The sequence below is a fragment of the Aeromonas media genome (genome assembly GCF_020423125.1).
GTDB classification, from domain to species: domain Bacteria; phylum Pseudomonadota; class Gammaproteobacteria; order Enterobacterales; family Aeromonadaceae; genus Aeromonas; species Aeromonas media.
In genome coordinates this window covers 3,680,001-3,734,843 of sequence record NZ_CP075564.1, presented here as the reverse complement: position 1 = coordinate 3,734,843, position 54,843 = coordinate 3,680,001, and the positions used below count along the sequence as shown (strand labels likewise).

The window sequence follows — 54,843 nt, the reverse complement described above, 5'->3', positions numbered from 1 at the left end:
GACGCCCTTGCCTGCCGCCAGACCGTCAGCCTTGATGACGATGGGGGCACCCTTCTCGCGCAGGTAGGCAAGAGCGGGCTCCACCTCGGTGAAGTTCTGGTATTCGGCGGTGGGGATGGCGTGGCGCGCCAGGAAGTCCTTCGCGAAGGCCTTGGAGCCCTCCAGCTGGGCGGCGGCGGCGGTCGGGCCGAAGATGGCGAGCCCTTCGGCACGGAAGGCATCCACCACCCCTTTCACCAGGGGCGCTTCCGGCCCGACGATGGTGAGACCGATCTGCTGGGCCTTGGCGAAGGCCAGCAGGCCCTGGATGTCGGTCGCCTCGATGGCGACGTTCTCTATGCTGCCCTCGTGGGCGGTGCCGGCATTGCCGGGGGCGACGAACACCCGGGTCACCATGGGGGATTGCTTGGCTTTCCAGGCCAGGGCGTGCTCACGGCCGCCGTTGCCAATGATCAGTACTTTCATCGTATCGCTCGCTTCTATTTGTGATAACCGCCTGGGGCTGCGGTTGAAAATAGTCAGTTGAAAAGAGACAACAAAAGGGCCGCCAGTGGCGGCCCTGACTCATCAGTGACGGAAATGGCGCATGTTGGTGAACACCATGCACATGCCGTGCTCGTTGGCGGCCTCGATCACCTCGTTGTCACGCATGGAGCCACCTGGCTGGATGACGCAGGAGATGCCTGCGGCAGCGGCGGCATCGATACCGTCGCGGAACGGGAAGAAGGCGTCGGAGGCCATGACGGAGCCCGCGACGGTCAGCCCTTCATCTTCGGCCTTGATGCCGGCGATCTTGGCGGAGTAGACCCGGCTCATCTGGCCGGCACCCACGCCTATGGTCTGGCCGTCTTTGGCATAGACGATGGCGTTGGACTTGACGAACTTGGCGACCTTCCAGCAGAACAGCAGGTCTTTGAGTTCAGCCTCGGTCGGCTGGCGTTGGCTGACCACGGTCAGATCCCCCAGGGTGACCATGCCGTGATCCCGCTCCTGCACCAGCAGGCCGCCGTTGACGCGTTTGAGGTCAAAGCCCTGGGCCGGGGCAGTCCACTGGCCGCATTCCAGCAGACGCACGTTCTGCTTGGCTGCCACCGCCTCGCGGGCCGCCTGGCTGATGCTGGGGGCGATGATCACCTCGACGAACTGACGGGCAACGATGGCCGCCGCGGTGGCACCATCCAGCTCGCGGTTGAAGGCGATGATGCCGCCAAAGGCGGAGGTGGGGTCGGTCTGGTAGGCGCGATCGTAGGCACCCAGCAGATCCTCACCGATGGCGACGCCACAGGGGTTGGCGTGCTTGACGATGACGCAGGCCGGCTCGGCGAACTCCTTCACGCACTCCAGCGCCGCGTCTGTGTCGGCGATGTTGTTGTAGGAGAGTGCCTTGCCCTGCAGCTGGACGGCGCTTGCCACCGAGCCCGGTGCGGCCTGCTCTTCGGCGTAGAAGGCGGCAGCCTGGTGGCTGTTCTCGCCGTAGCGCATGTCCTGCTTCTTGATGAACTGGGCGTTGAAGGTGCGCGGGAAGCGGGACTCGGCGTCACCCTCCTTGTTGTCACCGTAGGAGGGGACCAGGGTGCCGAAGTAGTTGGCGATCATGCCATCGTAGGCGGCGGTGTGCTCGAAGGCCGCGATGGCCAGATCGAAGCGGGTAGCCAGGGTCAGGCTGTTGCCGTTGCCATCCATCTCGGCGATCACCCGGCCGTAATCGGCCGCCTTGACGACGATGGTGACGTCCTTGTGGTTCTTGGCGGCGGAACGAACCATGGTCGGGCCGCCGATGTCGATGTTCTCGACGGCGTCTTCCAGGGTGCAACCTGGCTTGGCCACGGTGGCGGCGAAGGGATAGAGGTTGACGACGACCATGTCGATGGGGGAGATAGCGTGCTGGGCCATGATGGCGTCATCCCGGTCGCGGCGGCCGAGGATGCCACCGTGTACCTTGGGATGCAGGGTCTTGACCCGGCCATCCATCATCTCGGGGAAGCCGGTGTAGTCGGAGACCTCGGTCACCGGCAGGCCCGCGTCGGCCAGCAGCTTGGCGGTACCACCGGTGGAGAGCAGGGCCACGCCACGCTCGTTGAGTGCCTTGGCAAATTCCAGGATGCCAGTCTTGTCAGACACACTCAGCAGCGCACGGCGAATGGGTCGAGCTTGTTCCATCACACTATCGTCCTCAGCATAACGGGGACCGTTCCATGGGAGGCGAGGCTCAACACAGAGAGTCCCCAAATAAATGGAAGTGGGGGATTTCGCAAACCACTCTCGCCCGGCGAGCCGGCAAAAGCGTTTTAGGAAATGCCCGCTTGACGCGACGCTCTCTTGTGGGCGCGTATTCTACACAAAAAATGTGAGCTGTGGTGGATTTTTTAAAGAGACAAAGCCTTGTGTGGTGCGGTGTTAAACGTTTTCTGGTGGATTTTTGCGAAACGTTTGTCTTTTCAGTGTTTTGAGGGTAAAGGGTCGGGATGGCCCGGGTTGTCTACTGCTTTCCTGCCTTTGGCTGGCAATCGCCGGGCAAAGGGGCGATAGTGGAAGCCGGTTTATATTGAGTACCATGTCTGGCGGGAGAGGAAGGATGTATCGGATCGGGGAACTGGCCAAGGCGTGCGGGGTGAAGGCGGACACCCTGCGCTTTTACGAGAAGAACGGACTCATCTCGCCGGGGATCCGCAACGAGTCGGGCTATCGCCTCTACGGCGAGCAGGACAGGCGGCGGCTGGAGTTCATCATCCGCGCCAAGTCGGTGGGCTTCTCCCTGGCGGATATCGGTGAACTGCTCTCGCTCGACACCAACAAGGCGCGGGTGACCTGTCAGGAGGTGAAGGCGGTGGCCGATGCCAAGCTTGAACAGGTGGAGCAGAAGATAGTGGAGCTGACCCGTTTTCGCGAGAACCTGAAGTCGCTCTCCGACATCTGCTGCGGCGGCCCGCGCTCGGCGGAGCACTGCGCCATCCTGGAAACCCTGGAATCCGGCGCCCCTTCCCGTCACGAGCATCACGACCATGAACACTGAACATCATCGCCCCCGGATCTCTGCCTTCCTTGCCCTCTCCCTCGACGGCTTTATCGCGGGGGAGGGGAACGATCTTGCCTGGCTGGATCCCTATAACGGCGACTCCCAGGAGGAGACCGGCTACAGCGCCCTGATGGCCAGCACCGATCTGCTGCTGATGGGGCGTAACAGCTATGACATAGTGCGCACCTTCCCCGAGTGGCCCTACGGCGACAAACCCGTGGTGGTGTTGACCCACAGGCCCGCCGAGCCTCGGCCTCACGTCTCCTTTCGGCAGGGGGCGCTGGCGCAGGTGCTCGGGGAGTTGTGGCAGGAGGGGGCGCGCCACATCTATCTGGATGGTGGCGAGGTCGTGAGGCAGGGCCTGCAGGCCGGGCTGGTGGACGAGCTGATTCTGTTCTGGGTGCCAGTCACCCTGGGACGCGGCGTTTCCCTGTTTGCCGGCGCCCTGCCCGGGCGCCTGGTGCCTGTGTCCAGCACAGTGCTGCCGAGCGGCCTGGTACGGGTGGTCTATCACCCGGCCTGAGCCCTTGCAGGCGGGCGGCAAGAGGCGCACAATCGGTGCGTTTTTTCGCCGTCCTGAGCTGCCGCCCCGGCCTCTCGTTCGGCAAAGTGCCATTCATCACCATCACTGCAAAGGAGCCAGCATGGCCAAGAAGAAGGTGGCCCTCGCCACCACTGAACCCGTCCACGATCATCAGCGCGGGGTCATCCAGGACAACCACCTCAAGGCATTGGTGACCTCAACCCTGTTTCAGGCCAGGGTCGAGCCAAGCAAGAAGGGCAAGGGCAGCTACCAGCGCAAGGCCAAGCACGGCAAGCGGTGGGAGCCCGGTCAACAGCAGATGGTGTGCATCTGCTGCTGAGCGGGTTTCTGCTTTGGAACCTGTCCACGATCTTGCTGCGAGGCCGTGATCAAGGCTCATGTGCTGCTCGGAATCCTCATGTGTACTTACACACTCCGGTTCCTGCGCTGCTCTTCACCTTGCTGACAGCCTCTCGCGACAGACCGTGAACAGGTTCTTGGAACCAAAACAAGCGGGGCGCTCATGGCGCCCCGCTTGTGTTCCATCTGGTTAAAGGCGGTTACCTCATTCGTCCATAAAGAGCTCGAGCAGTACGTTCAGGTAGCGATGGCCGAGGGACGTCAACTGCCAGCTGTCGCCGAGATCCTCGATAAGCTCCTTGGTCTGGGCGATGGCCAGCATAGTCTCCACCCGCTCCAGCGGCAGCCCGGTATAGGCCTCGAACTCCGCCTTGGGGGCGGGCTCGAACAGCCGGAAGCGGTTCATGAAGTACTCCAGCGGCAGATCGTCCTCGGTCACCGTCCACTGGCTGTCCAGATAGGGGCGGGCAGGGGCCAGATACCCCTTGGGGTGCTTCACCTTGGCGGTGCGCAGGATCTGCTGGTTCGCGAGATCCGTCACCTTGCCGTGGGCGCCGCAGCCGATGCCCAGATAGTCACCAAAGCGCCAGTAGTTGAGGTTGTGGCGACACTGATAGCCCGCCTTGGCGTAGGCCGAGATCTCGTACTGCTGATAACCCCGGGCGGTGAGCATGGCGTGACCCTGCTCGTAGATGTCCCACAGGGTGTCGTCCTCCGGCAGCTTGGGGGGCTTGGAGGCGAACGCCGTGTTCGGCTCTATGGTGAGCTGATACCAGGAGAGGTGCGGCGGCGCGCAGTCGATGGCCTGCTGCAGATCATAGAGGGCGTCCTCCAGGCTCTGATCCGGCAGGCCGTGCATCAGATCCAGGTTGAAGGTGGGCAACTTGATGGCGTGGGCCAGCTCAGCTGCCTTGCGCGCCTCTTCCGGGCCGTGAATGCGGCCGAGGCGGGTCAATTTTTCCTGCTGGAAGCTCTGCACCCCGATGGAGATGCGGTTGATGCCTGCCTGCTGGAAGCCGGCGAACTTGTACGCCTCCACCGTGCCCGGGTTGGCCTCCATGGTGATCTCGCAATCCGGGGTCAGGGCGATGCGTGCGCGCACCCCGTCCAGCAGCGCTTGCATGGCTTCCACGGAGAGCAGACTCGGCGTACCACCGCCGATGAAGATGGAGGAGAGGGGACGCCCCTGGGCCCAGTGCAGATCCTTATCCAGATCCTCCAGCAGGGCGGCCACGTACTCGAGGTGGGGCAGCTCCCCCTTCTGGGCGTGAGAGTTGAAGTCGCAGTAGGGGCACTTCTGGACGCACCAGGGCACATGGATATAGAGGGAGAGGGGCGGCAGTTGCAGCATGGTGTTTCCAGTATTCAAAAAATCAAAATGGGGGCCGGTCGGGTGGCCCCCATTGTAGATGAAATGCGTGCCGGCGTATCCCGGCGCCCGGTCGGGTCTCAGTGCGCCGCGGCTAGCGCCGCCTTGAGCTTGACCAGGGCCTGGCCGCGATGGCTGAGCTGGTTCTTGAGCTCTGCCGGCATTTGGGCCGAGGTGCAGTCGTGGTCGGGGACGAAGAACACGGGGTCATAGCCAAAGCCATGCTGGCCGCGGGGTTCGTCGATGATCATCCCCTCCCAGCTCGCCTGGCAGATGATGGGGGTGGGATCGTCGGCGTGGCGCATGTAGACCAGCACGCACCAGAAGCGGGCGCTCTTGAGGTAGTCGGGGGCGCCTTGCAGCTCGGCCAGCAGCTTGTCGATGTTCTCCTTGTCGCTGGCACCGGCACCGGCAAAACGGGCGGAGTAGACGCCGGGGCGACCGTGCAGCAGGTCTACTTCGAGGCCTGAGTCGTCAGCGACGGCGGGCAGGCCTGTGATGCGGGCGGCGTGGCGTGCCTTGATGATGGCATTTTCGACGAAGGTGGTGCCGGTCTCGTCGGCATCGGAGACCGCAAACTCGCTCTGTGGGATCACCTGGATCTTCATATCGGCCAGCATGGCGGCCAATTCCTTCACCTTTTTCTGGTTCCCTGTTGCCAGGACAAGCTTGTTCATCACACACCTCCGCAAAAATAATCTGCGCATTCTATGCGGGGCAGGGGTTTAGTAAAAGCGCCAATTGCCCGGGATCCGGTGCCGACGGACGATCCGGGTTCCACCCCCTGAGAGGTAGAATGGATACATGTTTCCCGGAAGGAATAACCAAAGTGATTAAATACCATTTCAATTCATTACTGTGAGTCAGTAGACTCGCGCCCCAATCGATTTTCCCCCTAGGCCTTGAGGTGACTGATGCCATTGATTCTTCTGCTTGTACTCCTGGTGCTGTTCAGCCCGCTGGCCATCGACATCTATCTGCCTGCCATCCCGCAGATGGCCGAGCAACTGGGAGCCGAGGTGACCCTGATGCAGGGCACCATCACCTGGTTCCTGTTCAGCATGGGATTGGGCCAACTGCTGGTGGGGCCGCTCGCCGACCGCTATGGCCGCAAACCCATCGCGTTGGGGGGGGGGCTGCTCTACGGGCTGAGCGCCCTGGCAGCCGGTTTTGCCGCCAGCCTGGGTGAGCTGATGTTGGCGCGGGTGCTGCAGGGCTTCGGTGCCTGTGCCACCTCGGTGGCCGCCTTCTCGGTGGTGCGTGACAGCTATGGCCCCAAGAAGAGCGGCCAGATGATCTCCTACCTGAACGGCGCCATCTGCTTCATTCCCGCCCTGGCGCCCCTGCTCGGTGGCTGGCTCACCGCCAAGGCGGGCTGGTCGGCGAACTTCTGGTTTATGGCGGGTTATGCCGTTGTGGTAGGCAGCTGGCTGCTGTGGCGGATGCCGGAGACCCGTCCAGAGGAGACCAGCAGCAGCGGCCCGCTCATCAGCTGGTCCCGTTACAGCCCTGTGCTACGCTCCCCGAGCTTCCTGTTCAACGCGGCGCTCTGCATGCTGGCGATGGCGGTGATCCTGGCCTATGTCACGGCGGCGCCGGTACAGCTGATGGTGAAGCTGGGTCTGGACATGAACGGGTTCAGCTACTGGTTCACCGCCAATGCGGCGCTCAACATCCTGGCCTGCTTCCTGGCGCCGCGCTTCATCGCCAGGGTGGGACCGAGACGCACCCTGCGCATCGGCCTGCTGGTATTGCTGCTGTCGGCCATCCTGCTGACGCTGACCATGTACCTGGCGCACCCGCTGGCGATGATGGGGCCCGTGTTCCTCTCCAGCATCGGCTTTGCCATGATACTTGGGGCCTCGGCCGGTATGGCGCTGGCCCCCTTCGGTCACTGCGCCGGTACCGCCGCCGCCCTGCTCGGCCTGTTCCAGATGAGCGGCTCAGGCGCCCTGGTGGGGATCACCGGATGGTTGATGCCGGATCCCCTGAGCCAGCTGGCGCTGCACATGTGGCTACTGTTGCCCCCCTTGCTGATGCTGATGACACGGCAGGGACGCCGCTTGTGTTTGCAATAAATCCTGTGCTCTGATGAGCGCAAGCGGGGGCTTCTGGCCCCCTTGCTTTTTTGGGCGCGCAGTTGCCAGGTGCCTATCATATTGGACAGTTCAGCGGAGAATCCCATGAGTCAGACAATCAACGCCGCCCTGGTGGGCTATGGCTTTGCAGGCCAGACCTTCCACGCCCCCTTCCTGACCAGCACTCCCGGGCTTGCCTTGCGCTGGGTGGTGAGTCGGGATGCCGCCAAGGTACAGGCCGAGCTGCCCGGCTGCCGCGTCGGCTCGCTGGACGAGGTGCTGGCCGACAGCACGGTCGATCTGGTGGTGATAGCGACACCCAACGACACCCATGCCCCCATCGCTCGTCAGGCGTTGCTCGCGGGCAAGCACGTGGTGATCGACAAGCCGTTCGCGCTGGATCTGGTCGAAGCCGAGGCGCTCGTCGAGCTGGCCGAGAAGCAGCAGCGGCTGCTCAGCATCTTCCACAACCGGCGCTGGGACGGGGACTTCCTCACGGTACGCCGCCTGCTGGCAGAAGGAGCGCTGGGCAAGATCGCCCAGTTTGAATCCCACTTCGATCGTTACCGCCCCGAGGTGCGTCAACGCTGGCGCGAGGCGGGCGGCCCGGGTTCCGGGCTCTGGTTCGATCTCGGTCCCCACATCCTCGATCAGTCGCTGCAGCTGTTCGGTCAGCCGGACTGGATCCAGGCTGATTTGGCCGCCCAGCGCCCCGGCGCCCTGAGCGATGACTACTTCCACGTGGTGTTGGGCTATGGCGAAATGAGGGTCGTGCTGCACGGCAGTTGCCTGGTCTCTGCCATCATGCCGCGCTTCGTCATTCATGGCAGCGAAGGATCCTTCATCAAGTTCGGCATGGATGTGCAGGAGGAGCAGCTCAAGCTCGGTCTGCGCCCGCCTGCGGCGAACTGGGGCCTGGATCCTGAGCCCGGCCAGCTCAGCCGCATGGTGGAGGGACAGTCCCGGGTGCAGGCGGTGAGCGGGGAGGCCGGGGATTATGGTGCCTACTACCGCGGTGTCTGCGCCGCCATCAGGGGGGAAGCCGGCAATCCGGTGCCTGCGGTGGAGGCTCTGGCGGTGATGGCACTGCTGGATCTGGCCAGAGAGAGCGATAGCCAGGGGCGGCGGCTGAGCTGTCAGAAGCTGTCTGACTGAGGACTCTTTCCCGTCACGGGTGACGACAACCAAAATGGCAACGATTGACTGACAACCGTCCTCTTGTTGGTGTTTAATTGTGCTGTCTTGCGTCAATAAAGGCGTATTGTATTAATATTTGTCGTTGCAGTAGTTCTTTTTATCTAGCCAACGAGAAAATATCATTGTGATACGCGTTTTCATTGGCCGCATATGGGGATATATTTCGCGCGCCTCCTGACTCCCGGTGGCTGGTTTTTTTTACCGGGAGCGAAGACGCACAGTGATGGTCATTGACACCATCTCTCCATCTTTTTTTGAGGGTATGCACATGAACAAAGTACTGGTAGCCGGTATCCTGGGTCTGATGTTGACCGCCTGTGGTCAGAAAGAAGAAGCCGCCGCTCCGGCCGCTACTCCGGCCGCCGACGTTGCTGCAACTGTTAGCGAAGCTGCCTCTACCGTAGAGAAGGCCGCTTCCGAAGCGTCTGCTACCGTCGAGAAGGCTGCTGCTGACGTGGCCACCAAGGCAGAAGCTGCTGTGAGCGATGCCAAGGCCAACTAAGCCTGCACCTCATAAAAAAACGGGCCCGGCGGTAACGCCGGGCCCGTTTTTTTATGGCCACTGCGGGCGCAGATGCCCCGGTCAGGGTAGCGGCTCCACCAGCAGGATATGGGAGTCATATCCCGTCACTCGGACTCTGCTGCCCGCCGTCAGCGGCTGGTTGCAGCGCACCGTCCAGACGGTGTCATCCAGATGCACCCGGCTGGTCCCCTGGATCACCTCATCCAGCAGGGTCAGCTCCCGGCCCAGATAGCTCTGCATCCGCTCGTTGATGGGGGCGGCCGCATCGCGGCTCGAGCGGTCGCGCTTGTGCTGCCAGCGCCACCAGGCCCAGGTGGTCACCAGGGACTGAGCCGCGAACAGCAACAACTGGGCCTGCCAGCCGAAGGGCCAGATCAGCAGCAAGATCCCCACCTCCAGGGCGGCGATGCCAGTCCAGAGCAGAAACCCCACCGACCCCAGCACCTCGATGGCCAGCAGCACGAAGCCGAGCCCCAGCCAGTGCCAGTGGGTCAGCCCCTCGAACAGGGCTGTCATGACTTGCCGACCTTGCCATCTTTGTTGAACAGCTCGGCCATGCCCGCCACCGAGCCAATCAGGCTACCTGCCTCCAGCGGCATCATGATGATCTTGCTGTTGGGGCCTTCCCCGATGCGGGCCAGGGCCTCGGTGTATTTCTGGGCCACGAAGTAGTTGATGGCCTGCATGTCTCCTTCCGCTATGGCTTTTGAGACCATATGGGTCGCCTTGGCTTCCGCCTCGGCGGCACGCTCCCGCGCCTCGGCGGCGAGGAAGGCGGCCTGACGTTCCCCCTCGGCTTTCAGGATTTGGGACTGCTTCTCCCCTTCGGCTTTCAGGATCTTGGACTGGCGTACCCCTTCGGCCTCCAGCACTTCGGCCCGTTTCTGCCGCTCGGCCTTCATCTGGGCGTTCATGGCTTCCACCAGCGCCAGCGGCGGGCGCACATCCTTGATCTCGATCCGGGTCACCTTGATGCCCCAGGGGGCGGTGGCGGCATCCATGGTGCGCAGCAGCTTCTCGTTGATGGTGTCGCGCTGGGAGAGCATCTCGTCCAGCTCCATGGCGCCGAGCACGGTCCGCATGTTGGTCATGGTGAGATTGCGGATGGCACTGGTGAGATCGTTGACCTCATAGGCTCCCTTGCGGGCATCCACCACCTGCACGAAGCTGATGGCGTCTATGGTGACGTTGGCGTTGTCCCGGGAGATCACCTCCTGGGCCGGAATGTCCAGCACCTGCTCCATCATGATGATCTTGTGGCCGACCCTGTCCACATAGGGGATCAGCAGGTTGAGACCGGGGGAGAGGGTACGGGTGTAGCGGCCGAAGCGCTCCACAGTCCAGTTGAAACCCTGGGGCACTATCTTGATGCCCGCACTCAGGGTGGCCAGCACCAGGAATACGAAGATCCCCAGCACAATCAATGACTCATTCATGATAAAGCTCCTTATGAAACACTTTCACTAGCCTAGAGTCTGGTGCGAACCACCACAAGGACATTCGCTCCCCTTTGCCACGACATGGTTTTGCTAATTACTAAAACGCATTAAAGAGCATTTTTTATTATTTTGAGGGATAAGGACTCCTGCCTATAGTCGCCCCAGATGTCGTCGTATGCCGAGGAGTGGGCCCTGATGGATTATTTACCTATGTTTGCCAGGTTGGAAGGCCGCCCGGTATTGCTGGTGGGCGGGGGCGAGGTCGCCCTGCGCAAGGCGCGCCTTTTGCTGGCGGCAGGTGCCCGGCTGACCCTGGTCTCTCCCGAGCTCGAGCCCGAATTCCATGAGTTTGCCGGTCGCTTCACCCATGTGGCGGCGCGCTTCGATCCTGCCCATCTGGCCGGCCAGATCCTGGTGGTGGCGGCGACCGACGATCTCGAGGTCAATGCCCTCGTTTATCAGAGCGCCAACCAGCTCGGTCTGTTCGTCAATGTGGTGGACGATCCCGAGCGCTCCAGCTTTATCTTCCCCTCCATCATCGACCGTTCGCCCCTGATGGTGGCCGTCTCCAGCGGTGGCAAGGCCCCCGTGCTGGTGCGCCTGTTGCGCGAACGGCTCGAGAGCCTGCTGCCCCGCCATCTGGGCGGTCTGGCTGAACTCTCGGGCCGGGTGAGGGTCAAGGCCAAGCGGGTGCTCGCTTCTCTCTCCGATCGCCGCCGCTTCTGGGAGCGAGCCTTTGCCTCCAACACCCTCGCCGGTCTGATCGAGAAAGCCGATTGGCAGGGGGCCGAGGACTGGCTCAATGAGGGGCTGGACAAGGCCCAAACCGAAGTGGGAGAGGTGGTGCTGGTAGGGGCGGGCCCAGGGGATCCTGGCCTCCTGACCCTCAAGGCGCTGCAACAGATCCAGCAAGCCGAAGTGGTGCTCTATGACCAGTTGGTCTCCCCGGAGATCCTGGATCTGGTGCGTCGCGACGCCACCCTGCTGTCGGTTGGCAAGAAGGCCGGTGCCCACAGCGTGCCCCAGGAAGAGACCAATCGCCTGCTGGTGGAATACGCCAGGGCGGGCAACCGGGTGGTGCGGCTCAAGGGGGGGGATCCTTTCATGTTCGGCCGCGGCGGCGAGGAGCTGGAAGTGCTGGCAGAGGAGGGCATTCCCTTCTCCGTGGTGCCCGGCATCACGGCTGCCGCCGGTGCCACCGCCTATGCGGGCATTCCGCTCACTCACCGTGACCATGCCCAGAGCGCCGTCTTCATCACCGGCCACTGCCAGAAGGAGGGCAAGGAGCCCGATTGGCAGCAGCTCGCGGCCACCAACCAGACCCTGGTCATCTACATGGGGCTGATGCGCTCCGAGCATATCCAGCAGCAGCTGGTGAGCCATGGCCGAAGCAGCGCTACCCCCATCGCCATCATCGAGCGGGGCACCACGGCGCGGCAGCGGGTACTGACCGGCACCCTGGACGAACTAGCCGAACTGGCCCAGCAGGCGGTGAGCCCGTCCCTCATCGTCATCGGCGAGGTGGTGGCCTTGCGCAAGCAACTTGCCTGGTTTGGCGAGCAGGGTGGCGAACAGGCCGAGACAGAGGCGAGCCGCTACGAACTCAAGCTGGTGACCCTGGCCTGAGGGCTGTGACCCGAACCGATTTGACGGTGTGGCCAAGGCGGCACCGAACTGAACCAGAACTGCGCCCCGAGCAGGCGCGATAGCAATGAACCGAGGACCCAGACATGGACCGTGAAAGACTTACCCACTTGCAACAGCTGGAAGCCGAGAGCATCCACATCATCCGCGAGGTGGCCGCCGAGTTCGAGAACCCGGTGATGATGTACTCCATCGGCAAGGACTCCTCCGTCATGCTGCACCTGGCCCGCAAGGCCTTCTATCCGGGCAAGATCCCCTTCCCGCTGCTGCACGTGGACACCAACTGGAAGTTCAAGGAGATGATCAAGTTCCGGGACGAGACCGCCAAGAAGTACGGGCTGGATCTCATCGTCCACAAGAACCCAGACGGCCTGGCCATGGACATCAACCCCTTCGTGCACGGCAGCGGCAAGCACACCGACATCATGAAGACAGAGGGGCTCAAGCAGGCGCTCAACAAATACGGCTTCGATGCCGCCTTCGGCGGCGCCCGCCGCGACGAGGAGAAGTCCCGTGCCAAGGAGCGGGTCTACTCCTTCCGCGACAAGTCCCACCGCTGGGATCCGAAGAACCAGCGCCCGGAGCTGTGGCGCGTCTACAACAGCCAGGTCAACAAGGGGGAGAGCATCCGGGTGTTCCCGCTCTCCAACTGGACCGAGCTCGACATCTGGCAATACATCTACCTCGAGAACATCGACATTGTGCCGCTCTACTTTGCCGCCCATCGCCCGGTCGTTGAGCGCAATGGCATCAAGATCATGGTGGATGACGAGCGCATGCCCATAGGCCCGGAAGACGAGGTGAAGCAGGAGCTGGTGCGCTTCCGCACCCTGGGTTGCTACCCGCTGACCGGTGCCATCGACTCCAATGCCACCACCCTGCCGGAGATCATCGAAGAGATGCTGATCACCACCTCGAGCGAGCGGCAAGGGCGGCTCATCGACCACGATCAGGCCGGCTCCATGGAGCAGAAGAAGCGTCAGGGATATTTCTAAGGAATCGCAACATGAACAACCACATTCAGACCGCCATCAGCGAACAGGGCATTGAAGCCTACCTGCACGCCCAGCAGCACAAGAGCCTGCTGCGCTTTCTCACCTGCGGCAGCGTGGACGACGGCAAGAGCACTCTCATCGGCCGCCTGCTGCACGACTCCCAGCAGATCTATGAAGATCAGTTGAAAGCGCTGGAGTCCGACAGCCAGAAGCTCGGCACCACAGGCGAGAAACTGGACCTGGCACTGCTGGTGGACGGCCTGCAGGCGGAGCGCGAGCAGGGCATCACCATTGATGTGGCCTACCGCTATTTCTCCACCGCCAAGCGCAAGTTCATCATCTCGGACACCCCGGGCCACGAGCAGTACACCCGCAACATGGCCACCGGCGCCTCCACCTGCGATCTCGCCATCATATTGATCGACGCCCGCAAGGGAGTGCTGGATCAGACCCGTCGCCACAGCTTTATCGCCAGCCTGCTCGGCATCAAGCAGTTCGTGGTGGCGGTCAACAAGATGGATCTGGTGGAGTTCAGCCAGGAGGTGTTCGATCGCATCAGTGCCGAGTACCGTGAATTCGCCAGGAAGCTCAGCGTCGACACCATCCACATAGTGCCGGTCTCGGCTCTGGACGGTGACAACGTGGTGAACCCGAGCGACAAGCTGGCCTGGTACGAAGGCGAGACCCTGCTCTCCCTGCTGGAGAGCGCCGAGGTGGAGCGCGAGCTGGAGCGTCACCCGGTGCGCCTGCCGGTGCAGTACGTGAACCGCCCCAACCTCGATTTTCGCGGCTTCGCGGGCACCCTGGCCTCCGGCATCCTGCGGGTTGGCGACCGGCTGGCGGTGCTGCCGTCGGGCAAGGAGAGCACCGTGACCCGCATCGTCACCTTCGACGGGGATCTGGAATATGCCCTACCGGGTCAGGCCATCACGGTCACCTTCGCGGACGAGATCGACATCAGCCGGGGCGACCTGCTGGTGGATGCGGCGAAAAAGCCACAGGTGACTCAGAACGTGCTGGCTCACATCGTCTGGATGGGGGAAGAGTCCCTGCAACCGGGCCGGGTCTATGACGTCAAGCTGGCCACCAAGAAGAGCCGCGGCCAGGTGGAGGCCATTCGCCACCGCATCGAGATCAACAAGCTGGACGAGCTGCCCGCCTCCGAGCTCAAGCTCAACGAGATCGGCCTGTGCGAATTCAGCCTGACCGACCCGGTGGCGTTCGACCCCTACAAAGAGATCCGCGATACCGGCAGCTTCATCCTGATCGATCGGCTGACCAACGTCACCGTGGGTGCGGGCATGATAGTGGAAGGGCTGGCGGCCAAGGCAGTGAAAGGGCAATACAGCGAGTTCGAAGTGGAGCTCAACGCCCTGGTGCGCAAGCACTTCCCCCACTGGCAGGCGCTGACCATCAGCAACGATTCCGGCAAGGAGTAAGCCCATGACCTGGCAACAATCCCTGGTGCTGGGTCTGCTGGCTGCCCTCGTCGCCCTGCTGATCCAGGGCAAACTCCGGCCGGCGCTGCTCTTCTCGGGCGCCGTGCTCATCACCTATCTGAGCGGCCTGGCGGACATCAACGCCGTGGTGGCGGGTTACACCAACAGCGCCCTGCTGACCCTAGTGTTGCTGCTGCTGGTGTCGCTCGCGGTGGAGAAGACCCGGGTCATGAGCTGGTTCGCCAACCTGGTGGGCACCGGCTCCTTCAACAAGGTGCTGGTGAAGGTGTGGTTCTCCACCGCCTTCCTGTCGGCCTTCGTCAACAACACCGCCGTGGTGGCCTCCATGCTGGGGGCGGTCAAACGCAACCCCAACCATGCGCCCTCCCGGCTGCTGCTGCCCATGTGCTTCGCGGCGACCTTTGGCGGCGTGCTGACCCTGATCGGCACCTCCACCAATCTCATCGTCAACAGCTTCCTCATCAAGATGGGGGCGCCGCCGCTCGGTATGTTCGACTTCTTTATGGTGGGAGCAGGGACATTGCTGACCGGCCTGGTCGCCGTGTTGCTGTTTGCCCGTCACCTGCCGGAGCAGGACACCGAGATGAGCCGGGAATCCGGCTACTTTCTCGAGGCCAAGGTGGGCCCCGGTTCCCCCATGGCCGGGCGCAGCGTCAAGGAGAACGGCCTGCGCAGCCTGAAAAGCCTTTATCTTGCCGAGATCATCCGCGGCGATCAGGTGATCTGCCCGGTGCAGCCGGAGCATGAGCTGCACGAAGGGGACATGCTGCTGTTTTGCGGCGACGTGGAGAGTGTCGGCGTGTTGCAGGAGCTCAAGGGGCTGGATCTCTACGGCCAGCACCGCCTCAACGGCCAGCATCTGGTGGAGGTGATCGTCAGCCACAGCTCGCGCCTGGTGGGTCAGACCATCAAGGATGCGGAGTTTCGCACCCACTTCGATGCGGTGGTGCTGGCGGTGCGCCGGGGCGAGACCCAGCTCACTGGCGGCCTCGGCCAGATTGAACTGCACGCCGGTGATACCCTGCTGCTGGCCCCCGGCCCCAAGTTTGCGGGCAACAAGTCCCTCTCCCGGGAGTTCGTGGTGGTGAGCGGGCTGGAAGCCTCCACCCGCCTCGATGGCAAGCGCAGCGCCGCCGTGGTGCTGGGCTTTCTCGGGGTGCTGGCGCTCTCGGTGTTCGATCTGGTGCCGCTGTTCAAGGGCTTGCTGCTGATGCTGGTGGCGCTGCTGCTCACCCGTATCCTGACCCTGGACGAGATCCGTCGCCGCTTTCCGCTGGACATCTGGCTGGTGGTGGGCGGGGCGCTGGCCATCGCGGATCAGCTGGAGAAGAGCGGGCTGGCCAGGTTGATTGCCGACTGGCTGATGGGGGAGTTCAACGGCTCTAGCCCCATCATCGCCTTTATCGGCATCTACCTGTTCACCCTGGTGCTGACCGAGCTGATGAGCAACAACGCCGCCGCGGCCCTGGCCTTCCCCATGGGCTACCAGCTGGCGCTCAGCATGGACGTCTCCACCATGCCGTTCATCCTGGCGGTGCTGTTCGGGGCCAGCTCCAGCTTTATACTGCCCTACGGCTACCAGACCAACCTCATGGTCTATGCGGCGGGCAACTACAAGATGCCGGACTACCTCAAGCTGGCGGTGCCTGTCTCCCTGGCCTACAGCATCGGGGTGATCGTCATGGTGCCCCTGCTGTTTCCGTTTTAAGGCGCAACCCTCTTCGTTTTGGGGCCCTGATGCCTCGCAAGGAGTTTGAATGAGCAATATCGTGTGGCATGCCCATGCCGTCGACAAAGAGAGCCGGGCAGATCAGAAGGGGCAAAAGCCCCTGGTGATCTGGTTCACCGGGCTCTCCGGGGCGGGCAAGTCCACCCTGGCGGGGGCCCTGGAGCAGGCGCTGGCGGCGCAAGGCAAGCACACCTATCTGCTGGATGGGGACAATGTGCGCCACGGCCTGTGCGGCGATCTCGGCTTCGATGACGCCGCCCGTCAGGAGAATATCCGCCGGGTCGGCGAGGTGGCGAAACTCATGGTGGATGCAGGGCTTATCGTGCTCACCGCCTTTATCTCGCCGTTCCGTGCCGAGCGGGCTCTGGTGCGAAACCTCCTGGGCGCCGACGAGTTTGTCGAGGTGTTTGTGGATGCGCCGCTCGCCGTCTGCGAAGAGCGCGACCCCAAGGGGCTCTACAAAAAGGCGCGGGCGGGGGAGATCAGTAATTTCACCGGCATCGACTCCGCCTACGAGGCCCCCGAACAGCCGGAAATCCATCTGCTGAACGCCGGCAAGCCGGTGGCAGTGCTGGTGGATGAATTGCTGACCGCCCTGCGGCTGCGGGGGTTAATCGATTGATGCCCATGTTATCCGCCGATCATTCATAGCAGAGGGGGCCTTGGCCCCCTTGTTTATTGCTTGCCGGCTATTTCCCTTGTCGTCAGCGGTTCTTTGCTTAAGCACATAAAAAGGTGAGTGTCATACTATCCTGTCACGCTCGCTTTACTTGTTATGTCTTTTTTCATTGCGAAACTCTTCCATTGGTCGTTTTCCACTAAGCTTGACTTATAAATTTTTAATGATTTGCACCCAGGCATTGATTTTAGTGTTGCTTTAACATGTTCTACGACTTCAATCGGAAGCCAAGGACTCAAAATTATTCTGTTTATTGCAATCAACGGAACATTTAGTCTATATGTTTTTGCTGATGTTTTTTTAGAACCCCAAAATATCCTGAATTCCTTTTCATCTTGAAAAGCGTAGCGTTTGATAAAGGGAAGTTCATCCTCGTCTAAGGAAGGTGCGAATAAGCGGGGAAATTCTTCTCGGCTGACTCAGTCATTTCATTTTTTCAGTTTGAGCCGATCTTTTCTCCCGTAAATGCCTTGAATCAGCCTATTTAGACCGTTTCTTCGCCATTTAAGGCGTTATTCCCAGTTTTTAGTGAGATCTCTCCCACTGACGTATCATTTGGTCCGCCCGAAACAGGTTGGCCAGCGTGAATAACATCGCCAGTTGGTTATCGTTTTTCAGCAACCCCTTGTATCTGGCTTTCACGAAGCCGAACTGTCGCTTGATGATGCGAAATGGGTGCTCCACCTTGGCCCGGATGCTGGCTTTCATGTATTCGATGTTGATGGCCGTTTTGTTCTTGCGTGGATGCTGTTTCAAGGTTCTTACCTTGCCGGGGCGCTCGGCGATCAGCCAGTCCACATCCACCTCAGCCAGCTCCTCGCGCTGTGGCGCCCCTTGGTAGCCGGCATCGGCTGAGACAAATTGCTCCTCTCCATGCAGCAGATTACCCAGCTGATTGAGGTCATGCTCGTTGGCCGCGGTGGTGACTAGGCTGTGGGTCAGGCCACTCTTGGCATCGACACCAATGTGGGCCTTCATGCCAAAGTGCCACTGATTGCCTTTCTTGGTCTGATGCATCTGCGGATCGCGTTGCTGCTCTTTGTTCTTGGTCGAGCTGGGTGCCTCAATGATGGTGGCATCGACCAAGGTGCCTTGAGTCATCATGACGCCTGCTTCGGCCAGCCAGCGATTGATGGTCTTGAACAATTGGCGGGCCAGTTGATGCTGCTCCAGCAGGTGGCGGAAATTCATGATGGTGGTGCGGTCCGGCAAGGCGCTATCCAGGGATAACCGGGCAAACAGACGGATGGAGGCGATTTCGTACAGAGCATCTTCCATCGCGCCATCGCTCAGGTTGTACCAATGCTGCATGCAGTGAATGCGCAGCATGGTTTCCAGCGGATAGGGCCGACGACCATTACCGGCTTTGGGATAAAACGGCTCGATGACTTCCACCATGTTTTGCCATGGCAGAATCTGCTCCATGCGGGACAAGAAAATCTCTTTTCTGGTCTGACGGCGCTTACTGCTGAATTCACTGTCGGCGAAGGTAAGTTGATGACTCATGATGAACCCTGTTCCATGGCTCCAGATGACAAACATGATCTCATATCAGGGACTTGTTCGCACCTTCCCTGGCTCATGGCTGACTCCGACAAGAGGTGGTTCTGATGACAATGTTACCGAACGGGGCTGGGGATAGAAGTGGGAGAGGGGTGTTTTCTGGGCAAGATCAACAAATTTATTAATAAGTCGGTGGGGATGGGTGTCTCAGCATCGGCAGCGCATCAGAGCAGGGTAGTGAAATCGGGGCGATCACCCTGTTGAGTGCCGTGTCGCGCAGCAGCCATTCAAAACGCGGCAAGGGTAAGCCGGTGGCAGCGGGGGGGATAAGTGGCTGGCCGCCCCGTAACAGTGGAGCTGGATCTAGGGTGCTGCCCCAGCCTCATAATGTCGATGGGCCCCGTCTCTCACGAGACGGGGCCCATGCTTTTTTGTATTAGCGCACGGTCTTTAATATGGGGTTTGCTTTCCTCCGTGAAGGCTTAGCGTGCCAGCAGGGGTTGGCCATCAGGCAAGGACGTACTGACGGTATGTGCAGCGGGATGCTGCTGGAACTGGCGTACCAGCCGATCCAGTTCGCCGAGTTGGCGCACCAGCTGGACTATGCCCTGCACGGCGTGGCGGCTGCCCAGGCTGGAGTCGTCGGCCAGGGTCTTGATGCTGAGCACGCTGCGGTCTATGTCGGCGGTGACCTGGGATTGCTCCTGCACCGCCTGGGCTATCTGGTTGCTGCCGGCGGCCACCTGCAGCAGGCGATCGCTGATCTGTTGCAGCACGTCGCCGGTGGCGGCGGCCTTGAGGCGGCAGCTGGCGGAGAGCCGCTCCCCCTGCGCCATGGCCTGCTCCGCATCCACGGCACTGCCCTGCAGCAGGGTGATCATCTTCTGGATCTCGCCTGTGGAGGATTGGGTCTTGATGGCCAGGGTGCGGATCTCGTCCGCCACCACCGAGAAGCCGCGACCCGCCTCGCCAGCACGGGCGGCCTCGATGGCGGCGTTGAGGGCCAGCAGGTTGGTCTGGTTCGCGATGTTGTTGATGACGTCCAGGATGCCGTCGATGGCCCGACACTGGCTGGCCAGCGCCTCTATCACGGCGCGGGAGGTGATCAGCTCGCCGTGCACTCCTTCCACCGCCGCCACGGTATCAAGCACACTGCGGTTGCCCTCCCTGAACAGATCGGCGGTCTCGTCCAGCCGATCGGAGGCGGCGGTCGAGCTGTGGGAGACCTCGCGGATGGACTCCGCCATCTGGGTGATGGCGGTCGCCATCTGGTTGGTCTGGGCCTGCTGTTGCTGCAGGTTGTCGGTGATGGTCTCGGCGTTGTGCAGATCCGTCTGGGCGGATGTCAGGATCTGCTGGCAGGTCTGCTGGGTGCGGGCCAGCACCGCGTTGAACTCCGCCTGATTCATCTGCATGGCGAGCTCGACGGCGGCGAGGCGATCGACCCGGCCTGTGTAGATCAGCTGCATCAAGGGGTTGTCGAAGCGGCTGCGGGCCAAGGTATCCAGCCGCGCGAGGCGGCGAGACAGGGTCTGGTTGATGGCGAGCGCCAGCATCAGGGAGAGGGCGCCGAGCAGAAGAGGCCAGCCAGGGCCGTGCTGATAGCCCAGAGCCACCAGGGCCGCCAGACAAGGCAGCAGGCAGAGAGTGAGCGCGAGCGTGTGGGAGAAGGGGGGCAGGCGCAGGGCCCGCGGGGTCTTGCCGCTGCGCATCTCCTCATAGACCCGCTCCGAGCGCTGCTTCACTGCGTCATCCGGCGCCGTGCGTACCGACTGGTACTCCACCACCTTGCCGCTCGCATCCTGGATGGGGGTCACGAAGGCATTGACCCAGTAGTGATCCCCGTTCTTGCAGCGGTTCTTGACCGGGCCCATCCAGCTCTTGCCTTCCCACAGATGGCGCCACATGTCGGCGAAGGCCTGGGGTGGCATGTCGGGGTGGCGGACCAGGTTGTGCGGTGATCCCTGCAGCTCCTCCAGGGTGAAGCCGGCTATCTGGCAGAACTCGTCGTTGGCATAGGTGATGCGGCTCTCCAGATCCGTGGTGGAGATCAGGTTCTGATGCGCCGGGTAGAGGCGTTCACGCTGGGTAACGGGCTGGTTGACTCTCATGGCGGCTTCCGACTGTGGTGGGATGATGAGTCCCGACAATTTGGGACTAGTAGTCCCATTGCAAGCCGTGCACCAGAGTGCCAGGAATCGCTTAAATTACGTGCAAAATGCATCTTATTTGCCCAAAACCTGGGGATGGACGAAAACGATCCGGGCCAGCGTCTCCACCTGCTGAATCGATTCGCTTTTTGGGAGCCGTTTTGGCAACGGCCTGACGAGTTTCGCAATTTAGCAAGGCGGGGCCGGGGCCCCGCCGGGATCAGCTGGGGAGATCAGGCTCGCCGGCCGGGGCCAGCATCAGGGTCTCTATCTGCAGGTGGGTGGAGAGCAGGGTCTTCAAGTCCTGCAGGTACTCCTCCAGCGGTGGCTCTTCCAGCAGCAGGGCAAGTTCGTTGCCGATGGGGGTGAGACGGTAATAGAGCAGAGTGAGGTTGCTCTGGCGCTGGCGCAGGCGCCAGCGCTGATTGCCGAAGGCCAGCTCGACCCCGTCCGCAGGCAGGGGGCCGGATTCCAATTCGCCGCGGTGCAGCAGGCCGAGATCACACAGCAGCAGCAGGGCGCTGTAGGGGACCCGGTATTTGCCAAGCCCCATGCGGGTGACCCTGGCGCGGCTGAGCAGGCCGGCCCCCTTGTGCATGCCCAGCAGCAGGCGTTGCTCGTCGCTGCCCTCGTAGTGACAGGAGAGGGCACAGATCCGCTGGAACAGCTGGGCTTCGCGCTGGGTCATCTCCTTGAGGGTGTTGAGGGCACGGATGGAGAAGCGACCGGGGGTCGCGACCTCCAGGGCAAAGATCCGCCCCCACAGTTGCTGCATGGGCACCATGCTGATGTCTTCGGCCAGTTGCAGGAAGCGGGTCAGCCAGTCGCTGTCCATCTCGCCGCCGGCCGCCGTCTCTTCGCAGTGGCGGGCGGCCATTACCATGATGGCTTCCAGGTTGCGCTGGCGGGCGGCCTGATCCGCCAGATGGCGGAAGGTGGCGCGCTGTTCGAAGGTGCTGTCGCTGTTGCGGGTCAGCATGCCGTCTATGCCGCGACTGCGGGCCAGGCGCAGGGTCTGCTCCTGGCTGCTCAGGATGGCACTCTCTTTCTTGGGGGGCAGGTCAGCCATGCTGGCTCCGTGATCGCAGGGTCTGGTATTGAATGTTACTCCAACCGGGCCCATGAACAATCCCTCAGGCGGGCACGGCGTCATGGGGTTCAGGGTATGGGTTCAGGATAAAAAAATGGCCTCCCGCAGGAGGCCATCGGCATGGCTTACTCTTCGTAGACGCTGACCTCGACCGCCTCCATGGAGTAGGAGGCGGTGGCCATCTCGTGACTGGAGCTGACGGTGTGCATCTTGCCCTTGACCCAGATGGCGTCCCAGAGATCGTCCACCGGTGCTCCCTTGGGGTAGCTCACGTAGATCACCTGGTTGGTGGGGGGCGGCGGCACGTGGATGCAGGCGCCGAAGTAGGGCACCAGCAGGAAGGCTGTGATGGTCTTGGCATCCCCCTCCAGCGGCACCACGAAGCCGGGGATCCGCACCTCCTGATTGTCCAGCTTCTTGTTTACGCCCCCCACCGGCTGTGGCACCGAGGAAAGGTCGCCGTCGTGGCTCACCTGGGGCGGGGGAAGCAGCTTCTCACCTTCGGGAATGAGCACATCCCAGTCGATGGTCTTGTAATCGGCGGCCATGGCAGGCAGTACCAGCAGGCTTGCCAGCAGCGCCACTATCTTCCACTTCATCATCTGTCCTTCTCTCAATTTTTTATGCGGCATGTCGCTAGATGCGAATGCTCATGCCATCACTCAGGCTGTAACGATAAGCGCGGGCTGCGGGGAGCAGACCGATCACCATGCCTGCCAGCCACACCAGCCCCAGCAACTGCCACTCATAGGCGTTCGGCAGCCCCAGGCTCAATTGCAGGCCATAGTGGCTGAGCAGCCAGGGGGTGGCAAGCCCCTGGCCGAGATAGAGCACGGCTACCCCGAGGGCGATGCCGAGGGTGGTCAGCGCCATCGCCTCCAGCGCCAGCAGCAGGAACAGGTGGGCCGGGCCCGCGCCCAGGGATCTCAATATGGCGAGCTCGCGGCGCCGCTCGTTGAGCCCCGCCAGCAAGGTGGTCAGCATGCCGATGAGGCCCGCCACCACCACGAAGCCCGCGATGACCGACAGCGCCGTCTCCGCCACGCTCATCAGGCTCCACAGTTCCTGCAAGGCGGCTCCGGGCAGGATGGCCATCAGCGGCTCCCTGGGGTAGGTGTTGATGCCCCGCTGCAGCTGGAACGCCAGAATGCGGTTGCTCAGGCCCACCATAAAGGCGGTGATGGTTTTCGGGGTGAGATCCAGTGCCAGCGCCTGCTCCGGGGTGACGTTCTTGCTGTGACGGCCGGTGTCCCAGCCAAGGTGGATAGCCTCTATCCCCGCCAGCGGCACATGGATGGTGCGATCGATGGGCGTGCCGGTCGGTGCCAGTATCCCCACCACCTTGAACGGCAGGTTGTCGTGCTGGCTGAACGAGGTGTTGCCGGCGCCGTGGGCGATGACGATGGGCTGGTCCAGTTTGTAGCCCAGCTTCTGTGCCACCTGGGCGCCGAGCACCGCCTCGAACGGCGTCTCGAACGGGCGCCCCTCGCGCAGTTGCAGGGACTGCTGCTGGCCGTACTTCAGATGGGTGAAGTAGTCGCCGTTGGTGCCGAGCACCCTGAACCCCTTGTGGGAGTCACCGAGTGACAAGGGGATGGTCCAGGCGACGCCAGGCTTTGTCTTGATGGCCTGGTAGGAGTCCCAACCCACGTTGTTGGTGGGATTGCCGATGCGAAACACCGAGTAGAGCAGCAGGTTCACCTGACCGGAGCGGGCGCCGACGATGAGATCGGTACCCGAAACGGTATTGGAGAAGCTCTCGCGCGCCTGGCTGCGCACCCGCTCCACCCCGAGCAGCAGGGTGACGCTGATGGCGACGGCCAGCAGGGTAAGTCCGGCGGTGAGGCGACGGGCCCAGAGGCTTTGCAGGGCGAGTTTCAGCATATGCTCCTCCAGCCCAGGGGGAAGAGGAGGTCATGGCTTCCCGGCATGGCCGGACAGAGGCCCTTATCTGCGGTGTTCATCATGCGGCCCTCCGGTTGAGCAGTTGCAGGTTCTCTACCCGTGGGAAGAGGGGCTCCAGATAGGGGTCGTGGCTGACGAAGATCAGGGTCGAGCCCTGCTTGTCGCACTCCTCGAAGAGCAGCTTGATGAAGGCGGCTCTGTTGTCGGTATCCAGGGCCGAGGTTGGTTCGTCGGCGATCACCAGCGGCGGCGAGCCGATCAGCGCCCGGGCGGCGGCGACCCGCTGTTGCTGGCCGATGCTGAGGGCGTGAACGGGGCGATGCAGCGCCTCGTCCGGCAGTTGCAGCTCAGCCAGCAGGCGGCGCGCCTCCTGTTCCGGGCTTCCTTTCAGGCGGGCCCGCTTGGCGGGCGAGAAGGTGAGGGCAGCGGTGACGTTGTCCTGCACCGATAGAAACGGCAGCAGATTGAACTGCTGGAAGATGTACCCCAGATTGGCCGCCCGGAACTGGTCACGGGCGCGGCCGGAAAGCCGGGCCAATGGTTGGCCCAGCACCTCCAGGGTGCCGTGGTTGGCGGTCTGGATCCCGGCAAGCAAGCCGAGCAGGGTGGATTTGCCACAGCCCGACGGGCCCTTGATAAACACCCGTTCCCCCTCGCGGATGCGCAGGGCGGGCAGATCGAGTACAGCGTCGCCACCTGGCCAGGCAAAGGCCAGATCGCAGATCTCAACCACGGCGTTTTTCATGGCGTTACCAGCTCAGCTTGTTGGCGGACGGGGTCAGCTCGGCCGCAGTCTGGCCGGTGGGCAGGATCCCCTGCACGCTCAGCTTCTCCAGGCTCGGATAGACGGCAAACAGGGTGGCTTCAAGACCATTGAGTTTGGCCGGGGTGGCGCAGGTGTAGGTATACATGGCCCCTAGGTCCGCATGGCCCGCCTCATCGTGGTGCTCATCATGCTCGCTGGCAGCCTTGTCATGGTCATGGTCATGCTCATGGTCGTGATCCTCTTTGGCGGCTTGCAACTCCTGCTGGGTCAGCTTGCAGCCGGCGGCCGGGTCGAGGCGAAACAGGATGTCGGGTTGCTGGATGCGGGCCACGGCCCTGGCGTGTTGCGCCTTATCTTCATCGCTCTTGGCGGCGTGTTCGAAGCCCACCAGGTCGGCTGCGGGGGCCTGCAGCTCGATCATCAGCTGGTTGCCATCCACCACCAGATTGAGGTGGCCATGGCCGTGCTCGTGGGCACCATGGCTGTGACTCTCGTGTTCGTCGTGATTTGCCTGGGCGCCGAAAGCGGCTGCGGCCAGCAACAGGGTGACTGCTTTCATCGTTAATCCTTTTGAAAAATTGATAAGAAACTGATTCAACGGAAGGAACGATGAAGGTATGGCGGGGCTCTGATGCGGCTATGGCCTGACGTCGTGGTGGTGACGGTTGGCAAGGTGGTGCCGATAAACAGCTCGATGACAGAGGACTGGGTCGGGACAAGGGGGGGCGGGGTGAGTGCCAGCTTGCCATCCAGATGCAGGGCGCAGAGAGTGCAGGCATGGTTATGTTCGGGCAGGTCGGCTTCGAGCGGATGCTGTGCCAGCGCCGGTTGCATCCACAACCAGCCCAGCAGCAACATCCAGATTGTCAACGTGGTACGACCCATAGACCCTTATGGAAAGGGCGCCATCAGCGCCCTTCTCTCTGATTCAGAGATGGGACTGGATGAGCCCCATCACCTTGGTTATCTCGGTGGCAGCGAGCTGGCCATCTTTGGCAAACAGCACCTTGCCCTCTTTATCCAGCACTATGATGGCCGAACTTTCCGGCGCCAGATCCCAGGCGTTGCGGGCCATGCCCTTGGCATCCAGCACCATGGCGGACCAGGGGAACTCTTTCTTGCTGTCTTCGGCGCTGCTCTTCACAAAGCCGGAGGTGCCCCAGATGGCGTCATTGCTGTTGATGATGGTGACCGTCTGGTACTTGTCATGGGGCAGCTTGGCCGCCTTGATCGCCTCGATCATGGGGGCGTTCAGCTCCTTGGCACTGGAGCGACCCGCGATATGCTGTATCAGAAAGACTTTGCCGGTCAGTACCTTGCTTTGCCAGGGCTGATAGCTGACCTCTTTATCCTTCAGCACCAGCTCACCCTTGTCGCCGATGTTGACCAGCGGTACCTGGGTCGACTCCTTGATGTTGTGGGCCAGAACCAGGGTTGGCAGCAGCGCCAGGGTAAGTACGAGATGTTTCATCCGTATGACACTCCTTTGTGATGTTATAACGATTTTGGGATCGAGGGAATGGGACCCTGAACATCCTAAACTGATCGGATCTGTTTAAAAAGTGTTAAATAAACGCGAGGATTTATCCGTTCGCAGAATCAATCTGTCTTGAACCTGCGAATGACGGCGGCAAGGATGGCATTAGGCCGATAAAAATCAACTGATTGCCCATGTGCTGAGACAGTGGACTCAATAGAGTGGTTCGCTGATCAGGGGGATCTGGGCCATGGTCATCTGCTGAGCCAGCAGGGGGGAGCCGGTCAGCAGCACGTGGCGCTGGTTGCCGATCACCAGGGTATCCCCTTCCAGCCCGCTGTCGGCCGTGATGGCAAGCCAGGCTGGCGAGACGCTGCCGATGCTGATGTCCGGATAGATGATGCTGAGGTTGTATTGCGGTGCCAACTCGGCCAGGAGGCTCGCCATCAGCAGCGCCTTCTCGTCACTGTCAGCCTTGTTTTCTTGCAGGGCCTGCAAGGGAGGAGCGAAGTGATCCATCTGCTCGGACGGGGTGGGGATGCCGCTTAACCACTCCTGCAGCAGGTTGACGCTGGTGGCCAGATCCTTGGCCGAAAATTGCCTTGCCAGGGGTTTGAGATCCCCCTTGAACTGGTAGAACAGCTGAGAGTAGTTGGGCCTCACGCAGGGCAGCTTGCGATTGGCCGGGTGTACGCAGGGCAAGACCCGCATCTCGTAGAAGGCATCCTCCTGGTATTGCTGGTAGGCTTGCCAGAACTGGATGGACTCGAGGCTGCTGTCGTGCAGGGTAAAGGCCTGCTCCAGGTCACGAAACTTGGTGGCTGTCTCGGGACTGTAGTGGTTGATCTGGTTGATGCTGTTGTAGAGCCGGGGGCTGATGTAGGAGTAGAGGGTCTCCAGCGGGTAGTTGAGTGCGGTATCGAGCTGCGTCATCTCGTGGCGGCTGGCAGAGAGGACGCGCTCGTCCGTGGTCAGTTGCAGGTGCTTGCGCTGGCCGTCGGCGGATTGCCACTGCCAGCTCATGTTGACCTCATTGGCCACTGCAGCAGAGCCGAAGAGTAGACTCCACAGCAGGCATTGTGCCAGTTTCATGGTGTGCATCCTGCCTGGGTGATACTAAACAACTAGGTGAGCCGACGGGATTTGGATTGGTTTAGTGATGACGATATTGGTAATTATCTGATCCAGCGGTAAATTTAGTCAGGGAAATAAGTCATGTCGGAAATAACCATGAAGCCTGTTTCATTGTTTTTGCTGATGCTGCTCTCGTTGCCGACACTGGCGGGCCAGGTGATCGTCAATCAGGGCATGTCCACGGCGGATACCTTTGCCCTGCGGGATCAACTGGCGCGAGAGCATGAATGGCAGGAGTGGCTGCGGTTCCAGCAGGCCATCAAGTGGCTGGAGGTGCTGCCGGTCAACTGCGATCTGGTGGGGGGCGCCGGGCAGGAATATCGCTGTGGTGACAACTATTACCGCCCCTATCGACAGGACGGGCGCGATCTCTATATCCAGGGGGATCCGCCAGACCAGCCCCCGCAACGGCCAATAAAAAAGGCGCCATAAGGCGCCTTTTTTTGCGAGAGAGACGCTTACTTGGCAGCGTAACGCTCGGCAGAAGTCAGGATTTCGGCTTCGGCAGCAGCCTTGTCGCCCCACCCTTCCACCTTGACCCACTTGCCAGCTTCCAGCTCTTTGTAACGCTCGAAGAAGTGCTGGATCTGGGCTTTCAGCAGCTCGGGCAGATCGTTCACATCCTGGATGTGATCGTACTGCTTGGTCAGCTTGGAGTGGGGAACGGCCACGATCTTGGCATCTTCGCCAGATTCGTCGGTCATCTTCAGCACGCCAACCGGACGGCAGCGAATGACGGAGCCGGCCAGCAGCGGGTAGGGAGTCGGCACCAGCACGTCGACGGGGTCACCGTCCAGGGACAGGGTGGCGTTCACGTAACCGTAGTTGCACGGGTAGAACATCGGGGTGGACATGAAGCGATCAACGAAGATGGCACCGCTGTCCTTGTCGACTTCGTATTTGATCGGGTCGGCATTCTGCGGGATTTCGATGATGACGTAGATGTCGTCAGGCAGGCTCTTGCCAGCCGGTACCAGGTTCAGGCTCATGACGTTTCCTTTGCGTGTTGGAGTCAAGTTTGCAGGCCGACATTATAGCGATGTCCCGTCAAATGACCATATTTCGCGGGCAGGGGAGTGTGCTGGCGGATGCCGTGCAACCTGGTGCCGTCCGATTTCTGTCGCCTTGCCGGACTCGACAGCGCTCTTGCCATGGTCGCGGCTTGTGCCACCGGGTCAACAGACCCTAGAATGCGCACTTCCCTTTACTGCGAAAGGAAGCGGTATGCATATTCACATTCTCGGGATCTGCGGCACCTTTATGGGTGGTCTGGCGGTGTTGGCAAAACAGCTGGGTTATCGAGTCACCGGCTCCGATGCCAACGTCTATCCCCCCATGAGCACCCAGCTCGAGCAGCAAGGCATCGAGTTGACCGAGGGCTATGATCCGTCCCAGCTCGATCCGGCGCCGGATCTGGTGGTGATCGGCAATGCCATGAGCCGTGGCAACCCTTGTGTGGAGTATGTGCTGGATCGCAACCTGCCCTATATCTCTGGCCCCCAGTGGCTGCTGGAACACGTGTTGCAGGATCGCTGGGTACTGGCCGTCGCGGGCACCCATGGCAAGACCACCACCGCCAGCATGCTGGCCTGGGTACTGGAATATGCCAAACTCGAGCCCGGTTTCCTCATCGGCGGTGTGCCCGGCAACTTCCCGGTTTCCGCTCGTCTGGGCTCCGCCCCCTTCTTCGTCATCGAGGCGGACGAGTATGATTGCGCCTTCTTCGACAAGCGCTCCAAGTTCGTTCACTACCACCCGCGTACCCTGGTGATGAACAACCTGGAGTTCGACCACGCGGATATTTTCCCGGATCTCGCCGCCATCCAGCGCCAGTTCCATCACCTGATGCGTACCGTGCCGAGCAACGGCCGGGTGCTGTTCCCCCAGGCCGATGACAACCTCACCGCCGTGCGCAAAATGGGCTGCTGGAGCGAGGTGGAGCTGGTGGGTCAGGACGACGCCAAGTGGAAGGCGGTCAAGCTGACCGACGACGGCTCCGCCTTCGAGGTGTGGCTGGATGGCGTCAAGCAGGGGGAGGTGCACTGGGAGTGCATCGGCGAGCACAACGTCAACAACGGTCTGATGGCCATCGCTGCCGCCCGCCATGCCGGTGTCATGGTGGAGCACGGCATAGCCGCCCTCTGCCAGTTCAAGTCCCCCAAGCGGCGGATGGAACTCAAGGGCGAGGTGGCAGGCATCAGCGTCTATGACGACTTCGCCCACCACCCCACCGCCATCGAGACCACCCTCGGCGGCCTGCGCGCCAAGGTGGGTCAGGCCCGCATCCTGGCGGTGCTGGAGCCGCGCTCCAACACCATGAAGCTGGGGGTACACAAGGGGGAGCTGGCCGGCTGCTTCGATGGCGCTGACGAGGTGTTCTTCTTCCAGCCGTCGAACATCGGCTGGGATCTCGGCGAGGTGACCGCCCACATGAGCCGTCCGGCGCAGGTGTTTGACGATCTGGAGCTCCTGATCGGCGCCCTGGTGGCCGAGAGCCGCGCGGGGGATCATATTCTGATCATGAGCAACGGCGGCTTCGGTGGCATTCACGACAAGCTGATCGCCCGCCTCAAGCAAGGCACATCATGAACAAGCAGATCACCCTGGCGCTGACCGGCGCCTCCGGTGCCCCCTACGCCCTGCGCCTGCTGCAGTGTCTGGTGCAGGCGGACTACCGGGTCTACCTGCTCGCCTCCTCGGCCGCCCGGGTGGTGCTCAAGACCGAGCAGCAGCAGGAGTGGCCAGGCTCGCCGAAAGAGCTCTCCGCCTATCTCTGTCGCCAGTACGGCGCCATTGATGGGCAGATCGTCGCCTGCGGCAAGGAGGAGTGGTTCTCGCCGGTGGCCTCCGGCTCGGCGGCGCCCAAGCAGATGGTGGTCTGCCCCTGCTCAATGGGCACCGTCTCGGCCATTGCCAACGGTACCTCCGACAACCTGCTGGAGCGGGCGGCGGATGTGGTGATCAAGGAGCGCGGCCAGCTCATTCTGGTACCCCGCGAGAGCCCCTTCTCGGCGATCCATCTGGAGAACATGCTGAAACTGGCGCGGCTCGGGGTGACCATCATGCCCGCCGCGCCGGGGTTCTACCATGAGCCGAAGAGCATCGAGGATCTGGTGGACTTCATGGTGGCGCGGATCCTGGATCATCTGGGCGTCGAACACGAGCTGACCCGCCGCTGGGGCTATGCCAAGCACTGAGTCAGCGAGGTGGAAGACAGACAAAAAAACGGCGCCGACCTGAACAGTCGGCGCCGTTTTTATTGGCAAGAGGATCAGGCCACCTGAAGGGGGGCCGTCACGTACTTGAACAGGAAATCGGTCACTTCTTCCCGGCTTGGGCGCTGTGGCTGATTGATCATCTGCATCATGACGTAGCCAAATCCGGTCAGGGAGCGGGCCAAATCCTGCGCCGACAGCACGCTCTGGATCTCGCCGCTGTCCATAGCCGCTTGCAGGTGGGGGGCGATGCGCTCCAACGCCTTGTCCAGCAGGCGGGTGTAACGGGGCCAGACCTCTTCCCGTACCGATGAACTCCATTCCAGCCAGATACTGGCGTGGTCCGGTTTGTCGTAGGCGGCGTCAACGAACAGCTTCACATGGCGGTGGATGCTGTCCCTGACCGAGCCCTGCCCGTTATAAGCCTGCTCGAGGATCTGCTGTACAAAGCCTTCAATTTCGGTCAGCACTTCATCGACCAGATCTTCACGGGTGTTGAAATAATTGAAGACGGTGGCAACCGAGACTTTGGCCTGCTCGGCAATTTCGGCATGTCCCGCGCGGCCAATGCCACGACGGGAAAATACCTCGATGGCACATTCCATCAATTGATCACGACGAGCCTCCGGCGACAGCCGGGTCCGACGTCTTATTTCTGCGCGTGGTTCCATAGTTTTTTCATCTAATAGTTATTGATTATGGTGTTTATAGTATTGTCACCGATAATGCCCGAAGGCTTGCTAACTCTATCAATTAAAATAAGCCGATAAAAGCATCACGTATGCCTGACGCCTTCCGGTTGGAGTGGTAGAATCATCGGTTTTGATGTTAATGAACGGCCAATAACCCTTTGGCCATTATTGGAGTATGTGATGAAACACAACGTCGAGGTGATGATCTCCGAGGCCGAGGTCGCCGCCCGGATCGCCAAACTGGGTGAAGAGATCACCGCCCGTTACCAGGGCTCCGATGAAGTCGTGATGATTGGCCTCTTGCGCGGTTCCTGCGTCTTCCTGGCCGATCTCTGCCGTCAGTGCCAGCTGCCCATCACCCTGGATTTTATGACTGCCTCCAGCTATGGCTCCGGCATGCACAGCACCCGTGACGTGCGCATCCTCAAGGATCTGGATGACGACATCAAAGGCAAGGACGTGGTGATCGTCGAGGACATCATCGATACCGGCTACACCCTCAACAAGGTGCGCGAGATCCTCTCCCTGCGCGAACCAAAGTCCCTGGCGATCTGCACCCTGCTGGACAAGCCGTCCCGCCGTGAGGTCCAGGTGCCGGTAGACTGGATTGGCTTCGCCATCCCGGACGAGTTCGTGGTGGGCTGTGGTATCGACTACGCCCAGAAGTACCGTAATCTGCCCTTCATCGGCAAGGTAGTTCCGCAAGAGTAAGCAAGGCTCGGACGTGGCAGGGCAGCTTGGCCGCCCGCCATCGACTGTCTTCAGGCGGCGCTAAAGCCGCCTTTTCTGTCTCGAGATGGGCTCATCCATCACAGGGGTTGCAATGAACGCATTGGAAATCAGCGGTCTGAAGAAGACCTATCAGGGGGGCGTCGAAGCCCTCAAGGGCATAGATCTCACCGTCAAGCAGGGAGATTTCTTCGCCCTGCTCGGCCCGAACGGGGCGGGCAAGTCCACCACCATCGGCGTGATCAGCTCGCTGGTGAACAAGAGTGCCGGCAAGGTCAAGGTGTTCGGTCATGACATCGACACCGATCTGGAGCTGGCCAAGGCCCAGCTCGGCCTGGTGCCCCAGGAGTTCAACTTCAGCATGTTCGAGAAGGTGAGCCAGATAGTGACTCACCAGGCCGGTTTCTATGGCGTGCCAAGGGCCGAGGCCAAGGTGCGCGCCGAGAAATACCTGCGTCAGCTCGATCTGTGGGACAAGCGCGACATGGCGGCTCGCACCCTCTCCGGCGGCATGAAGCGCCGGTTGATGATAGCCCGTGCCCTGATGCACGAGCCCAGACTGTTGATCCTGGATGAGCCGACTGCCGGGGTGGACATCGAGATCCGTCGCTCCATGTGGAGTTTCCTCAAGGATCTGAACGAGCAGGGCGTCACCATCATACTCACCACCCACTACCTGGAAGAGGCGGAGATGCTGTGCCGCAACATCGGCATCATCGACAAGGGGCGCCTCATCGAGAACACCAGCATGAAGAGCCTGCTCGGCAAGCTGGGGCGGGAGACCTTCCTGCTGGATCTGGTGCCAGGCTCTGCCGTGCCGAGCCTGCCCGAGTTCAACGGCCGCATGCAGGATGAGCACACCCTGGAGGTGGAGCTGGACAAGAGCCAGTCCCTCAACAGCCTGTTCGAGCAGCTCTCCGCCCAGGGGGTGAAGGTGCTGAGCATGCGCAACAAGGCAAACCGGCTGGAAGAGCTGTTCGTCAACCTGGTAGAGGAGGGTCGCAAAGCATGAACCCCATGACCTATTACATCGCCTTCAAGAGCATACTGGCCAAGGAAGTGAGCCGCTTTACCCGGATCTGGATCCAGACCCTGGTGCCGCCGGCCATCACCATGAGCCTCTACTTCGTCATCTTCGGCAACCTCATCGGCTCGCGCATCGGTGAGATGGGGGGCTTCAGCTACATGGAGTTCATCGTGCCCGGTCTCATCATGATGTCGGTCATCACCAACTCCTACTCCAACGTCGCCTCCTCCTTCTACAGCGCCAAGTTCCAACGCAACGTGGAGGAGCTGCTGGTGGCGCCGGTACCGAACTACATCATCATCGCCGGCTATGTGGGCGGCGGCGTGGCCCGGGGCCTCTGTGTCGGCCTCATCGTCACTCTGGTGTCGCTGTTCTTCGTGCCGCTGCAGATCCACCACCTGTTCAGCGTCTGCTTCACCGTGCTGCTGACCTCGATCCTGTTCTCCCTGGGGGGGCTCATCAACGCCGTGTTCGCGAAGTCGTTCGATGACATCAGCATCATTCCGACCTTCATCCTGACGCCGCTCACCTATCTGGGGGGGGTCTTCTACTCCATCAGCCTGCTGCCGCCGTTCTGGCAGGGGGTCTCCCAGGTGAACCCCATCATCTACATGGTGAATGCGTTCCGCTACGGCTTCCTCGGTATCTCCGACGTACCGCTCGGCACCGCCTACCTCATCATCATCGGCTTCATCGTCGCCCTCTACGGGCTGGCCTGGTGGCTCATCTCCCGCGGCACCGGGCTACGGCACTGAGGTTTTACCCATGAAAAAGGCGCCGAAAGGCGCCTTTTCTTTGTTCCAGGTTTGCCTCAGAGGGCAGGGGCGTCATAGTCCGCCGGCTCGTCGCTGTAGACGCAGACGTTCCACTTGGCCGCCAGGCCATCCTCGGCCAGACAGTAACGCTCGAAGAAGGCCTTGATCTCCGCGCGCTGGCAGTGCGCCTCGAAGCTGGCCATGTCTTGCCAGATCTCGTTGAAGACGATGGGGAAGCTCTCCCCCTCGGCAAACGGGCTGGCAATGTGGCGGGTGACTCTGTACTGCAGGCAGCCGTCTTCCCTCAAGGTGTTGGGCTCCAGCCCCTGCAATACCTGGAACAGAGCCTGCTCCTTGCCCGGCTTGGGCAGGAACTGGGCGATGCAATAAACCTTCTTGGACATCTTTGTCTCCTTGCCGTGTCTCAACCCTGAAGGGTGACGACACGATTGTCGATAAGGCGGGCCTTGCCCAGATACGCGGCCATCAGGATCACCAGCCGCTTGCTGGCGGCGCTGGCCGATTCGAGGGTGTCGGCGTCGACGATGTCGATGGCGTCGGTCCTGAATCCGGCGTTGTCGAGACGCTGACTGGCCTGGGCCACCAGGGAGGGCAGGTGATGGCTCCCCGCCTCTATCTGCTCGGCTATCCAGTTCATGGTGCGCGCGAGCTCGGGGGCCAGGGCCCGCTCGGCGGCGGTCAGGTAGCCGTTGCGCGAGGAGAGGGCCAGCCCGTCCTCGGCCCGCACCGTGGGTACGCCGACTATCTCGACTGGCATGGCCATGTCGGCCACCATCTTGCGAATGAGCGCCAGCTGCTGGTAATCCTTCTGGCCGAAGCAGGCCACGTCGGGTTGCACCAGGTTGAACAGCTTGGTGACGACGGTGCTGACACCGCGGAAGTGCCCCGGGCGCAACGCTCCTTCCAGCAGGCTGGAGAGACCCGGCACCTCGACGAAGGTCTGGCTGGCCAGCCCGTGGGGATACATGATCTCCGGGGTCGGGGTGAACACCAGATCCACGCCGGCGGCCTCGAGGGCGGCGCAATCCTGCTCCAGGGTACGGGGATAGTTGGCGAGATCCTCGGCCTTGTCGAACTGCAAGGGGTTGACGAAGATGCTGACGACCACCTTCTCGCCGTGGCTGCGGGCCTCATCGACCAGGGTGAGATGGCCCTGGTGCAGATTGCCCATGGTGGGCACGAATGCGATGGCGCGCCCTTCGCGGCGCCACTGGCCGATCTGTTCACGCAGAGCGGCAGGATTGTTCACAACCAACATCAACAGTTCACCTTCGGATGGGTCAAGGAAACAGGGATTGAAAGGACCCGGGTGGATGGCATGGGATAGTTCACGAGCAACATCACCAACAGTTCACCTTCGGATGGGTCAAGGAAACAGGGATTGAAAGGACCCGAGTGGATGGCACGGGATAGTTCACGAGCAACATCATCAGCGGTTCACCTTCGAATGGGTCAAAGAAACAGGGATTACATGGGCCAGAGAGGAATGCGAAACGGGGGCCGAGCCCCCGTTGCGGTTCATGAGGCCAGTAATCAGTTGAAGCAGTGCTCGGGACCGGGGAAGGTACCCTCGCTCACCTGCTGCACATAGAGGCGGATGGCGGCGCGCATGTCACCGGTCTCGGCCAGGAAGTTCTTGGTGAACCTGGGCACATAGCCGGAGGTGATGCCAAAGGCGTCGTGCATCACCAGGATCTGGCCATCGGTGGCCGGGCCCGCGCCTATGCCGATGACAGGGATGCGCAGCGCCTTGCTGATGCGCTCGGCCAGGGCGACCGGCACGCATTCGAGCACCAGCAGCTGGATGCCAGCTGCCTGCAGCTCGAGGGCCTGGCGGTAGATCTCCTGGGCGTGGAACTCGTCGCGCCCCTGCACCTTGAAGCCGCCAAACACGTGGACGGATTGCGGGGTGAGGCCCAGGTGACCACAGACAGGCACGCCGTTGCGGGTCAGGTGGCGAATGCTCTCGCAGAGCCAGTCGCCCCCTTCCATCTTCACCATGCGGGCGCCGGCGGCCATCAGCCGGGCGGCGTTCTGATAGGTCTGCTCGGGAGTGGCATAGCTCATGAACGGCATGTCGGTCACCACCAGCGCCTTGCTGGCGCCGCGCACCACGCAGCGGGTGTGATAGACCATCTCATCCATGCTGACGGCCAGGGTGTCGTCCCCTCCCTGCAGCACCATGCCGAGGGAATCACCGATGAGCAGCACCTGGGCACCTTCGTCGTCGAACAGCTTGGCGAAGGTGGCGTCATAGGCGGTGATGGCGGTGATTTTTTGTCCGTCCTGCTTCATCTTCTGCAGGTCGGTGATGGTGATCTTGCTCATTACGTTGCTCCTACTCGTCTACTCACCCGTGGCATCGGCAAGGATCTCGAGACCATTGCGCGGGCAGCGGGCAACCAGTTCGGTGAGCGGGGTGCCGCAGGGCAGCACCAGGGCGGGGGCGATTTCGGCAAGGGGCAGCAGGACGAACTCCCGCTCCTTCATGCCGTAGTGGGGAACGATCAGGCGTTCATGCTGGATGACTTGCTCGCCGTACAGCAGCAGATCCAGATCCAGGGTTCTTGGACCCCAACGCTCGTCCTTGCGCACACGTCCCTGTTCCCGCTCGATTTTCTGCAGTTGGTCCAGCAAAGCCAGGGGGCTGAGCCGGGTATGAAGCCGCACCACGGCATTGACGTAGTCGGGCTGATCCGCAGGGCCCATGGGGCGGCTGCCGTAAAGCTGCGAGACCTGTTGCAATACGGATTCCGGCAGCCTGCCCAGGGCGGCGACGGCTTGTCTGGCCTGGGCAACGGGATTGCCCAGGTTGGATCCGATGGCAACGAAGACCTCGATCATCGGGTGGCCTTTATTCTGCCGCTTTCGGCTTGCGACGACGGGGGCGACGGCGGTTGCGGCTGTTGCTGCCACGTTTCTCACCGTCTCCGCGCGGCTCGGCCGCCGGGGCACGTTCACCGCTCGCCGGGCGGCGGGTCGCTTCCCGTTGCAGTTGCGGACGCACATCCGGGTTGGAGGCCACATAGCGCTCCCACCAGCTGGCCAGCTCGCCGAGGCCACGCTCGACCCGGTTGCGCAGCAGCAGGAAGTCAAAGGCAGCGCGGAACTTCGGATGCTCCATGGCGCGCTCGGGGTGACGGCCCTGGCGACGAGTCAGGCGCTGTTGCAGGGCCCAGATGTCGCGCACGTCCGTGGTGAAGCGGCGCGGCACGGCGATGATCCGCACCTGGGCATCCAGCACCTCGTTGATGGCCAGCATGAAGGCGTCGTGCCAGGGCAGGCCGCTCTCGTTTTCCAGCACTCGGGCACGGGCCTCGACGGCGCCCCACAGCAGGGTGGCATAGAGGAAGGCCGGGGTGACGCGTTTGTCTTCACGGACCCGGGTATCTGTGTCCATCAGCGCCAGCTCGATGAACTGCTCGTAGGGCGAGTTGCCGTTGGGCGTAAACAGGGCGGCGACCTGGGGGAACAGGGGCTGGAACAGCCCGTATTCCCGCAGCAGCTTGTAGGTGGCGAGACCGTCGCCGGCCAGGAACAGCTTGAGGGTTTCCTCGAACAGACGGGCGGCCGGAATGTCCTGCAGCAGCGGTGCCAGTTCCCGGATGGGGGCGGCGGTGCGCGGGCTGATGGTCATCTCCAGCTTGGCGGCGAAGCGCACGGCGCGCAGCATGCGCACCGGATCTTCCCGGTAGCGGGTCTCGGGGTCACCGATCAGCACCAGCTTGCGCTCGGCGAGATCCTCGATGCCACCCTCGAAGTCATGCAGGGTGAAATCCTTGGCGCTGTAATAGAGGGCGTTGACGGTAAAGTCGCGACGTTCGGCATCTTCTTCGATGGTGCCGTAGACGTTGTCGCGCAGCAGCATGCCTTCATCCGACTGGGCCGACACGTGCTTGCTGGTATTGACCTGATGGTGGTGACCACGGAAGGTAGCCACTTCGATCACGTCACGACCAAAGACGATGTGGGCCAGGCGGAAACGACGGCCGATCAGGCGGCAGTTGCTGAACAAGGCCTTTATCTGCTCCGGCGTCGCATCGGTGGCGATGTCGAAATCCTTTGGCGTCTTCCCGAGCAGAATATCCCGGACGCCGCCACCCACCAGGTAGGCTTCGTAGCCACCCTTGTTCAGGCGGTAGAGCACCTTGAGCGCATTCTCGCTGATCTCTTTGCGCGAGATGGGGTGCTGGTCACGGCTCAAGGTTCGGCGTTGACCTGCGACACGGGCTGGAATGGGAGACTCTATCGACTGCTCGCCGTCTTCCTTGCCGAGCACCTTGCGGCAAAAGTTTGCGATCTGGGAAAAAATGGTACACCTCTTCATGACTTCAAATTGACGGGAGGCCAAAAAATAGCGGCCTATCATAGCTCAGGCCCGACCAAATGAGAAACGCTGCGGTCTGCTTCCCCGATTCGGGCCCGGTGACATAAATGACGCGGCGGCCTGCGTTTGCTCTGCGTGCCGGTTTACCTGGCCCCCAGCACTATCTTCTGCTGGCGGGGAACCTGGGCCAACTGCCAGTGGGCAATGCCCCAGGCGATGATCTCGTCGACGGTATTCTCTCTCAGGCAAGGCGGCGGGCACTGGCCGAGGAAAGTGAGGGCCTGCCACAGGGCGGGCCTGACATCATCCTGTGCCAGCGCCGGTGCGTGGTTCTGTTTCGACAGCTTGTTGCCATCCGCCAGCACCGCCAGCGGCAGGTGTACCCAGGCGGGGACGTCCGCACCCAGGGTCTGGTAGAGGGCAATCTGGCGCACCGTGGGCTCCAGCAGATCGGCGCCGCGCACTATCTCCGTGATGCCGCTTTCCATGTCATCCACCACCACCGCCAGGTTGTAGGCGTAGAGCCCGTCCCTGCGACGCACGATGAAGTCCTCCTCGGCGAGCGCTGCAGGCACCGCAATATGGCCCTGCAGCTGATCCTCGAAGTGGTAGACCGGATGGTGCTGGCGCAGGCGGGCGGCGCAGCCCTCTGCGGTCAGCCCCAGTGTGCGGCAATGGCCGTTGTAGAAGCCGCCCGCCGCCATGATCTCGCGCCGGGTGCAGCGGCACCAGTAGAGATCTCCGGCCCGGTAGAGCCCCTCGATGATCTCGTCGTAGCGCCAATGGCGCCGGCTCTGGTACATCACCTCGCCATCCCAGCCGAGGCCATGGGCCTCCAGAGTCTGGAGGATGAGCTCGCTGGCCCCGGCCATCTCCCGCGGTGGATCTATGTCCTCGATGCGCACCAGCCAGCGCCCCTGCTGCGATCTCGCCTGCAAGAAGCTGCCAAGGGCGGCGACCAGGGAGCCGAAGTGGAGCGGACCGGACGGGGAGGGGGCGAAGCGACCGACATGGGGGCGGAGAGGGGAGGAGGGAGTCATGGCCATGGGAATTCGGGTAGACGATGCATTGAGGTTGCATTCTGGGATGGTCGTGGGAAAAGCTCAATAAAAAAGGGAGCCTGCGAGCTCCCTTTTTTTTTCCATGTCGATGGGCGGCATCAGCCAGCCATCTGTTTTTCCTTGATTTCAGCCAGCGTCTTGCAGTCGACACAGAGGTCGGCAGTCGGACGGGCTTCCAGACGACGAATGCCGATTTCGATACCGCAATGTTCGCAGTAACCAAAGTCGTCTTCTTCGAGCAGCAGCAAGGTCTTCTCGATCTTCTTGATCAGCTTGCGTTCACGGTCGCGGGTGCGCAGTTCGAGTGCGAACTCTTCTTCCTGCGCGGCGCGATCGACCGGATCCGGGAAGTTTGCAGCCTCATCCTTCATGTGGTCGACGGTGCGGTCAACTTCCTGCATCAGTTGGTTGCGCCAGGCTCCCAGGATCTTGCGAAAATGTACCTTTTGTTGGTCATTCATGTACTCCTCACCGGCTTTCACCTGATAAGGCTCTACACCCGCAATGGCCAGGGGGCCCAGAGATTTCCTGTTTTCGCCTGTTGGCATGCCCTGTCTCCTAATTCAGCACGCTACCCGTGCCATCCATAAATTGAGGGCGGTATCTATAGCAGAAGGGTCAACGGGAGGCAAACAAGCCTTGTCAATATTGTTACCCACTTCAGCATTTATTCTCAGCCCTCGGGTAGCAGGTGACCAGATTCAAATGGAATAAAATCTTGAGCCACCATGCCCTGCCCCCCAACATGGGGGCGATAGCATAAAATTTCAACCCCTGCCGTAATTGCTTGCTCAACAAGCTGACTATAGTGCGGATCGATATGGGCTGCAGGGCGCACTCTCGCGATGCCGGAGTGCAACACCATGAACAGCAGCACGGCTCTGTGTCCGGCCGCCTTCATGGCCATCAATTCACGCAAGTGCTTGGCGCCACGGGTGGTGACCGCATCGGGGAAATAGCCCATGCCCGGTTGCTCCCGCTCGTCGAGCAGGGTGACGGATTTCACCTCGATGTAACAATTCGGCCGATGTTCGTCTTCCAGCAGCAGGTCGATGCGGCTGTTCTCCTCCCCGTATTTCACCTCGGTGCGCAGCTTGGCATAACCCGCCAGCGGGGCCAGCGCCCCTTGCTCGATGAGCTCCCGGGCGATCTGGTTGGCCCGGGCGGTGTTGACGCAGATGAAGTGACCCGCCGGACTCTCGGCTATCTCCCAGCTGTGGGCCAGCTTGCGCTTGGGGTTGCTTGAGGTGGAGTACCAGACCCGGGTGCCAGGATCGGCGCAACCCGTCATGGCACCGGTGTTGGCGCAGTGGAGGGTGATCACCTCGTCGTTGTCGAGCTGCACGTCGGTCAGGAAGCGCTTGTAGCGGGCGATGAGCAGACCGGATTGCAAGGGGGGATCGAAAATCATGAGGTCAGCTCCTCGCTGCTTGTTGCTTTGGCGCGGGCACGCAGGGGCCAGCAGGCGAGCGGTTCGTAGTGGACCCCGTCCGGCGTGCTGACTGAGCGATAGAGGCAGAAGCTGTCCGCCTGCAGCACGAAGTCCGGCGCCGGCAGCGCCTCCGGGGCCTCGGCCGCCTTGCGCGACAGGGTGATATGGGGGCGATAGCCCTGCTCGCCGTTGCCGAGCCCCAGCTTCTCGCCGTGGCGACGCAGCGCCCTGGCCAGCACGTTCAGCTCATTTGGCCACTCCCTCGGCCCCACCCAGGCGGCCTTGGCGCGGGCAAACCAGCCGGTCTGATCCAGATGGACGCTGAAAGGGGGGCAGCGCTGCTGCCCGGCGGCGGTGATCAGCTTGGCCTGGGTGGCTTCGTCGGCCTCGCCGAGAAAGGCCAGGGTCAAATGCAGATTATGCTCGGGCACCGGCAGGCCGGGCCAGGGGCGCCGTTCGCGCCAGTCGATCAGAGCGGGGGCAAGCTGGTGCAGGGGCAGGGCAAAGAAGAGTCTGGGCATGCGCAGCGTCGATCCTCGTGGTACTCACATGAAAGGGCCATTCTATGGCAGCTCGTTTGCGGATGTCTCCTGGTCGCGTCTCACCCTTGTCCGGGCATGGCAGTCGTACCGGTGGGGGCACCCAGGCAACCGGTTGGCGCGCACCCGGCACGGCTGCTGACGGTGGGCGGCTGGCTGTGGCAGAATGGGCGCCGTTTTCCTGGTCATCACAGAAGGGCTCCACCGTTTTGTCCCAACTCCCCATCGTCTCGGTGCTGCCCGAGCTGTTTGATGCCATCGACAGCCACGCCAGCGTGATCCTGCAGGCCCCTCCCGGCGCGGGCAAGTCGACCCTGCTGCCCCTGGAGCTGGTGCGCCGAAACCGGCTGCCCGGCCGCATCATCATGCTGGAGCCCCGCCGCCTCGCGGCGCGCAATATAGCAGGCTTTCTGGCGCGCCAGCTTGGGGAGAAGGTGGGTGAGCGCATCGGGCTGCGGGTGCGGGGCGAGAGTCGCACCAGTGCCGCCACCCGGCTCGAGATAGTGACCGAGGGGGTGCTGACCCGGATGTTGCAGCAGGACCCTGAGCTTGCCGGGGTGTCGCTCGTCATTTTCGATGAATTCCACGAACGCAGCCTGCATGCCGATACCGCACTGGCCTTTGCCATCGAGAGCCAGCAGGGGCTGAGAGAGGATCTCAAGCTGCTCATCATGTCCGCCACCCTGGAGGGCATGGCGCTGGAGGCCCTGTTGCCGGACGCCCCCGTCATTCGTTCCGAGGGGCGCGGCTTTCCCATCGACTACCACTACCGTCCCGCCAATCGCCAGCAGTGGCTGGAGCCCCAGGTGGGCGCCGTGGTGCTGGAAGCGCTGGCGGCCCACGCGGGCAGTGCCCTGGTGTTCCTGCCGGGACAGGGGGAGATAGAGCGGCTCGCCCAGTGGCTGGAAGGGCGCCTGCCGGACGATGTGCGTCTCTCCCCCCTCTATGGGCGTCTCGACATGGCAGCCCAGCAGGCGGCCATAGAGCCCGCTCCGGCGGGGAGCCGCAAGTTGGTGCTCACCACCAATGTGGCGGAGACCTCCCTCACCATAGAGGGGGTCTCTGTGGTCATCGACAGTGGGCTGGAGCGGCGCGCCACCTTCGATCTGAGAAGTGGCGTCACCCGGCTGGAGACCCGTCAGATTGCCAGGGCTTCCGCCACCCAGCGGGCGGGCCGTGCCGGCCGTCTCGGCCCCGGGGTCTGCTACCGGCTGTGGAGCGCCGAGGTGCAGGAGCGCCTCGCCGAGCAGAGCCCGCCGGACATCCTCACCCAGGAGCTGACCGGCCTGCTGCTGGACGCCGCCCAGTGGGGCGCCAGGGTGGAGAGCCTGCCGCTGCTGGACATGCCCCCCGCCGCCGCGGTGGCGAGTGCCCGTCGCCTGCTGGTGGCCCTTGGCGCCATGAAACCGGAGGCTGAGCAACAACTCACCCCGGCCGGCCGTACCATGGCCGCCTTCGGCACTCATCCCCGTCTGGCGCGCATGCTGTTGCGGGCCCGGGAGCTGGAGGCCGAGGGTCTGACAGGGATTGTCGCCGATGCGGCATTCCTGGTGGCGCTGCTGGAAGAAGATCTGCGAGGATCTGAGCGCCTTTCCGTGCTCTTCCATCGCCGCCAGGGGGCCTTGCGTCAGGGGGCCGCCCGCTGGTTCGAGCGGCTGGGGGTCCGCCCTGCCAATGCACAGGGGCAGTGGCTGGGGCTGTTGTGCGCCCTCGCCTGGCCGGACAGGATAGGCAAGCTGCGCGGCGGCAGCCGCTATCAACTCAGTGGTGGGATCGGCTGCGATCTGGTAGAAGGTCACCCATGTCAGGGACAGGGGGCCCTGATCGCCATCGAGATGGGGCAGAACGATCGCGGCAGCCGCATCTTCATCGCCGAGCCGGTGGCGCTGGACGAGCTGGTACGCCAACTGCCGGAGCTGGTCAGCGAGCGCCAGTGGTTCGACTGGGACGAGCGCGAGGAGCGGGTCCGGGCCGAGCGCCAGCAGGTGATCGGCGAACTGGTGCTGAGCCAGCGGCCGCTGACGGATCTCTCCGACGAACAGAAGGGGCGCTGCCTGTTGCAGGGCATTCGTCGCAAGGGGCTGCACGTGCTGCCCTGGGACGAGGGCAGTGAAGGCTTGCTGGCCCGATTGCGCTGCGCTGCCGACTGGCTGCTGGACGAGGGCTGGCCCGCCGTGGACGACGAGAGTCTGCTGGCCCGGCTGGAGGAGTGGCTCTTGCCAGCCCTGAGCGGCATGACCCGGCTGGAGCAGCTCAAGAGGCTCAACCTCTCGGATCTGCTGCGCCAGTCCCTGCCCTGGCCCTTGCCAAAACGGCTGGACGAGGCGCTGCCGAGCCACTTCAGCGCGCCGACCGGCAGCCGGGTGCGGATCCGCTATCAGCCGGGGCAGGCCCCGGTGATCCCGGTGCGCATCCAGGAGATGTTCGGGCAGGGCACCACCCCCTGTGTGGCCGATGGCCGGGTGCCCCTGGTGGTGGAGCTGCTCTCCCCGGCCCAGCGGCCGCTGCAGATCACCGCCGATCTCGCCGCCTTCTGGGCGGGATCCTATGAGCAGGTCAAGAAAGAGATGAAGGGGCGTTACCCCCGCCACTACTGGCCGGACAATCCGCTGGAGGCGATGCCGACCAAAGTCACCAAGAAGAAGATGGGGCCGTAGGTGGGGGCTGGCATGGCGAAGCCCAACTCCAGCAGACAGCCCTCACCCTAACCCTCTCCGAGAGGGAGAGGGTTAGGGTGAGGTTGGTGTTTACGCCCTTCTCCTCTCCTTTTTCAAAGACATGGGAGAAGGGTGGGGGATGAGGGGCTGGGCATCCATTTGTCTGGCGAAGCGAAACCCAGGATCCAGGTTCGATTGGTTAAGCCCGATCGGCCGTTCGCGAATGCGACATCACAAGTAGAAAGGAAAGCAAAGAGGAATTATGGCAACCCAACGACGCAAGAGCCCGCCCAAGAAGGCAGCTCCCAAGCGCACCATCTGGCGCACCCTGTTCTGGCTTGGCTTCAAGCTCTCCCTGGTGGTGGCGGCCTTCATGGTGGTGTTTGGTATCTACCTCGATACCAAGGTGCGCGAGCGCTTCGACGGGGAGAAGTGGCAGTTGCCCGTGATGGTCTACAGCCGTCCACTGGAGCTCTACCCCAGCCAGCGTCTCTCCCAGACCCAGATGCTGCGTGAGCTCAACATGCTGAGCTACAAGCAGGTGCGTCAGCCCCACACCCCGGGAGAGTATGCGGTCAACGGCAATCGCATCGAGCTGGTGCGCCGTCCGTTCGAATTCCATGACGGCGCAGACGGCGCCCGCGGCCTGCGCCTCACCTTCAACGGTGCACGGCTGGAGGGGATCCAGTCGCTGGAGAACCAGCGTCAGCTCGGTTATGCCCAGATGGACCCGGTGTTGCTGGACCGTCTCAACACCGAGGATCGGGAAGATCGCCTGCTGGTGCGCATCGCCGAGGTGCCGGACAGCCTGCTGGTGACCCTGCTGACCACCGAAGATCGGGACTTCTACCAGCACGGTGGCGTCTCGCCGGTGGCCATCATGCGCGCCATGGTAGCCAACCTGCTGGCGGGTCGTACCGTACAGGGGGGCAGTACCCTCACCCAGCAGCTCGCCAAGAACTTCTTCCTGACCCGGGAGCGCAGCCTGTGGCGCAAGGCGCAGGAAGCCTATATGGCGGTGCTGATTGACTACCGCTACAGCAAGGACGAGATCCTGGAGGCCTACCTCAACGAGGTCTATCTGGGGCAGAACTTCTCCCAAGGGGTCTATGGTTTCGGGCTCGCCTCCTACTTCTACTTCGGCATCCCGGTCAACGAGCTGGACATCGATCAGGTGGCCCTGCTGGTGGGCATGGTGAAGGGGCCCTCCTATTACGATCCCTGGCGCTTCCCCGAGCGGGCCAAGGCGCGCCGGGATCTGGTGCTGAAATTGCTGATGGAGCACGGCAGCCTGACCCAGGCCGAGTATGAGTTGGCCAGCAAGCAGCCCCTTGGCATCATAGCCAGGGGCCAGATGAGCTATGGTCGCACCCCGGCCTTCATGGGGCTGCTCAAGCGGGAGATCCAGAATCGCTTCGGCCCGGATCTGCTCAAGCAGTCCGGCCTCAAGATCTTCACCAGCCTGGATCCCATCGCCCAGCATGCCGCAGAGCAGGCGGTGCAGACCGGCCTGGCCACCATAGAGAAGCAGCGCGGCAAGAAGAAGCTGGAGGCGGCCATGGTGGTCTCCGACTGGCACAAGGGCGAGGTGGTCGCCATGGTGGGGGGACGGGATCCCCGTTACGCCGGCTTCAACCGTGCCCTGGATGCCCGTCGCCAGATAGGCTCCCTGGTGAAACCGGCGGTCTATCTCACCGGCCTCTCCAACGGCCTGACCCTGGGCACGCCGCTCAAGGACCAGCCGATCCGCATCCGCGGTCAGGATGGCCAGATCTGGACGCCGCAGAACTACGATCGCAAGTTCCGCCAGAGCGTGCCGCTGATGGAGGCGCTTGCCAGCTCCCTCAACGTGCCGACCGTCAACCTGGGTCTTCAGGTGGGGCTCGACAAGGTGGTGGACACCCTGCACAAGCTGGGGGTCCAGCAGGAGATCCAGCCTTACCCGTCTCTGGTGCTGGGGGCGGTGGCGCTCTCCCCCATGGAGGTGAACCAGATGTATCTGCCCATCGCGAACCAGGGGCTGACCCAGCCGTTGTCAGCGATCCGCGCTGTGGTGAACGGCGATGGCAGCCAGCTCTATCAGCATGACGAGACCGCCAAGCGGGTGACGGATCCCCAGGCCAGCTGGCTGACCCTGTTCGCCATGACCAAGACGGTGAGCCAGGGCACGGCCCGGGCGCTCGGTGCCAAGTTCCCCGGCGCCACCATGGCCGCCAAGACCGGGACCACCAACGAGCTGCGGGACTCCTGGTTTGCCGGGATGGACAACAACGAACTGGTGAGCATCTGGGTGGGTCGTGATGACAACCAGCCCGCCGGGTTGACCGGGGCCAGCGGTGCCTTGCAGCTGTTCAGCGGTTACATGAGCCAGCGCGGCGTCAACAGCCTGGGGTTGAAGATGCCGGAAGGGGTGAGCTGGGCCAGCTTCTCCCGCAGCAGCGGCGCCCGGGTCGCGAGCGATTGCCCCGGCAGTCTGCAGGTGCCGGCCAAGCTCGCGGGACTGAGCGAGCCGATGAGCTGCGCCAGCCCGGTATCCAATCCGGTCAACGCGCTGGATCAGTGGTTCGGCGGCTTCTTCAACTAACGGAAGCGGGCAGCCCAGGCTGCCCGTTTTACAAGGATTGCCATGACACTTTCCCTGCTCGGCGGCATTCATCATGTGGCCATCATCGCCAGCGACTATGGCCGCTCGCGCCACTTCTACCACCAGGTGCTGGGGCTGCCCATCCTGGCGGAGACCCTGCGGGAGGCCCGCCAGTCCTGGAAGCTGGATCTGGCGCTGCCTGACGGCGGCCAGCTGGAGCTGTTCAGCTTTCCCACCCCCCCTGCGCGCCCCTCGAGGCCGGAGGCGTGCGGTCTGAGGCACCTGGCGTTTCGGGTGCCGGCGCTCGATCCCGTCATCGCCCATCTGGAGCGCCACGGGGTGGCCGTGGAGCCGGTGCGGGTGGACGAGCTGACCGGCAGTCGCTTCACCTTCTTCGCAGACCCGGACGGCCTGCCGCTGGAGCTCTACGAGGTCGATGCGGAGCCGGCATGAGCGGGCTTTGCAGCAGCATGAGTGCGCAAGAAAGCCGCCCGGCGAACACCGGGCGGCTTTTTTCATGGGGTCAGGCCGTCCGTCAGGCCGTGGTCAGCAGGGCGACGGCGACGGCCATCACCAGGATGCCAACCCAGCCGACGGGCTTGAGGCGCTCACCAAACAGCAGCAGGCCGCCGAGGGCGGTGCCCAGGATGCCGATGGCGCCCCAGGTGGCATAGGCCACGGCGAGATCTATCCTGCCGGTGCTCACCGCCTCACTGAGCAGGGTAAAGGCGCAGAGCACCAGCAGTATGCCGAGCAGGCCCCAGCCCTTGTGGCGAAAACCGAGGGAGCGGTTGATGGCCATGTTGGCCCCCACATCCAGCAGGGCGGCGCCCAGTACGATGATCAACGGGTGCATGGGGCCTCCTTGGCAGGGGTCGGCTCAACCGGCTCGGCATGGGTTTCCCCCAGGGTCACCATAACAATGCCCACTATTGCCAGCGCCAGCCCGATCCACTCCTGCACACTCAGCTCGTAGCCCAGGAACAGCACGGAGACGGCGGTGATCAGGGCGATTCCCAGCCCCTCCCACAACGCGAACGCAATACCAATGGAGATTGTTTTGGCGGCCTTGGCCAGCAGCAGGTAGGAGAGTGCGATGAGCAGCCACATCGGCAGATGGTGGAGCCAGCCGGTCTCACTCTCCGGGATCAGGGCCATGGTGGAGGTGCCTGCCACCTCGGTCAGGATGGCCCCCGTCAGGAAGAGGCGGGTCAAAAGCAGGGGACTGGATAACATGGGGTTTCCTTCTGTTGCTGCGACGAGGGAGAGGATAGCCGCAGCCTGTTCAGTCGGCAGAATCGCTGAGCGTCGAGAATTCAGGCGCTGATAGTTTGCCTCGGAGGAGAGTGGCGGCGTAAGGTGAGGATGGAACAAGCTGCCGCCAGAGCGTGACCATGAAGCTTTATCAGATACAACTCTTTGTCGAATCAGCAGACAGTGGCTCGATTGCCAATGCCGCCAGACGCCTTGGCAAGAGCCGCAGCGCCGTCAGCACGGCGATCGCTTCCCTGGAAGTGGAGCTTGGCGTCGACCTTTTTGAACGAGGTGCCAACCAGAGCCGACTCACCGAGATAGGGGAGCAGGTGCTGGACGACTGCCGGCGGCTGCTGCAGGCGGCCAACAGTCTCAAGCTCAAGTGCGAGCACCACGCCTCAGGGGCCGAGGTGGCGCTGCGGGTAGCGCGGGATGACGCCATCCCGGAGCCGGTCTGGCGCGAGATGCTGGGGGCACTGCGCCAGCAGTTTCCCGGCACCAGCATCTCCTTGGTGCTGGCTTCGCCCCCCGAACTGCCTGCCCTGGTGGAGGAGGGGTTTGTGGATGCCGCCTTCGGCCTCATCACCGAGGATCAGGAGCGCAGCGGCCTCAACATAGACGTGCTCAACCCGATCCGCACCCTGATGGTGGTGGCGCCCAGCCACCCGCTGGCGGGGTTGAAACGGGTGCTGCAGCAGGATCTCACCGATCAGACCCAGGTCACCCTCTCCTATGTGGACGAGTTCTCGGTCAAGAGCCTGCTCCCCATCGGTGGCCAGCACATAGGGTTGTCGAGCTTCGAGCTGATGCGGGATGCGGTGCTGGACGGTCTCGGCTGGGCGGTGTTGCCCTCACCGCTGATCCAGAGCCAGCTGCGCCAGGGGGAGCTGCTGACCCTGAAGCACAAGTTCAGCCTGCAGTGGCGCGATTACGGGGTCTATCTGTCGGAGAACGCCCATCACGGCAAGGTGCTGGCCTGGCTGAAGAAGGCCATCGAGGCCTATCTCGAACCCTTCGAGTAACCAGGAGTACAGCAACAGGGGCCGCTGGCCCCTGTTGCTTGAGACGGCTGGAGGTCAGCGCAGGGCGTGACGGGGGGCGGGTTGGCGCTGGCGAAAGGGCAGCAGGAGCAGGCTGAGCAGCAGATCCCCCAGCAGGGACGCGAGCAGCCCCACCGTCACCCCGCAGAAGATGGCGGCCTGCTTGAGGGGCACCACATAGCCGTAGTTGCGCAGGGTGTCCTGCCAGAGCTGGGAGTCCGCCTGCAACAGCAGGTGGGAGACTTGCAGGTACCAGGGCCTATCTTGGAAGGCGCGCTCCTGCTGCAGGTGGCGCTGCTGGCTCACCAGCTGCTGGAGGCTGGTGGCATCCTGAGTGAAGACGGGATCCTGGCTGGCGCCGTAATGGGCGACCAGGGCGTCGAGGTCGCCGCCAAAGTGTTGATCCGCGGTGCGCTGGAAGGGTTCCATGCTGAGGCTGGCCTGCTGCAGGCGCGCATCCAGCCGCTGGTAGTAGAGATCGACGATCCCCGGTATCTGCACGCCCGCCAGCAAACCGAGGGCAAACAACATCATGCGAAGGTAACTGCGCATAGCCATCATCCTGAGTAAAAGGAGCCTCATACTAGCCGCAAGCCCTCGGCGCGCCAAGGTGGCGCTGACGGCCCCGGTATCCGGTGATAGCGGGTTGGGTCAAAAAGGAGTCAACAGGATGTTGTTTGTTACATGAATTCTTACATTTTTGTGATGCAAGTCACTCGGAGGCTGACCTAGAATCACCGCTTTTTGAAGGAAGACTCGGCATGAGCAAGTTCATACCTTTCTATCTGATCGGGGGCCTGATTGCCCTCAGTTGGGCCACCCTGCCGGGTCATGGCCCCTGGGATCACTGGGATCTCGCCACCTTCCAGCTGGTCAATGGCTGGCTGGGTGAATCCGCCCGCTGGGCCGATCTGGTAGCCATCACCAACAATCGCCTGTTCGATCTGGTCGCCCTGGGTTGCATGGGACTGATCCTGGCCGCCTGCTTCTTCCGGGCACATGTTGAGGGGCGCCGTCGTCTGGTGGCCATGGGGATCGTCATGTTGCTGGGGGCCCTGGTGATCAATCAACTCGGCCACCTGCTGCCGGTCAGCCGTCCCAGCCCCACCCTGATGGTGGACGGGGCGCTGCGCCTGACCGAGATCAGTGCCATTCCCACCAAGGACTCTGCGGGCGACAGCTTCCCCGGTGATCATGCCCTGTTCTTGATGATCTTCGCCAGCTTTGCCCTGCGTTACCTGCCGCGCCGGGCCGCCGTGATCGCCGTGCTCATGGTGCCTCTGTTCTCGGCCCCCCGCATCCTCGCCGGTGCCCACTGGCTGACGGATGTCTATGTCGGCGCCCTCTGCCTCGCTCTCATCTGTCTGCCGCCCCTGCTGCTGACCCCCCTCTCGGATCGACTGATCGAGCGCCTGGCCCCCAGGCTGCCCCGCTGGATCGCCGGAACTCCTTGCTGCTTGAGTAGCGGAGGGCAATAAAAAGAAGGCGGGTGACCGCCTTCTTTTGCTTATGCCCATCGGTGCTGTGGTCGTCGCGAAATGACCAGGACTACGCCCGATGAGTGCGGGCTTGCGCCCTCAACGACAAGTATTGGCAGAGTCATTCGAGCTTTACCATCAGAAACTGACGGGGCCAAACGTTTGCATCCGATGAAAGCGTGATCCAGACCAGGATTTTTTCTGTGGGCTGCCTTAGAATCGCCGCCCGTTGCTGGAGGTCCCCCTATGCTTGTCACTTTTCTGCGCCTGTTGTTCATCGGTTGCGCCCTGGTCTTTATCTTCATGCTGATCCATGCCTGGTGGCACAAGCGGCGCCGGGGCGAGCTGGAATCCACCCCCTTCTGGCCGGTGGCGGTCATCGGTTTCGTCGCCAACTTTCTCGACACCCTTGGGGTCGGCAGCTTCGCGGTCAAGACCGCCTGCTACAAGCAGTTCAAGCTGATCGACGATCGTCTGCTGCCGGGTACCCTCAACGGTCAGTGCGTGCTGCCGACCGTGACCCAGTCCCTCATCTTCATCGGCGTAGTCAAAGTGGATCCGCTCACCCTCATCAGCATGATGGCCGCCGCCGCAGCGGGCGCCGCCTGGGGGGCCCGTCATGTGGCCTCGTTCGATCGCCAGACCATCAGGCTGGTGATGGCGGTCTCCCTGCTGGTCGTCGCCGGGCTCATCTTCGCCGGTCTGCTGGGCCTTTTCCCCGTTGGCGGAGATGCGATGGGGCTCAGTGGCTACAAGCTGGGAATAGCCCTGCTCGGCAACTTCCTGTTCGGGGTGCTGATGAATGTGGGTATAGGGTTGTTCGCCCCCTGCATGACGCTGGTCTATCTGCTGGGGATGAACCCGCTGGCGGCCTTCCCCATCATGATGGGGTCCACCGCCGTGCTCAGCGTCTTCTCGGCGGGCACCTTCATCCGCAAGGGGGCCTTCGATGCCAGGGCCGTGCTGGCGGTGGCCCTCTTCGGCCCCATCGGCGTGGTGCTGGCCGCCATGCTGGTACAGTCCATGGACATGGAGATGCTCAAATGGCTGGTGGCCTTCATCGTCATCTACACCTCCTGGACCATGTACGCCTCCTGGCAGGCGGCGCGCCGTCAACCCGACCTCCAGGTTGAAGCACAAGCCCAGCTGAGTGAGGCTCCCCGCTAGCCGTCTCCTATCCACAGGAAGCCTGTCAGGGCGAGGAATTATCTCGCCCGTCTGAAGCCACTGCGTCGCCGAGGCAGAATGCCTGCCCCTGACTCGCCGCCACTGGTCAGGGGCCGCTGACTGGAGGCGACCAGGGCTGCCTCGGCCTTTGCCCCGAGGAAGACATAGAGCCCCAGCGCCAGCAGCAATCCCACGGCGCAACCCATCACCCCCACCGCAGGCCAGAGCAGTTCGTTCTGGCCGAGGGATCCCTTGAACAGCAGCAAGAGTCCCTCGATGGAGACCGCGATCAGGATGGCGGCGATGAAGCGGGTGATGGTGCGGCGAATGGCGCTGTGACGGAAGATGTCCTTATGCAGCAACACCTCCTCCTCCAGTATGGTCTTGCCGAGATCGAACACCGCCAGCGCCAGGGTCAGGAAGATGATGGCGCTGAAGGCGCCGAGCCGGTTCTGCTGGGTGCCGCACAGCAGCAGATAGAGCTGCTCGAGGCCATGCCAGATCAGGGTTCCCACGATGAGAAACAGCGCCAGACTCAGGATCACGTAGACGGCCCTGAACCAGGGGATGGCGCGGCGCCGTTCCCTGTCCCCCATCAGCCAGGCGATCAGCTGGTGCAGATTGATCTCAAGCTCCCGACCATGACCCTGCACCCTTAGCCGCAACTGCCCCTGGGGGGCCGGAATGGGGGGCAGGATCACTGCTCTTGCCTGGATCTGGCCCAGACTCAGCACGCTCAGCACGAAGGGATAGCCCTTGAGGGCCTCCTGGGGGAGGGTGAGCAGCCCCAGCAACAGGGGGGTCAACTCGGTTTCGTACTCCTGATAGCGCCGCAGCACATCGATGGGGCTCATCTCTGCCATATGGACCTCGGTCAAGTGGGCTCCTGAGTAAGGCAGTGCAAATAGTGGGCCCGCTTTATGACAGCCAGTGTGGCCGCGGATGCACCAGCAAGTGGCAAACGCCGACGAGAAGAGATAGGGGGCTGCACCAGAAGGGGGCTCTGGCAAGGCGAGACGACAGAGGTCACAAAAAAGGGCCCTTCGCGGGCCCTTGGTTCATGCTGGCAGGGCTCAGCCCGCCAGTTTGGCGAAGCTGCGCTCGGCGGCGGCCAGGGTGTGTTCAATCTCCTTGTCGCCGTGAGCCAGTGACAGGAAGCCCGCCTCGTAGGCACTCGGCGCCAGATAGACACCCTCTTCCAGCATCAGATGGTAGAAGCGCTTGAAGCGCTCCATGTCGCAGCGGGTCACCTGCTCGTAGCGGGTGATCTCGGTCTCTTCGGTGAAGAAGAAGCCGAACATGCCGCCCACGTAGTTGATGGCAAGCGGGATACCGTGCCTGGTGGCGGCCGCTTTCAGTCCTTCTGCAACACGCGCAGTCTTGTCGCTCAGCTGCTCGTAGAGGCCCGGTTCCAGCAGCAGGTCCAGCATGGTGAGACCTGCGGCCATGGCCACAGGGTTGCCGGAGAGGGTGCCAGCCTGATAGACGGGGCCGGTCGGCGCTATGTATTGCATCACCTTCTTCTTGCCGCCGAAGGCGCCCACCGGCATGCCGGCCCCGATGATCTTGCCGAGGGTGGTCAGATCCGGGTCTATGTTGTAGTGGCCCTGGGCGCCGCGCAGGGAGACGCGGAAGCCGGTCATGACTTCGTCCAGGATCAGCAGGGCGCCGAACTCGTCGCAGATGGCGCGCAGCCCTTCCAGGAAGCCGGGCACCGGCGGGATGCAGTTCATGTTGCCTGCCACCGGCTCGACTATGATGCAGGCGATCTCGCTGCCGTACTGAGTGAAGGCTTCACGCACCGAGTCCAGATCGTTGAACACGCAGGTCAGGGTGTGCTTGGCGAAATCAGCCGGGACGCCCGGGCTGTTGGGCTGACCCAGGGTCAGGGCGCCTGAACCTGCCTTGACCAGCAGGGAGTCGGCGTGGCCGTGGTAGCAGCCTTCGAACTTGACGATCTTGTCGCGGCCGGTATAGCCGCGGGCCAGGCGGATGGCGCTCATGGTGGCTTCGGTGCCGGAGTTGACCATACGCACCTGCTCCATGGAGGGCACTATCTGGCGTACCTTCTCGGCCATCAGCACTTCGATCTCGGTCGGCGCACCGTAGCTCAGCCCCTTCTCAACGGCCTTGATGACGGCGGCCTTGATGGCCGGGTGGTTGTGACCCAGCAGCATGGGGCCCCAGGAGCCGATGTAGTCAACATAGGCCTGACCGTCCACGTCATAGAGGTAGGCGCCATCGGCGTGATCGATGAAGCGGGGTGTGCCGCCGACCCCATTGAAGGCGCGGACCGGTGAGTTGACGCCGCCCGGAATGGTCTGGCGGGCCTGTTCAAACAGCTGATCTGATTTTGACATGGATCATCCTTAATGGGATTTTGGTCGTCACCCGGGTGCAGGCGGTCGATTGCGGCTCGGCAGGCTGCGGTGGGAGGAGTATGCTTTGCGCTCTCGCCACCCGGACTCCCGGACTGCACCCGTGATAAATGAAACGGGCCGACTATAGCAGAAAGGCCCTGTGCTGGGCAGCCGAGCCGAGGCCGGGTGTTTTCGACCCTCGTCAGATGAGCGTGAATACCCATGGTGCAACAAGCTATCCCCCCTCGCGAGGCGACCACACAAGGCGGCCCGCCTGTCCTTCAGCGCCTGATCCAGCGGGACAAGATGCCGCTGCTGGTGCTCTTGCTGGCCGCCCTGGTCGGGGTTCTGGCCGGACTGGTCTGCGGGTTGTTTGAATCCGGTGTGCACTGGCTGGCACAGCAGCGAGTCCTGCTACTGGCGGATCGCCCCTGGTGGCAGCTCGGGCTGCTGGGCTTTGGTTTCAGCGCCCTGCTGGGGTTTGTCGGCTACTTCCTCACTCACACCTTCGCCCCGGAAGCGGGTGGCTCCGGCATTCCCGAGATCGAAGGGGCCATGGACGAACTGCGCCCGGTGCGCTGGTGGCGGGTCTTGCCGGTCAAGTTCTTCGGCGGCATCTGCACCCTGAGTTCCGGCATGGTATTGGGGCGGGAGGGGCCCTCGGTACAGATCGGCGGCAACCTTGGCAAGATGGTGGCGGACATCTTCCGCCTGCCGAAGGAGCATGGTCACGCCCTGCTGGCGGCGGGGGCGGCGGGCGGTCTGGCTGCCGCCTTCAACGCGCCGCTGGCGGGAATACTCTTCGTGATGGAGGAGATGCGGCCGCAGTTCCGTTACTCCTTCCTAGCCATCAAGGCGGTGGGGATCTCGGCCGTCATGGCGACCCTGATGCTGCAGAACATGAAGGGGCAGGCACCTGTCATCACTCTGCCCCACTACGACGGCCCGGCCCTGAAGGCGCTCTGGCTCTTCCTCTTCATGGGGGGCTGTTTCGGCGTGCTGGGCTTCGTGTTCAACAAGCTGGTGCTCGCCTGTCAGGACGGCTATCTGGCTCTGCACCAGAACAAGCGTCACCGCTTCGTCGCCATCGGCATGCTGGTGGCAGGCACCTTCGGCGTGCTCTCGCTGTTTGCCCCTTCGGTGACCGGTGGGGGAACCGAGCTGATCCCTCATCTGGTGGGGGGTAACTATGGGATGGCGACCCTCTTCCTCATCTTCTCGGTGCGACTGATCGCCACCCTCGTCTGTTTTTGTTCGGGCGCCCCCGGCGGCGTCTTCGCCCCGACCCTGGCACTCGGCACCCTGTTCGGGGTGGTCTTCGGCCACCTGTTCCATGCGGCCTTTCCCGATCTGGGCATAGAGCCCGGCGCCTTCGCCATCGCCGGCATGGGAGCGCTGTTTGCCGCCACAGTGCGGGCCCCCATCACCGGCATAGTGCTGGTGACCGAAATGACGGACAACTATCAGC

At 62.5% G+C, this 54,843-nt stretch carries 56 protein-coding genes (2 of these 56 running past the window's edge); 24 read left to right on the top strand and 32 right to left on the bottom strand.

Going from position 1 to position 54,843, the window contains the following annotated elements; translation table 11 throughout:
- Positions 1–465, bottom strand: the 5' end (the start) of a protein-coding gene (gene purD, locus KI797_RS17195; protein WP_042650095.1) for a phosphoribosylamine--glycine ligase. It extends 825 nt beyond the left edge of the window; 465 of the gene's 1,290 nt are visible here — the first part of the coding sequence; its start codon is at positions 463–465; its stop codon lies off the left edge, out of view.
- Positions 466–567: 102 nt separating this feature from the next.
- The gene (gene purH / locus KI797_RS17190; protein ID WP_226170301.1) at positions 568–2,160 is read right to left on the bottom strand and encodes a bifunctional phosphoribosylaminoimidazolecarboxamide formyltransferase/IMP cyclohydrolase; all 1,593 of its coding nucleotides are present in this window, start codon (positions 2,158–2,160) and stop codon (positions 568–570) included.
- A gap of 415 nt (positions 2,161–2,575) precedes the next feature.
- Here purH and zntR point away from each other — a divergent pair, with 415 nt between their 5' ends.
- From zntR to KI797_RS17175, 3 genes are all read left to right on the top strand, one after another.
- On the top strand, positions 2,576–3,013 hold the full coding sequence (gene zntR, locus KI797_RS17185; protein ID WP_005331131.1) for a Zn(2+)-responsive transcriptional regulator: 438 nt from the start codon (positions 2,576–2,578) through the stop codon (positions 3,011–3,013).
- Entirely contained in the window at positions 3,003–3,539 is a 537-nt protein-coding gene (locus KI797_RS17180; protein ID WP_226170298.1) for a dihydrofolate reductase family protein, read from the top strand. The genes zntR and KI797_RS17180 overlap by 11 nt, the downstream gene beginning before the upstream one ends.
- Before the next feature lie 121 nt (positions 3,540–3,660).
- Entirely contained in the window at positions 3,661–3,879 is a 219-nt protein-coding gene (locus tag KI797_RS17175) for an alternative ribosome-rescue factor A (RefSeq protein ID WP_005331127.1), read from the top strand.
- Between the two features lie 225 nt (positions 3,880–4,104).
- Here the strand turns inward: KI797_RS17175 and hemW are convergent, their stop codons facing one another.
- Both hemW and rdgB read right to left on the bottom strand, forming a co-directional pair.
- A complete protein-coding gene (hemW, locus tag KI797_RS17170; protein ID WP_226170295.1) occupies positions 4,105–5,250 on the bottom strand; it encodes a radical SAM family heme chaperone HemW in 1,146 nt (381 codons plus the stop codon).
- 98 nt (positions 5,251–5,348) lie between these two features.
- Positions 5,349–5,945: an RdgB/HAM1 family non-canonical purine NTP pyrophosphatase gene (gene rdgB, locus KI797_RS17165; protein ID WP_042650100.1), complete on the bottom strand. Its 597-nt coding sequence runs from the start codon at positions 5,943–5,945 to the stop codon at positions 5,349–5,351.
- Positions 5,946–6,182: 237 nt separating this feature from the next.
- On the opposite strand from rdgB, the gene KI797_RS17160 reads away from it, so the two are divergent.
- From KI797_RS17160 to KI797_RS17150, 3 genes are all read left to right on the top strand, one after another.
- Entirely contained in the window at positions 6,183–7,346 is a 1,164-nt protein-coding gene (locus KI797_RS17160) for a multidrug effflux MFS transporter (protein WP_226170292.1), read from the top strand.
- 105 nt (positions 7,347–7,451) lie between these two features.
- A complete protein-coding gene (locus KI797_RS17155) occupies positions 7,452–8,501 on the top strand; it encodes an oxidoreductase (RefSeq protein ID WP_226170290.1) in 1,050 nt (349 codons plus the stop codon).
- A gap of 310 nt (positions 8,502–8,811) precedes the next feature.
- Positions 8,812–9,045, top strand: a complete 234-nt coding sequence (locus tag KI797_RS17150) for a hypothetical protein (RefSeq protein WP_025328222.1) — start codon at positions 8,812–8,814, stop codon at positions 9,043–9,045.
- Between the two features lie 81 nt (positions 9,046–9,126).
- Here the strand turns inward: KI797_RS17150 and KI797_RS17145 are convergent, their stop codons facing one another.
- Both KI797_RS17145 and KI797_RS17140 read right to left on the bottom strand, forming a co-directional pair.
- A complete protein-coding gene (locus KI797_RS17145; RefSeq protein WP_226170287.1) occupies positions 9,127–9,582 on the bottom strand; it encodes an NfeD family protein in 456 nt (151 codons plus the stop codon).
- Positions 9,579–10,502 (bottom strand): SPFH domain-containing protein, encoded by a 924-nt coding sequence (locus KI797_RS17140; RefSeq protein WP_025328220.1) that lies wholly within the window; start codon positions 10,500–10,502, stop codon positions 9,579–9,581. The genes KI797_RS17145 and KI797_RS17140 overlap by 4 nt, the downstream gene beginning before the upstream one ends.
- Before the next feature lie 198 nt (positions 10,503–10,700).
- Between KI797_RS17140 and cysG the strand changes: the two genes are divergently transcribed.
- The 5 genes from cysG (at position 10,701) to cysC (ending at position 16,955) form a co-directional block, all read left to right on the top strand.
- The gene (cysG, locus tag KI797_RS17135; protein WP_226170285.1) at positions 10,701–12,131 is read left to right on the top strand and encodes a siroheme synthase CysG; all 1,431 of its coding nucleotides are present in this window, start codon (positions 10,701–10,703) and stop codon (positions 12,129–12,131) included.
- A 104-nt stretch (positions 12,132–12,235) separates the two neighbouring features.
- Entirely contained in the window at positions 12,236–13,144 is a 909-nt protein-coding gene (cysD, locus tag KI797_RS17130) for a sulfate adenylyltransferase subunit CysD (protein WP_005327673.1), read from the top strand.
- Between the two features lie 11 nt (positions 13,145–13,155).
- On the top strand, positions 13,156–14,583 hold the full coding sequence (cysN, locus tag KI797_RS17125) for a sulfate adenylyltransferase subunit CysN (RefSeq protein WP_005327676.1): 1,428 nt from the start codon (positions 13,156–13,158) through the stop codon (positions 14,581–14,583).
- Positions 14,584–14,587: 4 nt separating this feature from the next.
- Positions 14,588–16,312, top strand: coding sequence for an SLC13 family permease (locus tag KI797_RS17120; protein WP_005327678.1), 1,725 nt, complete (start codon positions 14,588–14,590; stop codon positions 16,310–16,312).
- Positions 16,313–16,361: 49 nt separating this feature from the next.
- Positions 16,362–16,955, top strand: coding sequence for an adenylyl-sulfate kinase (gene cysC, locus KI797_RS17115; protein ID WP_226170283.1), 594 nt, complete (start codon positions 16,362–16,364; stop codon positions 16,953–16,955).
- 582 nt (positions 16,956–17,537) lie between these two features.
- Here the strand turns inward: cysC and KI797_RS17110 are convergent.
- From KI797_RS17110 to KI797_RS17065, 10 genes are all read right to left on the bottom strand, one after another.
- On the bottom strand, positions 17,538–18,518 hold the full coding sequence (locus tag KI797_RS17110; RefSeq protein WP_026141181.1) for an IS5-like element IS5 family transposase: 981 nt from the start codon (positions 18,516–18,518) through the stop codon (positions 17,538–17,540).
- A gap of 479 nt (positions 18,519–18,997) precedes the next feature.
- Positions 18,998–20,626, bottom strand: a complete 1,629-nt coding sequence (locus tag KI797_RS17105; protein WP_226170281.1) for a methyl-accepting chemotaxis protein — start codon at positions 20,624–20,626, stop codon at positions 18,998–19,000.
- 259 nt (positions 20,627–20,885) lie between these two features.
- Positions 20,886–21,734: a TIGR03899 family protein gene (locus KI797_RS17100; protein WP_226170278.1), complete on the bottom strand. Its 849-nt coding sequence runs from the start codon at positions 21,732–21,734 to the stop codon at positions 20,886–20,888.
- 146 nt (positions 21,735–21,880) lie between these two features.
- On the bottom strand, positions 21,881–22,357 hold the full coding sequence (locus KI797_RS17095; RefSeq protein WP_043129686.1) for a DUF3299 domain-containing protein: 477 nt from the start codon (positions 22,355–22,357) through the stop codon (positions 21,881–21,883).
- A gap of 34 nt (positions 22,358–22,391) precedes the next feature.
- Positions 22,392–23,639 carry an ABC transporter permease gene (locus tag KI797_RS17090; protein WP_043129685.1) on the bottom strand — a complete coding sequence of 416 codons (1,248 nt, stop codon included), beginning with the start codon at positions 23,637–23,639 and terminating at the stop codon, positions 22,392–22,394.
- A 79-nt stretch (positions 23,640–23,718) separates the two neighbouring features.
- Positions 23,719–24,405: an ABC transporter ATP-binding protein gene (locus KI797_RS17085; protein ID WP_226170276.1), complete on the bottom strand. Its 687-nt coding sequence runs from the start codon at positions 24,403–24,405 to the stop codon at positions 23,719–23,721.
- Positions 24,406–24,409: 4 nt separating this feature from the next.
- Positions 24,410–24,985, bottom strand: coding sequence for a DUF2796 domain-containing protein (locus tag KI797_RS17080; protein ID WP_226170274.1), 576 nt, complete (start codon positions 24,983–24,985; stop codon positions 24,410–24,412).
- Positions 24,986–25,020: 35 nt separating this feature from the next.
- Complete coding sequence (locus KI797_RS17075) at positions 25,021–25,311, bottom strand: hypothetical protein (RefSeq protein ID WP_226170273.1); 291 nt, start codon at positions 25,309–25,311, stop codon at positions 25,021–25,023.
- A gap of 43 nt (positions 25,312–25,354) precedes the next feature.
- The gene (locus tag KI797_RS17070) at positions 25,355–25,897 is read right to left on the bottom strand and encodes a YtfJ family protein (protein WP_005329017.1); all 543 of its coding nucleotides are present in this window, start codon (positions 25,895–25,897) and stop codon (positions 25,355–25,357) included.
- A gap of 219 nt (positions 25,898–26,116) precedes the next feature.
- Positions 26,117–26,995, bottom strand: coding sequence for a hypothetical protein (locus KI797_RS17065; protein ID WP_041205060.1), 879 nt, complete (start codon positions 26,993–26,995; stop codon positions 26,117–26,119).
- A gap of 123 nt (positions 26,996–27,118) precedes the next feature.
- On the opposite strand from KI797_RS17065, the gene KI797_RS17060 reads away from it, so the two are divergent.
- The gene (locus tag KI797_RS17060) at positions 27,119–27,469 is read left to right on the top strand and encodes a hypothetical protein (RefSeq protein ID WP_182786371.1); all 351 of its coding nucleotides are present in this window, start codon (positions 27,119–27,121) and stop codon (positions 27,467–27,469) included.
- Positions 27,470–27,495: 26 nt separating this feature from the next.
- Here the strand turns inward: KI797_RS17060 and ppa are convergent, their stop codons facing one another.
- Positions 27,496–28,026, bottom strand: a complete 531-nt coding sequence (gene ppa, locus KI797_RS17055) for an inorganic diphosphatase (protein ID WP_005329022.1) — start codon at positions 28,024–28,026, stop codon at positions 27,496–27,498.
- 235 nt (positions 28,027–28,261) lie between these two features.
- Between ppa and mpl the strand changes: the two genes are divergently transcribed.
- Together mpl and KI797_RS17045 are read left to right on the top strand one after the other, a co-directional pair.
- Positions 28,262–29,626: a UDP-N-acetylmuramate:L-alanyl-gamma-D-glutamyl-meso-diaminopimelate ligase gene (gene mpl, locus KI797_RS17050; RefSeq protein WP_226170271.1), complete on the top strand. Its 1,365-nt coding sequence runs from the start codon at positions 28,262–28,264 to the stop codon at positions 29,624–29,626.
- Entirely contained in the window at positions 29,623–30,234 is a 612-nt protein-coding gene (locus KI797_RS17045) for a flavin prenyltransferase UbiX (protein ID WP_226170269.1), read from the top strand. The genes mpl and KI797_RS17045 overlap by 4 nt, the downstream gene beginning before the upstream one ends.
- A 74-nt stretch (positions 30,235–30,308) precedes the next feature.
- Here the strand turns inward: KI797_RS17045 and KI797_RS17040 are convergent, their stop codons facing one another.
- On the bottom strand, positions 30,309–30,923 hold the full coding sequence (locus tag KI797_RS17040) for a TetR/AcrR family transcriptional regulator (protein ID WP_042648901.1): 615 nt from the start codon (positions 30,921–30,923) through the stop codon (positions 30,309–30,311).
- A gap of 201 nt (positions 30,924–31,124) precedes the next feature.
- On the opposite strand from KI797_RS17040, the gene hpt reads away from it, so the two are divergent.
- The 3 genes from hpt (at position 31,125) to KI797_RS17025 (ending at position 33,455) form a co-directional block, all read left to right on the top strand.
- Positions 31,125–31,655: a hypoxanthine phosphoribosyltransferase gene (gene hpt, locus KI797_RS17035; protein ID WP_041205063.1), complete on the top strand. Its 531-nt coding sequence runs from the start codon at positions 31,125–31,127 to the stop codon at positions 31,653–31,655.
- A 112-nt stretch (positions 31,656–31,767) separates the two neighbouring features.
- Complete coding sequence (locus KI797_RS17030; RefSeq protein ID WP_042648902.1) at positions 31,768–32,685, top strand: ABC transporter ATP-binding protein; 918 nt, start codon at positions 31,768–31,770, stop codon at positions 32,683–32,685.
- Positions 32,682–33,455 carry an ABC transporter permease gene (locus KI797_RS17025; protein ID WP_041205064.1) on the top strand — a complete coding sequence of 258 codons (774 nt, stop codon included), beginning with the start codon at positions 32,682–32,684 and terminating at the stop codon, positions 33,453–33,455. Before KI797_RS17030 ends, KI797_RS17025 begins: the two co-directional genes overlap by 4 nt.
- A gap of 56 nt (positions 33,456–33,511) precedes the next feature.
- On the opposite strand, the gene KI797_RS17020 is transcribed toward KI797_RS17025, so the two are convergent.
- The 9 genes from KI797_RS17020 to thpR all read right to left on the bottom strand — a co-directional run bounded on the left by KI797_RS17020 (position 33,512) and on the right by thpR (position 40,817).
- A complete protein-coding gene (locus KI797_RS17020) occupies positions 33,512–33,859 on the bottom strand; it encodes a putative quinol monooxygenase (protein WP_025328197.1) in 348 nt (115 codons plus the stop codon).
- Positions 33,860–33,879: 20 nt separating this feature from the next.
- Positions 33,880–34,734, bottom strand: a complete 855-nt coding sequence (panC, locus tag KI797_RS17015) for a pantoate--beta-alanine ligase (RefSeq protein ID WP_226170265.1) — start codon at positions 34,732–34,734, stop codon at positions 33,880–33,882.
- A gap of 275 nt (positions 34,735–35,009) precedes the next feature.
- A complete protein-coding gene (panB, locus tag KI797_RS17010; RefSeq protein ID WP_043129674.1) occupies positions 35,010–35,804 on the bottom strand; it encodes a 3-methyl-2-oxobutanoate hydroxymethyltransferase in 795 nt (264 codons plus the stop codon).
- 18 nt (positions 35,805–35,822) lie between these two features.
- Positions 35,823–36,320 (bottom strand): 2-amino-4-hydroxy-6-hydroxymethyldihydropteridine diphosphokinase, encoded by a 498-nt coding sequence (gene folK, locus KI797_RS17005; RefSeq protein ID WP_226170262.1) that lies wholly within the window; start codon positions 36,318–36,320, stop codon positions 35,823–35,825.
- 10 nt (positions 36,321–36,330) lie between these two features.
- Positions 36,331–37,803: a polynucleotide adenylyltransferase PcnB gene (gene pcnB, locus KI797_RS17000; RefSeq protein ID WP_226170259.1), complete on the bottom strand. Its 1,473-nt coding sequence runs from the start codon at positions 37,801–37,803 to the stop codon at positions 36,331–36,333.
- Between the two features lie 143 nt (positions 37,804–37,946).
- A complete protein-coding gene (gene gluQRS / locus KI797_RS16995) occupies positions 37,947–38,849 on the bottom strand; it encodes a tRNA glutamyl-Q(34) synthetase GluQRS (RefSeq protein ID WP_226170256.1) in 903 nt (300 codons plus the stop codon).
- A gap of 113 nt (positions 38,850–38,962) precedes the next feature.
- Complete coding sequence (gene dksA, locus KI797_RS16990) at positions 38,963–39,412, bottom strand: RNA polymerase-binding protein DksA (RefSeq protein WP_005329052.1); 450 nt, start codon at positions 39,410–39,412, stop codon at positions 38,963–38,965.
- A 125-nt stretch (positions 39,413–39,537) separates the two neighbouring features.
- Complete coding sequence (gene sfsA / locus KI797_RS16985; protein ID WP_226170252.1) at positions 39,538–40,275, bottom strand: DNA/RNA nuclease SfsA; 738 nt, start codon at positions 40,273–40,275, stop codon at positions 39,538–39,540.
- A complete protein-coding gene (gene thpR, locus KI797_RS16980) occupies positions 40,272–40,817 on the bottom strand; it encodes an RNA 2',3'-cyclic phosphodiesterase (RefSeq protein ID WP_226170250.1) in 546 nt (181 codons plus the stop codon). Before thpR ends, sfsA begins: the two co-directional genes overlap by 4 nt.
- Positions 40,818–41,044: 227 nt before the next feature.
- Here thpR and hrpB point away from each other — a divergent pair, with 227 nt between their 5' ends.
- From hrpB to gloA2, 3 genes are all read left to right on the top strand, one after another.
- A complete protein-coding gene (gene hrpB, locus KI797_RS16975; protein ID WP_226170248.1) occupies positions 41,045–43,492 on the top strand; it encodes an ATP-dependent helicase HrpB in 2,448 nt (815 codons plus the stop codon).
- Positions 43,493–43,754: 262 nt separating this feature from the next.
- Positions 43,755–46,076, top strand: a complete 2,322-nt coding sequence (gene mrcB, locus KI797_RS16970) for a penicillin-binding protein 1B (RefSeq protein ID WP_005327576.1) — start codon at positions 43,755–43,757, stop codon at positions 46,074–46,076.
- Positions 46,077–46,118: 42 nt separating this feature from the next.
- Positions 46,119–46,529: an SMU1112c/YaeR family gloxylase I-like metalloprotein gene (gene gloA2 / locus KI797_RS16965; RefSeq protein WP_226170246.1), complete on the top strand. Its 411-nt coding sequence runs from the start codon at positions 46,119–46,121 to the stop codon at positions 46,527–46,529.
- Between the two features lie 82 nt (positions 46,530–46,611).
- Here the strand turns inward: gloA2 and KI797_RS16960 are convergent, their stop codons facing one another.
- Positions 46,612–46,932 (bottom strand): SMR family transporter, encoded by a 321-nt coding sequence (locus KI797_RS16960; protein ID WP_025328187.1) that lies wholly within the window; start codon positions 46,930–46,932, stop codon positions 46,612–46,614.
- Positions 46,920–47,312 (bottom strand): DMT family transporter, encoded by a 393-nt coding sequence (locus KI797_RS16955; RefSeq protein ID WP_226170244.1) that lies wholly within the window; start codon positions 47,310–47,312, stop codon positions 46,920–46,922. The genes KI797_RS16960 and KI797_RS16955 overlap by 13 nt, the downstream gene beginning before the upstream one ends.
- 158 nt (positions 47,313–47,470) lie before the next feature.
- On the opposite strand from KI797_RS16955, the gene KI797_RS16950 reads away from it, so the two are divergent.
- Positions 47,471–48,352, top strand: coding sequence for a LysR family transcriptional regulator (locus KI797_RS16950; RefSeq protein ID WP_182786346.1), 882 nt, complete (start codon positions 47,471–47,473; stop codon positions 48,350–48,352).
- A gap of 54 nt (positions 48,353–48,406) precedes the next feature.
- On the opposite strand, the gene KI797_RS16945 is transcribed toward KI797_RS16950, so the two are convergent.
- On the bottom strand, positions 48,407–48,922 hold the full coding sequence (locus KI797_RS16945; RefSeq protein WP_226170242.1) for a DUF2937 family protein: 516 nt from the start codon (positions 48,920–48,922) through the stop codon (positions 48,407–48,409).
- A 209-nt stretch (positions 48,923–49,131) separates the two neighbouring features.
- Between KI797_RS16945 and KI797_RS16940 the strand changes: the two genes are divergently transcribed.
- Both KI797_RS16940 and KI797_RS16935 read left to right on the top strand, forming a co-directional pair.
- A complete protein-coding gene (locus tag KI797_RS16940) occupies positions 49,132–49,848 on the top strand; it encodes a phosphatase PAP2 family protein (RefSeq protein ID WP_226170240.1) in 717 nt (238 codons plus the stop codon).
- A 246-nt stretch (positions 49,849–50,094) separates the two neighbouring features.
- Complete coding sequence (locus KI797_RS16935; RefSeq protein ID WP_226170237.1) at positions 50,095–51,015, top strand: sulfite exporter TauE/SafE family protein; 921 nt, start codon at positions 50,095–50,097, stop codon at positions 51,013–51,015.
- A gap of 38 nt (positions 51,016–51,053) precedes the next feature.
- Here the strand turns inward: KI797_RS16935 and KI797_RS16930 are convergent, their stop codons facing one another.
- Together KI797_RS16930 and hemL are read right to left on the bottom strand one after the other, a co-directional pair.
- Complete coding sequence (locus KI797_RS16930; RefSeq protein ID WP_043129720.1) at positions 51,054–51,878, bottom strand: hypothetical protein; 825 nt, start codon at positions 51,876–51,878, stop codon at positions 51,054–51,056.
- A gap of 210 nt (positions 51,879–52,088) precedes the next feature.
- Positions 52,089–53,375 carry a glutamate-1-semialdehyde 2,1-aminomutase gene (gene hemL, locus KI797_RS16925; RefSeq protein ID WP_005327596.1) on the bottom strand — a complete coding sequence of 429 codons (1,287 nt, stop codon included), beginning with the start codon at positions 53,373–53,375 and terminating at the stop codon, positions 52,089–52,091.
- A gap of 222 nt (positions 53,376–53,597) precedes the next feature.
- Here hemL and clcA point away from each other — a divergent pair, with 222 nt between their 5' ends.
- A protein-coding gene (gene clcA / locus KI797_RS16920) for a H(+)/Cl(-) exchange transporter ClcA (RefSeq protein WP_226170234.1) crosses the window boundary here: on the top strand, positions 53,598–54,843 show its 5' portion. 149 nt of this gene lie beyond the right edge of the window; 1,246 of the gene's 1,395 nt are visible here — the first part of the coding sequence; the start codon lies at positions 53,598–53,600; its stop codon lies beyond the right edge, outside the window.

Excerpts from the sequence above, each read along its gene's own strand:
- purH (WP_226170301.1), bottom strand. The coding sequence starts at position 2,160 with ATGGAACAAGCTCGACCCATTCGCCGTGCGCTGCTGAGTGTGTCTGAC.
- zntR (WP_005331131.1), top strand. The coding sequence starts at position 2,576 with ATGTATCGGATCGGGGAACTGGCCAAGGCGTGCGGGGTGAAGGCGGAC.
- KI797_RS17180 (WP_226170298.1), top strand. The coding sequence starts at position 3,003 with ATGAACACTGAACATCATCGCCCCCGGATCTCTGCCTTCCTTGCCCTC.
- KI797_RS17175 (WP_005331127.1), top strand. The coding sequence starts at position 3,661 with ATGGCCAAGAAGAAGGTGGCCCTCGCCACCACTGAACCCGTCCACGAT.
- hemW (WP_226170295.1), bottom strand. The coding sequence starts at position 5,250 with ATGCTGCAACTGCCGCCCCTCTCCCTCTATATCCATGTGCCCTGGTGC.
- rdgB (WP_042650100.1), bottom strand. The coding sequence starts at position 5,945 with ATGAACAAGCTTGTCCTGGCAACAGGGAACCAGAAAAAGGTGAAGGAA.
- KI797_RS17160 (WP_226170292.1), top strand. The coding sequence starts at position 6,183 with ATGCCATTGATTCTTCTGCTTGTACTCCTGGTGCTGTTCAGCCCGCTG.
- KI797_RS17155 (WP_226170290.1), top strand. The coding sequence starts at position 7,452 with ATGAGTCAGACAATCAACGCCGCCCTGGTGGGCTATGGCTTTGCAGGC.
- KI797_RS17150 (WP_025328222.1), top strand. The coding sequence starts at position 8,812 with ATGAACAAAGTACTGGTAGCCGGTATCCTGGGTCTGATGTTGACCGCC.
- KI797_RS17145 (WP_226170287.1), bottom strand. The coding sequence starts at position 9,582 with ATGACAGCCCTGTTCGAGGGGCTGACCCACTGGCACTGGCTGGGGCTC.
- KI797_RS17140 (WP_025328220.1), bottom strand. The coding sequence starts at position 10,502 with ATGAATGAGTCATTGATTGTGCTGGGGATCTTCGTATTCCTGGTGCTG.
- cysG (WP_226170285.1), top strand. The coding sequence starts at position 10,701 with ATGGATTATTTACCTATGTTTGCCAGGTTGGAAGGCCGCCCGGTATTG.
- cysD (WP_005327673.1), top strand. The coding sequence starts at position 12,236 with ATGGACCGTGAAAGACTTACCCACTTGCAACAGCTGGAAGCCGAGAGC.
- cysN (WP_005327676.1), top strand. The coding sequence starts at position 13,156 with ATGAACAACCACATTCAGACCGCCATCAGCGAACAGGGCATTGAAGCC.
- KI797_RS17120 (WP_005327678.1), top strand. The coding sequence starts at position 14,588 with ATGACCTGGCAACAATCCCTGGTGCTGGGTCTGCTGGCTGCCCTCGTC.
- cysC (WP_226170283.1), top strand. The coding sequence starts at position 16,362 with ATGAGCAATATCGTGTGGCATGCCCATGCCGTCGACAAAGAGAGCCGG.
- KI797_RS17110 (WP_026141181.1), bottom strand. The coding sequence starts at position 18,518 with ATGAGTCATCAACTTACCTTCGCCGACAGTGAATTCAGCAGTAAGCGC.
- KI797_RS17105 (WP_226170281.1), bottom strand. The coding sequence starts at position 20,626 with ATGAGAGTCAACCAGCCCGTTACCCAGCGTGAACGCCTCTACCCGGCG.
- KI797_RS17100 (WP_226170278.1), bottom strand. The coding sequence starts at position 21,734 with ATGGCTGACCTGCCCCCCAAGAAAGAGAGTGCCATCCTGAGCAGCCAG.
- KI797_RS17095 (WP_043129686.1), bottom strand. The coding sequence starts at position 22,357 with ATGATGAAGTGGAAGATAGTGGCGCTGCTGGCAAGCCTGCTGGTACTG.
- KI797_RS17090 (WP_043129685.1), bottom strand. The coding sequence starts at position 23,639 with ATGCTGAAACTCGCCCTGCAAAGCCTCTGGGCCCGTCGCCTCACCGCC.
- KI797_RS17085 (WP_226170276.1), bottom strand. The coding sequence starts at position 24,405 with ATGAAAAACGCCGTGGTTGAGATCTGCGATCTGGCCTTTGCCTGGCCA.
- KI797_RS17080 (WP_226170274.1), bottom strand. The coding sequence starts at position 24,985 with ATGAAAGCAGTCACCCTGTTGCTGGCCGCAGCCGCTTTCGGCGCCCAG.
- KI797_RS17075 (WP_226170273.1), bottom strand. The coding sequence starts at position 25,311 with ATGGGTCGTACCACGTTGACAATCTGGATGTTGCTGCTGGGCTGGTTG.
- KI797_RS17070 (WP_005329017.1), bottom strand. The coding sequence starts at position 25,897 with ATGAAACATCTCGTACTTACCCTGGCGCTGCTGCCAACCCTGGTTCTG.
- KI797_RS17065 (WP_041205060.1), bottom strand. The coding sequence starts at position 26,995 with ATGAAACTGGCACAATGCCTGCTGTGGAGTCTACTCTTCGGCTCTGCT.
- KI797_RS17060 (WP_182786371.1), top strand. The coding sequence starts at position 27,119 with ATGTCGGAAATAACCATGAAGCCTGTTTCATTGTTTTTGCTGATGCTG.
- ppa (WP_005329022.1), bottom strand. The coding sequence starts at position 28,026 with ATGAGCCTGAACCTGGTACCGGCTGGCAAGAGCCTGCCTGACGACATC.
- mpl (WP_226170271.1), top strand. The coding sequence starts at position 28,262 with ATGCATATTCACATTCTCGGGATCTGCGGCACCTTTATGGGTGGTCTG.
- KI797_RS17045 (WP_226170269.1), top strand. The coding sequence starts at position 29,623 with ATGAACAAGCAGATCACCCTGGCGCTGACCGGCGCCTCCGGTGCCCCC.
- KI797_RS17040 (WP_042648901.1), bottom strand. The coding sequence starts at position 30,923 with ATGGAACCACGCGCAGAAATAAGACGTCGGACCCGGCTGTCGCCGGAG.
- hpt (WP_041205063.1), top strand. The coding sequence starts at position 31,125 with ATGAAACACAACGTCGAGGTGATGATCTCCGAGGCCGAGGTCGCCGCC.
- KI797_RS17030 (WP_042648902.1), top strand. The coding sequence starts at position 31,768 with ATGAACGCATTGGAAATCAGCGGTCTGAAGAAGACCTATCAGGGGGGC.
- KI797_RS17025 (WP_041205064.1), top strand. The coding sequence starts at position 32,682 with ATGAACCCCATGACCTATTACATCGCCTTCAAGAGCATACTGGCCAAG.
- KI797_RS17020 (WP_025328197.1), bottom strand. The coding sequence starts at position 33,859 with ATGTCCAAGAAGGTTTATTGCATCGCCCAGTTCCTGCCCAAGCCGGGC.
- panC (WP_226170265.1), bottom strand. The coding sequence starts at position 34,734 with ATGTTGGTTGTGAACAATCCTGCCGCTCTGCGTGAACAGATCGGCCAG.
- panB (WP_043129674.1), bottom strand. The coding sequence starts at position 35,804 with ATGAGCAAGATCACCATCACCGACCTGCAGAAGATGAAGCAGGACGGA.
- folK (WP_226170262.1), bottom strand. The coding sequence starts at position 36,320 with ATGATCGAGGTCTTCGTTGCCATCGGATCCAACCTGGGCAATCCCGTT.
- pcnB (WP_226170259.1), bottom strand. The coding sequence starts at position 37,803 with ATGAAGAGGTGTACCATTTTTTCCCAGATCGCAAACTTTTGCCGCAAG.
- gluQRS (WP_226170256.1), bottom strand. The coding sequence starts at position 38,849 with ATGGCCATGACTCCCTCCTCCCCTCTCCGCCCCCATGTCGGTCGCTTC.
- dksA (WP_005329052.1), bottom strand. The coding sequence starts at position 39,412 with ATGCCAACAGGCGAAAACAGGAAATCTCTGGGCCCCCTGGCCATTGCG.
- sfsA (WP_226170252.1), bottom strand. The coding sequence starts at position 40,275 with ATGATTTTCGATCCCCCCTTGCAATCCGGTCTGCTCATCGCCCGCTAC.
- thpR (WP_226170250.1), bottom strand. The coding sequence starts at position 40,817 with ATGCCCAGACTCTTCTTTGCCCTGCCCCTGCACCAGCTTGCCCCCGCT.
- mrcB (WP_005327576.1), top strand. The coding sequence starts at position 43,755 with ATGGCAACCCAACGACGCAAGAGCCCGCCCAAGAAGGCAGCTCCCAAG.
- gloA2 (WP_226170246.1), top strand. The coding sequence starts at position 46,119 with ATGACACTTTCCCTGCTCGGCGGCATTCATCATGTGGCCATCATCGCC.
- KI797_RS16960 (WP_025328187.1), bottom strand. The coding sequence starts at position 46,932 with ATGCACCCGTTGATCATCGTACTGGGCGCCGCCCTGCTGGATGTGGGG.
- KI797_RS16955 (WP_226170244.1), bottom strand. The coding sequence starts at position 47,312 with ATGTTATCCAGTCCCCTGCTTTTGACCCGCCTCTTCCTGACGGGGGCC.
- KI797_RS16950 (WP_182786346.1), top strand. The coding sequence starts at position 47,471 with ATGAAGCTTTATCAGATACAACTCTTTGTCGAATCAGCAGACAGTGGC.
- KI797_RS16945 (WP_226170242.1), bottom strand. The coding sequence starts at position 48,922 with ATGCGCAGTTACCTTCGCATGATGTTGTTTGCCCTCGGTTTGCTGGCG.
- KI797_RS16940 (WP_226170240.1), top strand. The coding sequence starts at position 49,132 with ATGAGCAAGTTCATACCTTTCTATCTGATCGGGGGCCTGATTGCCCTC.
- KI797_RS16935 (WP_226170237.1), top strand. The coding sequence starts at position 50,095 with ATGCTTGTCACTTTTCTGCGCCTGTTGTTCATCGGTTGCGCCCTGGTC.
- KI797_RS16930 (WP_043129720.1), bottom strand. The coding sequence starts at position 51,878 with ATGGCAGAGATGAGCCCCATCGATGTGCTGCGGCGCTATCAGGAGTAC.
- hemL (WP_005327596.1), bottom strand. The coding sequence starts at position 53,375 with ATGTCAAAATCAGATCAGCTGTTTGAACAGGCCCGCCAGACCATTCCG.